At 69.5% G+C, this 55,808-nt stretch carries 51 protein-coding genes and 2 pseudogenes; 29 read left to right on the top strand and 24 right to left on the bottom strand.

Features of this window, described 5'->3' with window-relative positions:
* Positions 1-1,222: hypothetical protein (locus ACGFIV_RS32220; protein WP_392838623.1), on the top strand; the 1,222-nt coding region annotated here is incomplete at its 5' end.
* 22 nt (positions 1,223-1,244) lie between these two features.
* On the opposite strand, the pseudogene ACGFIV_RS32215 reads toward ACGFIV_RS32220, so the two are convergent.
* A pseudogene (locus ACGFIV_RS32215) lies at positions 1,245-1,406 on the bottom strand (transposase); the annotation flags it as partial.
* Between the two features lie 424 nt (positions 1,407-1,830).
* Between ACGFIV_RS32215 and ACGFIV_RS32210 the strand changes: the two are divergent.
* Positions 1,831-1,983, top strand: a complete 153-nt coding sequence (locus ACGFIV_RS32210; RefSeq protein ID WP_392838621.1) for a hypothetical protein — start codon at positions 1,831-1,833, stop codon at positions 1,981-1,983.
* On the opposite strand, the gene ACGFIV_RS32205 is transcribed toward ACGFIV_RS32210, so the two are convergent.
* From ACGFIV_RS32205 to ACGFIV_RS32195, 3 genes are all read right to left on the bottom strand, one after another.
* The gene (locus tag ACGFIV_RS32205; RefSeq protein ID WP_392838619.1) at positions 1,980-2,120 is read right to left on the bottom strand and encodes a hypothetical protein; all 141 of its coding nucleotides are present in this window, start codon (positions 2,118-2,120) and stop codon (positions 1,980-1,982) included. The genes ACGFIV_RS32210 and ACGFIV_RS32205 overlap by 4 nt on opposite strands.
* Positions 2,096-3,400: a recombinase family protein gene (locus ACGFIV_RS32200; protein ID WP_392838617.1), complete on the bottom strand. Its 1,305-nt coding sequence runs from the start codon at positions 3,398-3,400 to the stop codon at positions 2,096-2,098. Before ACGFIV_RS32200 ends, ACGFIV_RS32205 begins: the two co-directional genes overlap by 25 nt.
* Positions 3,401-3,616: 216 nt before the next feature.
* Positions 3,617-3,949: a DUF5997 family protein gene (locus ACGFIV_RS32195; protein ID WP_392838615.1), complete on the bottom strand. Its 333-nt coding sequence runs from the start codon at positions 3,947-3,949 to the stop codon at positions 3,617-3,619.
* 88 nt (positions 3,950-4,037) lie between these two features.
* Here ACGFIV_RS32195 and ACGFIV_RS32190 point away from each other — a divergent pair, with 88 nt between their 5' ends.
* Positions 4,038-4,766 (top strand): LysR family substrate-binding domain-containing protein, encoded by a 729-nt coding sequence (locus tag ACGFIV_RS32190; protein WP_392838613.1) that lies wholly within the window; start codon positions 4,038-4,040, stop codon positions 4,764-4,766.
* Positions 4,767-4,779: 13 nt separating this feature from the next.
* On the opposite strand, the pseudogene ACGFIV_RS32185 reads toward ACGFIV_RS32190, so the two are convergent.
* Positions 4,780-5,022: pseudogene (locus tag ACGFIV_RS32185) on the bottom strand (IS5/IS1182 family transposase); the annotation flags it as partial.
* A gap of 401 nt (positions 5,023-5,423) precedes the next feature.
* Positions 5,424-7,676, bottom strand: coding sequence for a PxKF domain-containing protein (locus ACGFIV_RS32180; protein WP_358548444.1), 2,253 nt, complete (start codon positions 7,674-7,676; stop codon positions 5,424-5,426).
* A gap of 399 nt (positions 7,677-8,075) precedes the next feature.
* On the opposite strand from ACGFIV_RS32180, the gene ACGFIV_RS32175 reads away from it, so the two are divergent.
* The 3 genes from ACGFIV_RS32175 (at position 8,076) to ACGFIV_RS32165 (ending at position 11,347) form a co-directional block, all read left to right on the top strand.
* The gene (locus ACGFIV_RS32175) at positions 8,076-8,654 is read left to right on the top strand and encodes a helix-turn-helix domain-containing protein (RefSeq protein ID WP_358548447.1); all 579 of its coding nucleotides are present in this window, start codon (positions 8,076-8,078) and stop codon (positions 8,652-8,654) included.
* Between the two features lie 141 nt (positions 8,655-8,795).
* On the top strand, positions 8,796-9,677 hold the full coding sequence (locus tag ACGFIV_RS32170) for an SDR family NAD(P)-dependent oxidoreductase (protein WP_358548449.1): 882 nt from the start codon (positions 8,796-8,798) through the stop codon (positions 9,675-9,677).
* 134 nt (positions 9,678-9,811) lie between these two features.
* Positions 9,812-11,347 (top strand): S8 family serine peptidase, encoded by a 1,536-nt coding sequence (locus ACGFIV_RS32165; protein WP_392838610.1) that lies wholly within the window; start codon positions 9,812-9,814, stop codon positions 11,345-11,347.
* A gap of 138 nt (positions 11,348-11,485) precedes the next feature.
* Here the strand turns inward: ACGFIV_RS32165 and ACGFIV_RS32160 are convergent, their stop codons facing one another.
* Positions 11,486-12,160 carry a lytic polysaccharide monooxygenase gene (locus ACGFIV_RS32160; RefSeq protein WP_392838608.1) on the bottom strand — a complete coding sequence of 225 codons (675 nt, stop codon included), beginning with the start codon at positions 12,158-12,160 and terminating at the stop codon, positions 11,486-11,488.
* Positions 12,161-12,581: 421 nt separating this feature from the next.
* On the opposite strand from ACGFIV_RS32160, the gene ACGFIV_RS32155 reads away from it, so the two are divergent.
* Positions 12,582-13,637: a lytic murein transglycosylase gene (locus ACGFIV_RS32155; RefSeq protein WP_392838606.1), complete on the top strand. Its 1,056-nt coding sequence runs from the start codon at positions 12,582-12,584 to the stop codon at positions 13,635-13,637.
* Positions 13,638-13,689: 52 nt separating this feature from the next.
* Here ACGFIV_RS32155 and ACGFIV_RS32150 read toward each other — a convergent pair whose 3' ends face one another.
* Positions 13,690-14,634, bottom strand: coding sequence for an SDR family NAD(P)-dependent oxidoreductase (locus ACGFIV_RS32150; RefSeq protein WP_358547739.1), 945 nt, complete (start codon positions 14,632-14,634; stop codon positions 13,690-13,692).
* A gap of 166 nt (positions 14,635-14,800) precedes the next feature.
* On the opposite strand from ACGFIV_RS32150, the gene ACGFIV_RS32145 reads away from it, so the two are divergent.
* Positions 14,801-15,385, top strand: a complete 585-nt coding sequence (locus ACGFIV_RS32145; RefSeq protein WP_392838604.1) for a TetR/AcrR family transcriptional regulator — start codon at positions 14,801-14,803, stop codon at positions 15,383-15,385.
* Positions 15,386-15,397: 12 nt separating this feature from the next.
* Here ACGFIV_RS32145 and ACGFIV_RS32140 read toward each other — a convergent pair whose 3' ends face one another.
* The 7 genes from ACGFIV_RS32140 to ACGFIV_RS32110 form a co-directional block, all read right to left on the bottom strand.
* A complete protein-coding gene (locus ACGFIV_RS32140) occupies positions 15,398-19,468 on the bottom strand; it encodes a Pls/PosA family non-ribosomal peptide synthetase (RefSeq protein WP_392838602.1) in 4,071 nt (1,356 codons plus the stop codon).
* A gap of 44 nt (positions 19,469-19,512) precedes the next feature.
* Positions 19,513-20,895, bottom strand: coding sequence for a diaminobutyrate--2-oxoglutarate transaminase family protein (locus ACGFIV_RS32135; protein ID WP_358547730.1), 1,383 nt, complete (start codon positions 20,893-20,895; stop codon positions 19,513-19,515).
* A gap of 612 nt (positions 20,896-21,507) precedes the next feature.
* Positions 21,508-22,155 (bottom strand): SRPBCC family protein, encoded by a 648-nt coding sequence (locus ACGFIV_RS32130; protein ID WP_358547728.1) that lies wholly within the window; start codon positions 22,153-22,155, stop codon positions 21,508-21,510.
* A gap of 47 nt (positions 22,156-22,202) precedes the next feature.
* Positions 22,203-22,592 (bottom strand): VOC family protein, encoded by a 390-nt coding sequence (locus tag ACGFIV_RS32125; RefSeq protein ID WP_392838599.1) that lies wholly within the window; start codon positions 22,590-22,592, stop codon positions 22,203-22,205.
* Positions 22,589-22,978, bottom strand: a complete 390-nt coding sequence (locus tag ACGFIV_RS32120) for a metalloregulator ArsR/SmtB family transcription factor (RefSeq protein ID WP_358547726.1) — start codon at positions 22,976-22,978, stop codon at positions 22,589-22,591. Before ACGFIV_RS32120 ends, ACGFIV_RS32125 begins: the two co-directional genes overlap by 4 nt.
* 47 nt (positions 22,979-23,025) lie before the next feature.
* On the bottom strand, positions 23,026-23,724 hold the full coding sequence (locus ACGFIV_RS32115; protein ID WP_358547723.1) for a class I SAM-dependent methyltransferase: 699 nt from the start codon (positions 23,722-23,724) through the stop codon (positions 23,026-23,028).
* A gap of 121 nt (positions 23,725-23,845) precedes the next feature.
* Positions 23,846-24,769 (bottom strand): SDR family oxidoreductase, encoded by a 924-nt coding sequence (locus ACGFIV_RS32110; RefSeq protein ID WP_358547721.1) that lies wholly within the window; start codon positions 24,767-24,769, stop codon positions 23,846-23,848.
* 239 nt (positions 24,770-25,008) lie between these two features.
* On the opposite strand from ACGFIV_RS32110, the gene ACGFIV_RS32105 reads away from it, so the two are divergent.
* Positions 25,009-27,432, top strand: a complete 2,424-nt coding sequence (locus ACGFIV_RS32105; RefSeq protein WP_358547719.1) for a LuxR C-terminal-related transcriptional regulator — start codon at positions 25,009-25,011, stop codon at positions 27,430-27,432.
* 309 nt (positions 27,433-27,741) lie between these two features.
* On the opposite strand, the gene ACGFIV_RS32100 is transcribed toward ACGFIV_RS32105, so the two are convergent.
* Together ACGFIV_RS32100 and ACGFIV_RS32095 are read right to left on the bottom strand one after the other, a co-directional pair.
* A complete protein-coding gene (locus tag ACGFIV_RS32100; RefSeq protein ID WP_358547716.1) occupies positions 27,742-28,221 on the bottom strand; it encodes an ATP-binding protein in 480 nt (159 codons plus the stop codon).
* Complete coding sequence (locus ACGFIV_RS32095) at positions 28,218-28,430, bottom strand: DUF5999 family protein (RefSeq protein ID WP_358547713.1); 213 nt, start codon at positions 28,428-28,430, stop codon at positions 28,218-28,220. Before ACGFIV_RS32095 ends, ACGFIV_RS32100 begins: the two co-directional genes overlap by 4 nt.
* A 392-nt stretch (positions 28,431-28,822) precedes the next feature.
* On the opposite strand from ACGFIV_RS32095, the gene ACGFIV_RS32090 reads away from it, so the two are divergent.
* The gene (locus ACGFIV_RS32090) at positions 28,823-29,689 is read left to right on the top strand and encodes a chitosanase (RefSeq protein WP_358547710.1); all 867 of its coding nucleotides are present in this window, start codon (positions 28,823-28,825) and stop codon (positions 29,687-29,689) included.
* 68 nt (positions 29,690-29,757) lie between these two features.
* Here the strand turns inward: ACGFIV_RS32090 and ACGFIV_RS32085 are convergent, their stop codons facing one another.
* Positions 29,758-30,129, bottom strand: a complete 372-nt coding sequence (locus ACGFIV_RS32085; protein ID WP_358547708.1) for a DUF742 domain-containing protein — start codon at positions 30,127-30,129, stop codon at positions 29,758-29,760.
* Positions 30,126-32,405: a nitrate- and nitrite sensing domain-containing protein gene (locus ACGFIV_RS32080; RefSeq protein ID WP_392838594.1), complete on the bottom strand. Its 2,280-nt coding sequence runs from the start codon at positions 32,403-32,405 to the stop codon at positions 30,126-30,128. Before ACGFIV_RS32080 ends, ACGFIV_RS32085 begins: the two co-directional genes overlap by 4 nt.
* 235 nt (positions 32,406-32,640) lie before the next feature.
* On the opposite strand from ACGFIV_RS32080, the gene ACGFIV_RS32075 reads away from it, so the two are divergent.
* Genes ACGFIV_RS32075 through ACGFIV_RS32065 form a run of 3 tightly spaced genes read left to right on the top strand, consistent with a single transcriptional unit; the run spans position 32,641 to position 34,659 of the window.
* Entirely contained in the window at positions 32,641-33,648 is a 1,008-nt protein-coding gene (locus ACGFIV_RS32075) for an EamA family transporter (protein ID WP_392838592.1), read from the top strand.
* A complete protein-coding gene (locus ACGFIV_RS32070) occupies positions 33,645-34,262 on the top strand; it encodes a GntR family transcriptional regulator (RefSeq protein ID WP_392838590.1) in 618 nt (205 codons plus the stop codon). Before ACGFIV_RS32075 ends, ACGFIV_RS32070 begins: the two co-directional genes overlap by 4 nt.
* A 46-nt stretch (positions 34,263-34,308) precedes the next feature.
* Positions 34,309-34,659 carry a hypothetical protein gene (locus ACGFIV_RS32065; protein ID WP_358547697.1) on the top strand — a complete coding sequence of 117 codons (351 nt, stop codon included), beginning with the start codon at positions 34,309-34,311 and terminating at the stop codon, positions 34,657-34,659.
* Here the strand turns inward: ACGFIV_RS32065 and ACGFIV_RS32060 are convergent.
* Entirely contained in the window at positions 34,596-35,432 is an 837-nt protein-coding gene (locus ACGFIV_RS32060) for a crotonase/enoyl-CoA hydratase family protein (protein WP_392838588.1), read from the bottom strand. The genes ACGFIV_RS32065 and ACGFIV_RS32060 overlap by 64 nt on opposite strands.
* Positions 35,433-35,682: 250 nt before the next feature.
* On the opposite strand from ACGFIV_RS32060, the gene ACGFIV_RS32055 reads away from it, so the two are divergent.
* The 8 genes from ACGFIV_RS32055 to ACGFIV_RS32020 are packed head-to-tail and all read left to right on the top strand — an operon-like array spanning position 35,683 to position 44,417.
* Positions 35,683-37,146, top strand: coding sequence for a sugar transferase (locus ACGFIV_RS32055; RefSeq protein WP_358547692.1), 1,464 nt, complete (start codon positions 35,683-35,685; stop codon positions 37,144-37,146).
* Positions 37,146-38,213 (top strand): glucose-1-phosphate thymidylyltransferase, encoded by a 1,068-nt coding sequence (locus tag ACGFIV_RS32050; RefSeq protein ID WP_358547689.1) that lies wholly within the window; start codon positions 37,146-37,148, stop codon positions 38,211-38,213. Before ACGFIV_RS32055 ends, ACGFIV_RS32050 begins: the two co-directional genes overlap by 1 nt.
* The gene (gene rfbB / locus ACGFIV_RS32045) at positions 38,210-39,178 is read left to right on the top strand and encodes a dTDP-glucose 4,6-dehydratase (protein WP_358547686.1); all 969 of its coding nucleotides are present in this window, start codon (positions 38,210-38,212) and stop codon (positions 39,176-39,178) included. Before ACGFIV_RS32050 ends, rfbB begins: the two co-directional genes overlap by 4 nt.
* Positions 39,175-40,047 carry a dTDP-4-dehydrorhamnose reductase gene (gene rfbD, locus ACGFIV_RS32040; RefSeq protein ID WP_392838585.1) on the top strand — a complete coding sequence of 291 codons (873 nt, stop codon included), beginning with the start codon at positions 39,175-39,177 and terminating at the stop codon, positions 40,045-40,047. Before rfbB ends, rfbD begins: the two co-directional genes overlap by 4 nt.
* Positions 40,047-41,495: an MFS transporter gene (locus tag ACGFIV_RS32035; RefSeq protein WP_358547681.1), complete on the top strand. Its 1,449-nt coding sequence runs from the start codon at positions 40,047-40,049 to the stop codon at positions 41,493-41,495. Before rfbD ends, ACGFIV_RS32035 begins: the two co-directional genes overlap by 1 nt.
* Positions 41,492-42,427, top strand: a complete 936-nt coding sequence (locus ACGFIV_RS32030; RefSeq protein WP_358547678.1) for a glycosyltransferase family 2 protein — start codon at positions 41,492-41,494, stop codon at positions 42,425-42,427. The genes ACGFIV_RS32035 and ACGFIV_RS32030 overlap by 4 nt, the downstream gene beginning before the upstream one ends.
* 50 nt (positions 42,428-42,477) lie before the next feature.
* Positions 42,478-43,659: a hypothetical protein gene (locus ACGFIV_RS32025; RefSeq protein ID WP_358547675.1), complete on the top strand. Its 1,182-nt coding sequence runs from the start codon at positions 42,478-42,480 to the stop codon at positions 43,657-43,659.
* Complete coding sequence (locus ACGFIV_RS32020; RefSeq protein WP_358547672.1) at positions 43,656-44,417, top strand: WecB/TagA/CpsF family glycosyltransferase; 762 nt, start codon at positions 43,656-43,658, stop codon at positions 44,415-44,417. Before ACGFIV_RS32025 ends, ACGFIV_RS32020 begins: the two co-directional genes overlap by 4 nt.
* Before the next feature lie 4 nt (positions 44,418-44,421).
* Here ACGFIV_RS32020 and ACGFIV_RS32015 read toward each other — a convergent pair whose 3' ends face one another.
* The gene (locus ACGFIV_RS32015) at positions 44,422-45,255 is read right to left on the bottom strand and encodes a glycosyltransferase (RefSeq protein WP_358547669.1); all 834 of its coding nucleotides are present in this window, start codon (positions 45,253-45,255) and stop codon (positions 44,422-44,424) included.
* A gap of 35 nt (positions 45,256-45,290) precedes the next feature.
* Between ACGFIV_RS32015 and ACGFIV_RS32010 the strand changes: the two genes are divergently transcribed.
* A complete protein-coding gene (locus ACGFIV_RS32010; RefSeq protein ID WP_392838581.1) occupies positions 45,291-46,070 on the top strand; it encodes an acyltransferase in 780 nt (259 codons plus the stop codon).
* Positions 46,067-47,080, top strand: coding sequence for a hypothetical protein (locus ACGFIV_RS32005; protein ID WP_392838579.1), 1,014 nt, complete (start codon positions 46,067-46,069; stop codon positions 47,078-47,080). The genes ACGFIV_RS32010 and ACGFIV_RS32005 overlap by 4 nt, the downstream gene beginning before the upstream one ends.
* 11 nt (positions 47,081-47,091) lie before the next feature.
* Here ACGFIV_RS32005 and ACGFIV_RS32000 read toward each other — a convergent pair whose 3' ends face one another.
* Both ACGFIV_RS32000 and ACGFIV_RS31995 read right to left on the bottom strand, forming a co-directional pair.
* Positions 47,092-48,078: a hypothetical protein gene (locus ACGFIV_RS32000; protein WP_392838577.1), complete on the bottom strand. Its 987-nt coding sequence runs from the start codon at positions 48,076-48,078 to the stop codon at positions 47,092-47,094.
* A gap of 16 nt (positions 48,079-48,094) precedes the next feature.
* On the bottom strand, positions 48,095-48,781 hold the full coding sequence (locus ACGFIV_RS31995; protein ID WP_358547657.1) for a hypothetical protein: 687 nt from the start codon (positions 48,779-48,781) through the stop codon (positions 48,095-48,097).
* A 175-nt stretch (positions 48,782-48,956) separates the two neighbouring features.
* On the opposite strand from ACGFIV_RS31995, the gene ACGFIV_RS31990 reads away from it, so the two are divergent.
* The 6 genes from ACGFIV_RS31990 to ACGFIV_RS31965 all read left to right on the top strand — a co-directional run bounded on the left by ACGFIV_RS31990 (position 48,957) and on the right by ACGFIV_RS31965 (position 54,881).
* The gene (locus tag ACGFIV_RS31990) at positions 48,957-50,108 is read left to right on the top strand and encodes a hypothetical protein (protein WP_392838574.1); all 1,152 of its coding nucleotides are present in this window, start codon (positions 48,957-48,959) and stop codon (positions 50,106-50,108) included.
* Positions 50,105-51,463 (top strand): O-antigen ligase family protein, encoded by a 1,359-nt coding sequence (locus ACGFIV_RS31985; protein WP_392838572.1) that lies wholly within the window; start codon positions 50,105-50,107, stop codon positions 51,461-51,463. Before ACGFIV_RS31990 ends, ACGFIV_RS31985 begins: the two co-directional genes overlap by 4 nt.
* 90 nt (positions 51,464-51,553) lie before the next feature.
* The gene (locus ACGFIV_RS31980) at positions 51,554-51,994 is read left to right on the top strand and encodes a MarR family transcriptional regulator (protein ID WP_358547649.1); all 441 of its coding nucleotides are present in this window, start codon (positions 51,554-51,556) and stop codon (positions 51,992-51,994) included.
* Positions 51,995-52,156: 162 nt separating this feature from the next.
* The gene (locus tag ACGFIV_RS31975) at positions 52,157-53,851 is read left to right on the top strand and encodes an MFS transporter (protein ID WP_358547647.1); all 1,695 of its coding nucleotides are present in this window, start codon (positions 52,157-52,159) and stop codon (positions 53,849-53,851) included.
* On the top strand, positions 53,848-54,591 hold the full coding sequence (locus ACGFIV_RS31970) for a dienelactone hydrolase family protein (protein WP_358547645.1): 744 nt from the start codon (positions 53,848-53,850) through the stop codon (positions 54,589-54,591). The genes ACGFIV_RS31975 and ACGFIV_RS31970 overlap by 4 nt, the downstream gene beginning before the upstream one ends.
* Before the next feature lie 14 nt (positions 54,592-54,605).
* Positions 54,606-54,881 carry a DUF6295 family protein gene (locus ACGFIV_RS31965; RefSeq protein WP_358547642.1) on the top strand — a complete coding sequence of 92 codons (276 nt, stop codon included), beginning with the start codon at positions 54,606-54,608 and terminating at the stop codon, positions 54,879-54,881.
* Here the strand turns inward: ACGFIV_RS31965 and ACGFIV_RS31960 are convergent.
* Entirely contained in the window at positions 54,878-55,678 is an 801-nt protein-coding gene (locus tag ACGFIV_RS31960) for a hypothetical protein (protein WP_392838569.1), read from the bottom strand. The two genes, ACGFIV_RS31965 and ACGFIV_RS31960, sit on opposite strands and share 4 nt — an antisense overlap.
* Between the last annotated feature and the right edge of the window lie 130 nt (positions 55,679-55,808).

Here is a 55,808-nt window from a genome sequence, read left to right as displayed (position 1 = left end):
ACCACGTCTACAGCCACCGACGCACCCTCAATCTGTTCAAGATGGAAGTGAGGGAATCAAGCTGACCAAATCACAAACTCGCCGGGGCCCTGGGGAGCAGGTAGTTCGGAGCGCTGCCGAGGCGCACGTCGACGACCTTGTCGGGGTTGATCTCGACTTCGGTGGACCTACGGGGGCCGTGATGTTTCCTTTTGCCCTCTACCTGGGCTTCGGCCACGTCGATCCTCGCAAAGACCCGACACGTTGTGCCCAGGGGTGCGATCACGAGACTCTGGATGAGGATGAGCGTGACGAGTACGAGCATCCTGATGAATACGAAGCGTTATGTCACGTGACTAGTTCAGTCTTTGGTGACGACTTCGAAAGCGCCGGTCCCGGAAGGTTCTCCAACTTAGTCGGTCATCCTCATTGGAGCATTAACCAGATCCGCACCTCAGGGGCTTTTTCGCTCACTCCTTACGAAAAAGACGACTTTATCAACGCTCTACGAGGCAACGATGGTGGGGCGCAAGTTATCTTCTATAGTAGCGCCAGCACAAAGATTGCATCGCGATGGAGTGAATTCAGAAATGCCGCAATGGGGTGCCTGGAAACCAATGAGGATTGGACCGAGCTGGTCGGCGGCTGGCTCGATACTATCAGCGAACTACCTGATGAATACGATGTCCGGCTACACATCTACAATCCCTGTGACCTCATGGCAACCCTCGTTTACGGGTTGCCTGAGAGCATTCAGGAGTACGAAGCAGAGGTTATAACGAAGAGTCTGAGAGAGTATGTGCCGATGTTCGTAGCGGTAGCCACACCTCGAAACAAAAACTCCCCCAGCCACCTGCTGAAGGGAAAGCTCGGATGGAATGGCATCGCTGTGCCCGCCCTACGTCGCCGCATAAAGCAGGTGTACAAGGACCCTTGGAACTGGCACATCGCTAAGGCGACTGGCGTCGCCTGGCAGGCTGACCGCGAGTTGCTCGATCTTCTCGGTATGCATTACGTGGCCGATGTGTCGGTCCTACCTCCGTATACACAAGGAGGGATCGAGGAGCATGACACGTGGACCCTGCTGCCGCAGGATCTGAACCCTGAGACCGTTGAGAAATGGGGCGGCCTGTTCGGTATAGCAAACTTCATCGAGCGACACCGCGAAGAGGTCTTTCTGCTTGTGCAGGAGTACAGGCAGCGCCTACGCATCGTGGACACCAGGAACTTGCCCTCCGAGTGAACTTTCGACCTGAACGCACTCTTCACAAGCCGGGGTGTAGCTGCGGCCTGAAGCCACCTGCTTTGAGCAGGGACCTGGTGAGGTTGCGGAAGCCAAGGGCGGAGCTGGATGGGTGTTCGAGTCGGCCGTTGATGGTCTCGGTGGGGCCGTTGAACGTGCCAGGTCGGTCGAAGTAGGCCAGCACTCTCGGGCGCGGGCGGTGCGTGCCCGGACCGGCCGAAGAGCCGCAGCCGGGCACGCAGACCGGCCGGTGCGCCCGGCGGGCCGCGGAGCGGACCGCCTTTAATACATGTACAGATAAGTTACTTTCGATCTTGGCCGGTTCACATCTTCGCCGGTTGTTCGAGTGGTGATCAGTCTTCCGCTCGCTGGCCGGCACGGCAGCGTTGAGGACGACTGGGGACGTCCTGTCTCATCAGGGACTTCTAGGACGTCTCGACGGTGTCCGGCTGGGTGGTGTCCGGGCTTCGGCTGTTGTCGCATTCTTGATCTCGTCATCGTCCGAAAGGAGCGAGAAGGGAGGCGAGCATGCAGCGGAGGGAGGATCCGGAAGCGCGGTGCCGCGGGGCGGGTGTCGTGTGGGGGCGGCTGTCCGGTGGCGGGTGTGGGTGAATGACGAGATGCGGGCGCGGGTGGCGGCGTCTCGGGCGGCGCAGGGGTTGCCGCCGGTGATTGAGGATCTGGCGGTGTTGGAGCGGGTGGCGGCGGTGTTCCGGCTCGTGGGGGAGCGGCAGTCGGAGCGCCGCCTGTTGGCGGCTTAGGCGATCCAGTCGAAGGTGAAGCGGTCGGGGTCCCATCTTTTGCGCGGGTTGGCGGGCGCGACGGTGATGCGGTGGATGGTCGCGGCGACGATGGCGCGCTGTTGGGAGGTGTTCATCGCGTCCCATCGGGTGAGCATCTGCTGCATGGTTCGATGAACGTGATGAGGGGTGAGGTTCGGGACAGGCTGGCGAGTGCGGCGCGGTTGTTGTTCAGGCGCAGGTCGATGGGGGCGCGGGCGGCCATCCACTCCTTACGGGTGATCTCTCGGGCGGCCCAGGCTTCGGCCAGTTCTTCGAGGAGCTCTTCATCGGCGCGGACGAGTTCGGCGAGGTTGTCATCGTCGCCGGAGTCGTGGCGGATGCGTTGGGCCAGGGCGGGGGAGTCGAGCGCGGTCAAGAGCATGTCGCGGATGTGGATGTCGGTGCGGTGCGCGTTGGTTGCGACGCCGCCGCAGGATCCGCTGCCGGGGACGTTCGGGCAGACGTAGCGGGGGACACCGGAGCGGGGGCGTCCGTTCATTCGGTGTCCGCATTTGCCGCAGCGCAGGATGCCGGACAGTAGGTAGGTGCGGCCGGTGGCGGCTTGGCGGCGGTAGTCCCGGGCGGGGTCGTTGAGCAGTGCCCGTAAACGGTCGGAGTCGACGGGGGTGATGATCGCGGGCCATACCGCGTCGGCGACGATCTCCCCCAACAGCGGCCTTGTCGTCTGGAAGCTGCTGCGCGGAGTGTGTTCTCTACGCCCGCTGATCCGGGCTGAGGCGAGGAGTCGACGCAGGGTGGTGGGCAGCCAGTGACGTCCGGCCGGGGTTCGGATGTCGCGTTTCTCGAAGTCGCGGCAGACACTTGTCAGCGATTCGCCGGCAAGCACGCGGCGGGCGGCCTCACAAATCACCTCCGCCTCTTCGTCGATGACGGTGATGCGATCGTCGGCGTAGCCGTACGGACGCATTCCTCCACCCGAAACATTGCCTGCCTCGGCGCTCTGCCGCCGTTGACGCTTTTGCCGTTCGGCCTTGTGCTCGGCCTCGTGGCGGGCGGCAGCCCCGAGCATCCGCGCGATCAGACGCCCGGTCGGGGTGCCCAGGTCGATCTCTCCAGTTACGGTGGCCAGCTCGATGCCGCGCCGATCGGCCAGATCGATGACGTCTTCCAGCTCGCGGGGTGAGCGTGTCAGCCTGTCCACGTGCCAGCAGACGATCGCGTCCACCGTCCCGGCCTCGATATCGCTGAGAAGTCGTCGCCACGCGGGGCGGGGGCTTCCCGAGTACGCGCTGACGTCGTTGTCGGGGTAGACGTCCGCTACCTGCCATCCTCGGCGCTCGACCAGCGCCCGGCAGTCGGCTTCCTGGCGGGCCACCCCCAGTCCAGCACCCGCACGGTCCTGGCTGATCCGGCAGTAGATCGCAGCTCTCCGCATGGGTCACATAGATACACGCTCGTGGGCACAGGCGTCAGCTGCCCCATCGGCCTGATGACCGGCGAAGCCTGACCTCGGAGCCCGCCCTTGTGGGAAGGTCGGGCTCCGCCCGAAAAGGGCCTCGCTTCGCACCCAGTTGGTCACTCAGCGAGGCGGTGGCGGCAGCTTGGAGACGCGTCTGGGGTCGGAAACGTGCGGGATCTCAGCTGTCTAGCGTTACTTGAGGCGGAGCGCTTCTTTGCGGGCCTCGGCGTGGCTGGACCGCTCGCGCTCCAGCCACGCCGGGTTCTCCGCCTTCAGCGCATCGATCTCAGCGGTGGTGAGCGGTCCGGTGATCCCACCTCTGAGCAGGCCGGCAATGGAGACCCTGAGCTTCGCGGCGATGACCTGCTTGGTGTGCGGGCCGTTGCGGCGCAGGTCGGCGAGCCAGGCGGGTGGCGTCGACTGCAACTCGTTCAGCTCGTCCCTGGAGACGACACTCGCCTGGAACTCGGCGGGAGTGGCCGAAAGGGGGACACCCAGCTTCTTGGCCGCGGTCGCGGGCTTCATTGTCTGGATGGTCTTCGGTTTGGGCGAGGTCATGGCGTCAAGAGTAGTCAGCCGGAACAGGTTCCCTTGACATCGGTACCCTGAGGAAGTGACTGATGGAGAGCCCGGCAGGGTGTTTCGACTGGCGTACGTGCCCGGGGTGACACCCGCGAAATGGGTCAACGTCTGGACCGAGAGAATGCCCGGCGTGCCGATTGCCCTGGTCGCGGTTCCCGCCGCCGAGGTGGTGGGACTCCTGCGGAACGGCGGCGCCGACGCCGGATTCGTCAGGCTGCCGGTCGACCGGGATGGGCTCAGCGTGATTCCTCTCTACGTGGAGACCACGGTGGTCATGGTGCCTAAGGACCACGCGATGGCCGCCGCCGACGAGGTGGCCATCGCCGACCTTATCGACGACGAGGTGTTCCATCCTCTGGACGACACCATCGAGTGGACGGTCCGGCCCGGACTGCCCGCGTTCACCCGCCCGGCCACAACAGCGGACGCGGTCGAGCTGGTAGCGGCCGGCACTGGGATTCTCCTGGTTCCGCTGTCGCTGGCACGCCTCCACCACCGCAGGGATCTCACTTACCGGCCGGTGCCGGACGCGCCGCAGTCTCAGGTTGCGCTGACCTGGCCCACGGACGCGACCACTGACCTGGTGGAAGATTTCATCGGCATCGTCCGCGGCCGGACGGTGAACAGCTCGCGGGGCCGTACCCCCGTCTCCCCTGCGGAGAAACCGGCACAGCGGCCTGCACAAAAACCCGCACAGCATGGCTCCGGTCGCCGGGCCGTGCCAGCCAGCCGTAAAAAGAAGGGCTACCGGCCTCGGTGACCTGCAGACAGATGAGTCGGCGGTAGCAGATGAGAGCGGCCGCGAGGGCGATGAAGGACGCGAAGTGGTCGGCCCGGCGTTCGTAGCGGCGGTCCCCGTTCGACCATGCCATCGTGTACTCGATTACCCAGCGGTGCCGTCCCAGGCGTTGGCTGGATTCCACCCTGCGGCGGGCGATGCACGAGGTGATGCCACGCTCGCGCAGGAAGCGGCACACGCATGGGGTAGTCATACTTTTGTCGCCATGCAGCTTGGCCATCAAGCACGATCCGACCGCACGCGCGCTGGTCATCGCCATGCCCGAGGTCTTCCCCTGGGTTCGCCACCTCACCTCCGCCGAACTGCGTGCCTTCACCCTCGAACTGGTGGAGGCCCTCTCCGACGCGGCGGAACTGGATGTCGATGTCACCACACAGGAAGTCATCGCAGAGCCCGCCCTTGTGGGAAGGGCGGGCTCCGCCCGAAAAGGGCCTCGCTTCGCTCGGACTGCGCTTATTGGGGCTCCCGCGTTTCGGGGGTGTGGGGGCGGAGCCCCGCACAAACCCGTAGTCCTCGCTCCAGCGCCTCAGCAGCGCGACCCAGTCAGGCACGATGACTGCGGGGCCGGGGAGCGGGGCACGATGCCGGCTCCGTTCCCCGGCCGGGGTCGTATCGCGGTTACTTCAGGGTGATGGTGGTGAAGTGGCTGCTGCCGTCATTGAGCTTCAGCTCGAACGTACGGCAGGTGCCGGACCAGCTCTTTTCGGTCTTCCATACGTAGTTGTACTGACCGTCTTCGTAGCTGAGCTTCGAGTTCCCGGGGCCGCTGGTCGGCTCGGAGGCACCGGTCGCCTTCCCGGTGTCGCAGGCCACCGGCTGGGAGACCGGGTAGCCGGCGGCGATGACGCCCAGGCCGCGGTTACCGCCGAGGCCGAACTTGATCGGTACGGCGCTGTTGGCCTTGCCGCTCATCGTCGCCGGGAAGTAGGCCTGCCAGGGATAGACGACCTGGTAGGTGACCTTCTTGTCGGCTGCGTTGCCGGCCTTGTCGGTGGCGTTCACGGTGAACTCGTGGAAGCCCACGGTGGAGGTGCCGAGCGCGCTGCCGTCGGGCACCGTGCCGACACAGGTGGCAACCCCGGCCAGGTTGTCATCGCACCGGTAGGACGCGGTCGCGGCCGTCCCGAGCTCGAAGACCGCGCCATCGGTCGGCCTGATGAGGGAGATCGTCGGCTTCGTGAGGTCGACGGTCATCTTCACCGCCAGGTCACCGGCGATCGACACACCCCGCTTGTCCGCCACCCGGCCGTCGACGGTGGTGGTGAAGTCACAGGTGGCGTGCGGGAGCACCGCCTGCAGTCGGCCGTCGGCGCCGGTGGTGCCCAGGTCACGCGGACCGTTGCCGCAGTCGGCCCGTACCGGCGCCCCAGCCAGCGGCTGATCGCCGTCGGAGACCGCGGACACCGTCACCGCGTTAAGCGCGTTGTGCGCCACCGCGCCGCCCACGACGTCAAGGGTGATCTGCAGCCGCTCGGGGCTGATGTTGTCCATCGTGTCCGTCGGCTTGTGGTACTGCGGCTCGGTGACGTACGACCCACCGGTCGGACCGCAGACGGCCGGCGGGGCCGGCGGGCGGTAGTCGAGCCAGATGAACAGCGAGGACGGGATGCCCACGTCGAAAAACGCCTGGTGGTCGCTCTGCCCGAGCCTGCAGTTGCGCAGTCCGTCGAAACCGACGCGCGCGCCCGCGTTGTAGGCCTCCTGGACCACGTAGTTCGACTGGCCGTTCGGGGTCAGCGCCCACAGCCGGGCCGGCTCGTACGGCGTGCCGACCATGTCCATCTGCCACTCGCCGACGAACCGCGTCTTCTCCGCCGCGGTCAGCGTGTTGACGTACGCCCTCGCGCCGAGGAGGCCGCCCTCCTCACCGCCGAAGCCGCCGATCCGCAGTTCCTTGTCCAGCGGGTACTGGCTGAGGACCCGGGCGATCTCCAGCGAGACGCCGTTGCCCGAGGCATCGTCGTGGGCGCCGGGGGCACCCAGCACCGAGTCGATGTGCGCGCCGACCATGACGATCGGAGCCTTGGTGCCGTCCGGGTCGCCGACCGCGTGCCGGATGCCGATGACGTTGGTGCCCATCGGGTTCACGTACTGGTTGGTCGTGATCCGCAGCGTCAGCGGGCCCTTGTCCAGAAGGTCCTTGATCCAGGTGGAGTGTGCGCTGCCGCCGCCCATCACCGGGATGTTCGGCTGGGCCGTGGTGAGCGTGAACGACGGCGGCGCGTTGTTGCCGGTCGCGTAGGCCAGGATGACCGCGACAGCGCCCAGGCTCGCCGCGTTGACCACGGCGGTGTTGCGGACCGACGCGGTGGTGCTGTAGTCCATCAGAACGATCTTGCCCGCGGTGTCGGCGGGGAAGTCCGCGGCGGACTGGCCGGTCTTGGCGTAGACGACCTGCCCCTCCACCGCGGCGTCATTGCCAGTGAACTTCGCGCTGGTCGACGCGGCCATCTGCCAGTTCGGTCCTCCCGGCAGGTCGGCGTTCGGGGACGTGACCTTCGCGACGTTCTTGGTCGAGACCGGGCCCCATGACTGAAGGGCCACATCGAAGCCGTAGGACTTCAGGACGCCGCCGATGTACTCAGCGCCCTCCCGCTCCTGTGGCGTGCCGTTCAGCCGCGGGCCGATGTTCACGGCGAGTTGCCGAATATGGTTGACGGAGTTGGCCGAGTCGAACTGGTCGATGATCTCGTGGTCGTAGTCCTTCAGCAGGGCGCTGGTCGCAGCGGCCGTCAGGTCCGCGCCTGACGATCCCTGGGCCGGGACACCGCCGCTGGCGGCGGACACGGTTCCGAGCGCCAGCGCCGCCGCCAAGCCGCCGACGACGGTAAGTCGCCTGAGCCGACGGGGATGGTCGAATGAACTCCCCATAGAGGAACTCCCTGGTACTGGCGGACGTGGAGGTCCGCGTGGTGTCCTCGTCCTTGGGTCGCAAGGGGAGGGCAAGGTTCGCGATTAGTACCAGGTGGTTAAAATAAGTGTCAATAGGTGCATTACCCTGACAAAGTTCACCGCTGCCGGAAACTCGCCCTTTCCCGTCGGGGGAAGGGCGCGGCGACCCGCCGGCACCTACGGGCGCGGGACAGTGGTCGGCTGCCGAATCACGAGACAGGCCCGCGACCTGCGAAGGCGGCTTGAGCTTCCCCGCAGGCTCGGTACGCGACGAGGAGCATCGGCCGAGCCTTGGTGATCGAGACGTGCGTTGATGAGGAGTCGTTGCTCGAATCGGCGCCTCGCGGCCCTTGACCGGCAAGCCGTTAGGCTGTGCCCGTGACACCCAGTGCTGAGCGGCAGACGGTGTTGCGCGCGGACGCCGCACGCAACCGCGCACGGGTGTTGAAGGTCGCCCGCGAGCAGTTGGCCGCAGGCGACGACTCACTGATGCTGAACACCATCGCCCGGCTCGCGGGAGTGGGCGTCGGGACCGTGTACCGGCATTTCCCCAACCGGCACGCGCTGCTGGAGGTGCTGCTGGCGGAGCGCTTCCAGCAGCTTGTCGACGAGGCGCGGGCCGCGGCGGCCGACGAGGACGCCCTTTCGGGGCTGTGCCGTCTTCTGCGTTTCGCTCTCGGACGCACGCTGGACGACGCCGGGTTCGCAGCGGTGCTCGAATCCGCCAGCGACGCCGACGCACAGACCTCGGCGATGAAGGTCGAGCTGGACCGTGCCGTCGCGGAGCTGCTCGACCGTGCCCGCCGCGCGGGCGCCATCCGGCGGGGCATCGAGGCGGACGATGTCCGCCTTCTGCTCTGCGGCATCGAGCACGCGGTCCGCTCCGGTGGCAACGACGCGGAGCGTGCCGAGATCTACCTCGACGTCCTCCTTGAGGGCCTGCGCCCTCCGCGCTGACAGCAGCCTGAAAGCCGCAGCTTCGGAGTTCGTCGCCGCACGCCCGCTTCCGCTAATCGGGTGGCCATCCACTTATGCTACGGTCTGAGCATCAAAGCGGATGGCTATCCGGTAGCGTTCGGGCCAGTGGAGGGCAGGACCATGGGCAAACGGGCGGTGGTGACGGCGGGGACCGGAGGAATCGGCCTGGAGACCGCGATGAGGCTGGCGGCGACAGGTCACGCGGTGACCGTGATCGGCCGGAACGCCGAGCGGGGTGCCCGCGCGGTCGAGAGAATCGACGCGGTGGCGACCGGGCCGGGGGCGAGGTTCGTCGCCGCCGACCTCGCGTCGCTCGACTCCGTCCGAGGGCTCGCCGCCCGGCTCGCGGCGGAAGGCCCGCTGAACGTCCTGGTCAACAATGTCGGGGCGATGTTCGCGGATCGGCAGCAGACGGTGGACGGGATCGAGGCGTCGTTCGCCGTCAACCACCTTTCCCCGTACCTGCTGACCGAATTGTCGCTGGAGCCGCTCCGGGCCGGAGGGCCGAGCCGGATCGTGAATGTCACCTCGAGTGCGGTCCGGACGGCCAAACGCTCCTTCGGCGCCGTCGAACCGCCGGGTGGCTACTACGGCTTTCACTGGTACGGCCGAGCGAAGCTCGCCAACCTCGCCTACACGCTGGATCTGGCGGAGCGGTTGCGAGGCACGGGCGTCTCGGTCTTCGCGGCTGATCCCGGCGGCGCGGCCACCGCGATGACCGACGACACCGTGTGGTCGCCGAAGATCGTCTCGCCGGGGCTGCGGCTGCTTTGGCCGCTGGTCCGGCGTACCTTCGCACGCGCCACGTCCGGCTCCGCGGCACTGGCCGCACGATCGTCGGTTCTCGCGGCGGCCGACGACTCACTGAACGGGCGGACCGGCCTGGTCATCGGACCCGAGGTTCGTCCCGTCGCGCCCTTCCGCCCCGCCACCGACTCCCGAACGGCCGAGGCCGTCCTCCGGCTCAGCCGGCAACTGGCCCCTGCCTTGGTGAAGTCTTGAAAAATTCAGGAACGGACTGTTACCGTCACCAATCAACTCTAAAGGCTTGACTCGGGGCGATTTCGGGCTTTCCAAATCGGGGCCGGCCAGACCGCGGCGATGGTGCCGCGGCATCACCGCTCAAGGAGCAACCCATGCAGCATGCCCTGCCCAAGCGACGGCTCGCGGCCACCGCCGCGGCGTTTGCCATGGTGGGTGCCACCTTCCTCGGAGGCGCGATCGGTTCGGCCAGCGCGGCCATCGCCGACGAGCCGACGTCGACACCCGTCAACGCGGACATCCCCGACGGGATGCTCATGAGCTACGTCGTCAACGCCCGGATCGCCAACCCCGGCCAAACTCGTCTCGTCGAGCGCGCGGTCGAGGCGGCCGGAGGTGTTGTCGTCCAGTCCTGGCCCGAGATTGGCGTGGTCGTCGCCCACGCCGACCGCGCGGCCTTCCGCGCGAACGTCACCGCCAAGGGCGGCAACGCGGTCGCCTCCGTCGGCGCCACCCGCACGGCCGGGGTCTCCGAGGGGACGCCGGCCGACCTGGCCGCGCCATGGGGCCCAGGCGCCAGCGGGTACAAGAAGGGTGCCAAGAAGCCGGACAACGGCGACATCCCGTCCGACCCGCAGCCTAGCGAGAGCCTCGACCCCAATGAGGGGGTCCAGTGGGACATGAAAATGATCAAGGCCCCCCAGGCGCAGGCGATCTCAGACGGCAACCGCAACGTCCTCGTCGGGGTACTCGACAGCGGCATCTCGCCGACACACCCGGACCTCAAGGCCAACATCGACGTCGCGAACTCGGTCAACTGCACTAACGTCGGCCGTCCGGATCAGACGCCGTTGGCTTGGCGCCCGACGACGAGCGACCACGGTACACACGTCGCCGGCACCATCGCCGCCGCCCGCAACAACATCGGCATCGTCGGTGTCGCGCCGAACGTGCGTCTGGCGGCCGTCAAGGTCGTCAACAACGACGGCTACATCTACCCGGAGTACGCCATCTGCGGCTTCATGTGGGCGGGCCTGAAGCACATGGACGTCACGAACAACTCCTACTACGTCGACCCGTTCGAGTTCTGGTGTGACGACCAGCCTGACCAGGCCGCCAGCAAGGAGGCCCTCCGGCGCGCCGTGGGGTGGGCCACCAAGCAGGGCGTCGTGAACGTCGCTGCTTCGGGCAACTCCAACTATGACCTGGCCAACAAGACCGTGGACACGGGCAGCCCCAACGACGCGCCGAAGCCGACAGTGCGCACGATCAACAACCACTGCAACGACATCCCGGCTGAGTTCGACGGTGTCGTGACGGTCGGATCCCTCCAGCGCGTGGGCACCACGTTGGACAGCGTTCGGTCGTCCTTCTCCAACTACGGCCTCGGCAAGATCGACGTCGTGGCTCCCGGCTCGTCGATCTACTCGACGACGTGGAACACCCGGACCGGGGCCGACGGCTACGGCACCAAGAGCGGTACGTCGATGGCGAGCCCGCACGTCGCCGGCGTCATGGCGCAGATGAAGTCGGCGCACCCGTCCTGGTCGCCGGCCGAGATGATCCGTGAGCTCAAGGCACGGGCCGAATCCAAGTCGTGCCCGCAGAACAACGCTGCCTGCGTCGGCACCGTCGACGACAACGGCTTCTTCGGCGCTGGAGTCGTCGACACCCTCGCCGTCGTCAAGTGAACTGACCCTGGTATCACCTAGGTGACACCACCGCGCTGGGCTTGCACCCCCATGAGGGTGCAGGCCCAGCGCCATATCCTCCGCTCGTGATCCGCGGAAGGGCCCGCCGGGGCGCGGCCGGCGGGCCCGGTGCCGGGATCAGGCCACGAAGTTGACGTCGCTGCACATGAAGAACGTCTGGTCCATGTGCGAGGCCTGCCAGATCATGTAGACCACGGCGCGGCCGCTGCGCCCCGAGGTGCTCAGGTTGACCGAGTAGTACTGGCTGGGAGTGTACTTCCCGGTCTTAGTCAGCAACTGGAGGTCGTTCCAGGTGAGCGCCTGACGTGTGGGGTCGAAACCCTGACGGGTGACGTAGACGAGGAGATAGTCGGCTCCGTGGCCGGCCTGGTCCCACAGCTTGACGGTGAAGTTGTTGCGGGTATTCGTCGCCTTCCACGCGCCGGGAACGTCCATCGCGTTGTAGCGGCCGTTCTCGGCGTGTCCGCCGCTGCACAGCTGGCCGTTCGGGACCGCGGCCTGGAAATTGCCGCCGAGGTTCATGCGGTAGAGGCCGTTCCAGTTCCACATGGCCGTCGTGTCGGCCTGCCACGCCTGCCAGCACATGGGATCCTGCTGCGCCATGGTGGGGTTCTGGAAGTCGCTCCCCCAGCGCTGCCAGCAGCCGTAGTGACGGGAGGCGGGGTCCACGAGCGAGCCGTGGGCGGAGGCAGCGTCGGCCCAGACCACCAGGCAGGCCGCCATGGCGGTCAGCAGGGCCGTGGTACGGACGGCCCATCGACGGGCGGCCCGGGCATGAGGATGTGATGGCACGTTGGGTCTCCGATCTTCCGCGTGATCCGAGTTGCAGGAGCGCTCCCAAATGCGTCGCCGCGACAGTAACCGACCGCGATTAGTTTGGATAGTCCACCAACAAAGTGGAGACCGTTCCCTGCGCTGCCCAAGGTGGGCGAAGTGGCGATGACCTGGCCATTCACTGGCAATGGTGCGCTACGCGACGGCTGCCCAACCCTGTATTTTTCATGGCTTGACCGCATCAAGTCAGGCAGGGGTGCCCGCAGGGGGACGACTGACCCCGGCATGCTCGGAATGGTCCACCGGGGGGCTTCGACGATCCCGGTTACGAGTGCCCGACGCCCGAGAGAGCTTGTCACTAAGGTTCCGAGTGAGCCCGCGGCCGGCGTCGCACAGGAAATCCGCCTCGCAGGTCGCCGCTGCGCGTACGTTGGGACCGATGAAGGATCAGCACGCACAGATCGCATGGCAGGACCGCCGGCCGGTCGGGCTCACGACGCCCATCGAGGGGGACGCCTCGGGCCGCGGGCAACCTGGCAGGGGCGTGGGCCGGTCGCGCGGGAGGTTGCTGGTCGCCTCGCTCGTCAGCGTGGCCGTCTCGATCTCCGGATGCGCCGGCTCGCAAGGTGCCGCTTCAACGGCCACGCCCAACCAGACCGCGACGCGTACGGCCCCAGGGCGGGCGGTGTCGCCGCCGGCGAAGGAGTCCTCACGGGAGGTGCCCGTCCTCCCGGCCCCGGACGCGGCGATCCCCAAGGACCCGTCACGGCTGGCCGAGTCCCTGATCAGCACCACCGCGCGGCTCCGGCAGGCCACCGATGACTGGGTGCGCGAGGGGAATCCCGCCAAGGGGGAGGCGCCCGAGCCGGTGGTGCTGCTTGCGCTGCACCAGCAGCGCGTCTACCGGTACCTGGCCGGCGATCCGAAGGTCGCTTCCCGAACCTACGCCCGGCTGCCCAAGGCCCTGGCCAGGCAGGCGGAAGACAACGTGACGGCCATCCGCGACCTGCGCTCCCTCGTCCGGCCCATCAGCGGGTCGGCCAAGTTCCGTGTCCAGCCGCCCAAGCCCGCGGATGTCCTGCTCGGCCACTTCCGGCATGCCGAGCGCCGGTTCGGCGTCGAGTGGGAGGTGCTGGCCGCGGTGATGTTCGTCGAGACGAAGTTCGGCCGCGTGAGGTCACCCAGCTACACAGGCGCCAAGGGACCCATGCAGTTCATGCCGGGAACATGGGCCGCCTACGGGATGGGCGGTGACATCCAGGACACCCGGGACGCCCTGCTCGCCGCGGCCAACTACCTGCACGCGTCGGGGGCACCGCGCGACTACCGGCGCGCGCTGTACGCCTACAACCACTCCCAGGCGTACGTCGACGCGGTGCTGCTGCACGCGCGCCAGATGAAGCAGGACATCAGGAACTACTACGCCTACTACAACTGGCAGGTGTTCGTCGTCACCACCCAGGGCGACCGCCGCCTCACCGGCCCTGACCGCTGACCCGGAGGAGCACCTCGTGGAGTAGGCGACGCGTCTGGCCGCGGCCGGGAGGTCACGCGGCCAGGGTGTCGGCGGACACGGCCCAGAGGCGGGCGGCGGCTTCGGGGTCGAGGGCGTAGGCGGCGACGCCGCGGCGGGTGCCCGGCTGGTTCGGGGCCGCTTCGGCGCAGTCCTCGAAGTACCGGCCTCCGACGCCTTCGAGCAGGGGCGAGGTGGCGACCAGCACGGAGGTGGAGGCGCCCTGTTCGGGCGTCTTCCACGTGTACGACCCGCCGCCGCTCTGGTTGCGCATCCGCTCCAGGTCCTCGTCGGTGACGTGCCGCTGGAGGTTGGTGCGGATGGCGCCGGGCATCAGCGCGTTGACGGTGATGCCGTCGTTCGCCCAGCGCGTGCTCGCCTCGACCGCGAACAGGATGTTGGCCGTCTTGGACTGCCCGTACGCGGCCCACGGCTCGTAGGGGCGCTCCCGGAAGTGGATGTCCTCGAAGACGACCGGCGAGCGCAGGTGCCCGCTGGAACTGACCGACACGACGCGGGCGCCGCCGGCCTCCGCCAGCGCACGGTGAAGCCCCGTGGTCAGGCCGAAGTGGCCGAGGTGGTTCGTGGCGAACTGCAGTTCCCACCCCTCGGGCGTGCGCGTCTCTGGCGAGGCCATCACGCCGGCGTTGTTGACGAGGATGTGCAGCGGGCCGTCCCACGCGGTGACGAAGGCCGCCACCGAGGCCCGGTCGGCGAGGTCCAGCGGCGCGACGAGGACCTGCTTGTCGCCGGTGGTCGCGATGATGTCGTTCGCGGTGCGCTCACCCGCGTCGAGGTCGCGGACGGCCAGTGTGACCTCCGCGCCCGCCCCGGCGAGCGCCCGTGCGGTCTCGATGCCGATGCCGGACGCCCCTCCGGTCACGATGGCGCGGCGGCCGGTGAGATCGATGCCGTCGACGACCTCGGCAGCCGTGGACCGGGCGCTGAACGGCGTGGTGATGGGCGTGGTCGAAGTCATGATGTTTCCCGTCTCGCTCGGCTACCCGGATCGGGCCGCCAAGCCGGTACGCTGGTGAAAACGGAGGATCCTCCACTACGTGCCACTCTAATCGGAGGTTCCTCCGCTTAGCAAGCCGGGCTCCGAAGTGGGACAGTTGGCGAAACGGACCGACGAGGAGGGGAACGTGCCGGCCACAGGGCCTCGACCGCTGCGCGCCGACGCGCGGCGCAACCGCGACCGATTGCTCGACGTCGCCGTTCGCGCGTTCTCCCAGGACGGGCCAGACGTGACGCTCGACGCGATCGCGAAGGCCGCGGGCGTCGGCATCGGCACGCTGTACCGCCACTTCCCGACCCGCGAGGCGCTCATCGAGGCGGCCTATCGCAACGAGCTGACGAGGCTGTGCGACGCCGCGGCGGAACTCCTGCGCACCATGCCGCCGGACGAGGCGACACGCACCTGGATGGACCACTTCGTCGACTACATGACGACCAAGCGGGGCATGGCCGACGCGTTGCGAGTGGTCATCGCCTCCGGCGGGAACCCGTACGAGCAGAGCCGCGACCGGCTGATCGCCGCGATCTCGATGCTGCTCCAGGCGGGCGCGGCGGCGGGGACCGTACGGTCGGACACCGAACCGGGCGACGTGCTGGCGAGCCTCGGCGGGGTGTCCCTCGCCGCCGGCGAGCCCGCCCAGCGCGACCAGGCCCGCCGCCTGCTCGACCTGCTGATGGACGGCCTGCGCTACCGGGCCGCCGCCACGCGCTGACAGCGGCGGGTCCTAGATCTGTTTGGCCGGGTTGCCGCGCCATCGGGCGTGGGGGGCCGGCTCCTCGCCCTTCATCAGGAAGGAGTCGGGGTCGAGGACGGCCCCGTCGCCCATCCGGACCCCGTAGTGCACGAGTGCCCTCATCCCGACGGTGCAGCCTTCCCCGATGACGATGTGGTCGGACTTGAACGTGCCGTCCTCCAGCGAATGGGCCTGGATCAGGCTCCCCTCCGCCAGCGTGCAGTCGCTGCCGACGGTGACCAGCGTCTTCTCCGGCATGTAGCCGCCGTCGTCGAACACCCTGCGCCCGAGCCGCACGCCCAGCAACCGCCAGAAGAGGTTCTTGAACGGGGTGCCGTTGAGCACGTCCAGGTGCGTCGTGACGCTGAGCTTCCAGTAGCGCTCGTGCCACCAGTAATACGGCTGGTAGATCGAGCAGAACCTCGGCTCCAGCCTCCCGAACCCGATGGCGACGCGCTCGGCCAGCACGAAGTATCCGGCCGTGAACACCAGGGTGAGCACGATGTCCGCGGCGACGGCGGCCGTGCCGAGGAGGCCGTACAGCCTGACGGCGAGCAGGGACAGAAGGGTGACGCCGAACACGTAGATCCACCGTACGAGCAGGTAGAGCGCCATGGTGACGAGATTGTGCCTGTTCTTGGCGGACAGGCGGCGGCGGAACTCCTCGCCGGTCTTCAGGTGGTCGAAGCCGCTGTCACGCTGCACCGAGCGCGGGATCTCGAAGCACGGCGAGCCCAGCAGCCCGACGTCCTGCCGCAGGTGGCCGTCGATGGGGATCATGACCTTCGTCGCGAGGAGGCAGTTGTCGCCCACCCGGCTCTGGGACGGGTAGGCGATGTTGTTCCCGACGAAGGTGCGTGCCCCGACCGACGTGCGTGACACGCGGAACGACGTGCTGGAGAAGTCCGCGTTCATGATCGACAAGCCGTCGGAGACCATGGTGCCGCCGCCGACGGAGGTCAGGTAAGGCGACTCGTGCTTGAGTTCGAGGCCGAAGTTGGACCCCGTCTGCTCGACCGTGGACAGCCCGTACCCGACGCCGCGGAGGTAGTTCACGACGTACGAGCTGTCGCCGAAGAGGTACATGAAGAACGGCACGTTGGTGATCCGCGTGATCGCACGCTGCGCCCCGTAGCGGAAGCCGTACAGGGGATGCACCTTGCCCGGTGTGACGGCGAGGTTCAGCAGGCGGGGCACGGTGGCCACCAGGGCGAGCCCGGCGGCGACGGCACCGAAGAACAGCACGCCGGAGGTGACCAGGGCCTCCCAGAACAGCTGCCGGCCCACCGGTTCCGCGGAACGCTCCGTGAGCGCGGCGAGGCTCGGCACCTGGGTGCCGAGCAGGTACGTGCCGCCGAGGGTCAGGGGGATGTACACGAGCAGCGCGCTCAGCAGTTGCAGGGCGCCGAAGCGGGCCCTGCGCCAGGTGCCGCATTCGGCGGGTTCGACCGTCCGGTAATCAGTGGTGGTCGGCTGCGCGGGGGAGCCGTGCCAGCGCCGGCCGTCCGGAACGGACTGGGACGACTGGAGGGACGAGGAGTGCCCGAGCTGGGCCCCGTCGCCGAGCGTGGCGCCGATGTCGATCACCGTCGCCTCGCCGACGAACGCGTCATTCCCCAGGGTGATCGGGCCCGTCTCGATCACGCCCGCACGGGCCCGGTAGCAGGGGAAATACGCGTCCTTGCGGATGACGGTGCCGCCGCCGATCGCCAGCAGATCGGTGCAGACGGGAACGTTCTTGGACAGGATGACGACGCCGGGGCCGATCCTGGCCCCCAGCGCCCTGAGATACAGCACATACAGCGGGGAACCGGTGAAGAGCGCCATCGGATTTCGCCTGACGAGGGTCTTCACGGCCCAGAACCGCACGTACGCCAGGCTCCAGACGGGTATCTCCCCGGGTTTCCAGCGGCCGACGAGCGCCCATTTCGCCAGGATCGGGACGGTGCACAGCGCCACGAAGATCGCGCCGCCGGACACCAGCGACCGCAGGTAGACGTCGGCGGGACCGGTGGCCCCCGAGATCCACCGGAAGGCGGCGACGAGCACCGAGGCGGTGAGGTAGGCGTATCCCAGGAACAGCAGGAACTGCAGGGCTCCGCAGAGGAGGTACCGCGCCGTGCTCGCCGCGGGGCTCGGTTCCGCCGGGACCCGCGGCTCGGTGGCGGGGGCCGCGTCCGCCAGGGCCGCGGCCAGGCTCCTGACCGTGGAGTGCAGGTAGACGTCCTTCATCGACACCGGCGCGAGGTCGGTCCGCTCTCTGACGCGGGCGCAGAAGCGCGCCATCAGCAGCGAGTTCGCCCCAAGCTCGTCGAAGAAGTGGCTGTCGGCCGACACCTGTTCGAGGCCGACGACCTCGGCCAGCGTGCCGGCCAGGACGCTTTCGGCGGGCGTGGCAGGGGCCACGTAGGCGTGCGTGGTGGCCAGGCAGCGGGGGCCCTTCGGCGGCGGGAGGTTCTTTCGGTCGGCCTTGTTGCTCAGCAGCATCGGGATGTCGGGGAGCTGCTCCACGTAGGCGGGGACCATGTATCCGGGAAGGCGTCCGCGCAACTGCCGGTAGATGTCCTCCTGGCCGAGTCGCGGTGTGCCCTCGCGGGGACTGTAGTAGGCGACCAGCTCGACGACCCCGGGCTCCGGCTCGTAGGTGTCGACCACGGCCTGCGCGACCCCCGGCACCTGGAGCAGGACCGACTCGATCTCGGCCAGCTCGATGCGGTACCCGTGGATCTGGACCTGGGTGTCGATACGGCCGTGGTACTCGATCTCGCCGAGGTCGTTGACCCGGCCGAGGTCCCCGGTCCGGTAGATACGGCCCGACGGGTTGTCCGGTATCCCGAGGAAGTCCGGGATGAACGCCCGTTCCGTCAGGTCGTCGCGGTTGACATACCCGCCGGCCAGGCCGATCCCCGCGATGCCGATCTCGCCGAGCTCTCCGGAGGGGACCACCCGCGCCTTGGCCGGATCGAGGATGACCACGGAGTAGGTCGGCAGCGGCACGCCGAGGGTCACCGGCTCGCTCGGGTGGAGCACCTTCCAGGTGGCGGTGACGGTGGCCTCCGTCGGGCCGTACACGTTGAGGAACCTGCGGCCTGGGCGGTGCCAGCGGTGTACGAGGTCCGGGGGGCACGCCTCCCCGGAGACCAGCAGGAAGCGCAGGCCGGGAAGGTCCTTGTCGAGGGTCGCCAGCAGGGTCGGCACGCAGCACAGCGCGGTGACCCGGCCGGCCTGGAGGAACTCCCACAGCTCCCGGCCGAGCAGGGTGACGCCCGGCGGTCGCGGGACCAGGGTCGCCCCGGACAGCAGGGGCACCCAGATCTCCTCCACCGAGAAGTCGAAGGCGATCGTCATGCCCTGGTAGACCCGGTCGTCCGCCCGCATCTCGTACGCCTCGACCGCGACGCGGACGAAGTTGCAGATGCCGGCGTGCTGGATCGCCACGCCCTTGGGCCTGCCCGTCGACCCCGACGTGTAGATGATGTAGCAGAGCTCGTCGACGGGCCTCCCGCGCTCGTCGTCCGTCAGGCGCCGGTCGTCCTCGGCGGCGACCAGGCTCTCCGCCTCGTCGACGTAAAGGATGTCGGCGTCGACGTGCTCGACGCGACCGCGCAGGTGCGACAGGGAGAGCACCGTCCGCACGCCCGCGTCCCGCACGATGTACGCCAGCCGGTCGGCGGGGAAGCCGGCGTCCATCGGCACGTACGCCGCGTTGATCTTGAGGACGGCGAGCATGCCGGCGTAGGAGTGCACGGCGTGGTCGAACAGCAGGGCGATCCGATCGCCGGGCCGGGCTCCCTGCTTGAGCAGGTACCGGGCCAGCCGGTTCGCCCGTGCGTCCAGTTCGTCGTAGGTGAGCACGACGTCGCCCGCGTCCACCGCCCGCTGGTCGCCACGCTCGGCGGCACGCAGCCGGTCGCACTGCTCCTCGAACAGCGCTTCGAGCCTGTCCCCGCCCCCTGGCCGGGCCGCCCGCGGGCCTTTCGCACCGATCAGGATCTGGCCGGCCGGCGGCGCGGGCCGGGGATCGAAGCGCTGAACGTCCTGGACGTCGGCCTGTCTGGTCATGCTGCCTCCATCAACCACCACAGATGCCCTGGTGCCGGACCGGCTCAGGCCGCCACCAGGCAGCGCTCGTCGATGGCGTCGACGAGGATGGAACACGCGGTGTCGACGACGTCGGCGGTCACGTTCAGCGGAGGGAGGATCCGCAGGACGCAGTCGTCACGCCCGCCGATCTCGATGATCAGTCCCCGGCGCAGCGCGGCGGCCTGAACCTCGTGCGCCAGCTCGGTGGCCGGGCTTCCGTCGAGCGGTTCGGCGAGTTCGACGCCCCACATCAGGCCGAGGCCGCGCACCTCGCGCACCCACGGGTTCTTCGGCAGCATGGCGAGCCGGTCGGCGATCTGCTCGCCGCGCTCCCGGACGTTGGCCAGCACGTCGTCGCGCCGCATGATGCGCACCGCCTCGGCCCCGGCGGCGAACGCGAGCTGGTTGCCCCGGAAGGTTCCGATGTGCGCGCCGGGCGCCCAGACGTCCAGCCGCCGGTCGTACATGATGATCGCGACCGGGATGCCGATGCCGCTCAGGGCCTTGGACGCGACGATGACATCGGGTTCGATGTCGTACTGCTCGAAGGCGAACCAGGTGCCTGTGCGCCCGCATCCGGTCTGCACCTCGTCCACGATGAGAGGGATGTCCAGCTCGCGGGTCAGGTCGCGCACCCGCTGGACGAACTCCTTGGTGGCCGGTATCACCCCGCCTTCGCCCTGCACCATCTCCATGATCACTGCGGCCGGCAGCGGGACGCCGCCGTTCTTGTCGTGCAGCGACCGTTCGAGGTGCCCGGCGCAGTTGGTGCCGCACGTCTCGGGTACCAGGCCAAGCGGGCAGCGGGTGCAGTAGGAGTAGGGGAAGAAGTGGATGCCCGGGACGCCGTTGCGCACAGGCTGCTTCTGCCGTACGAGCCCGCTGAGGGCCATCGCCGCGTGGCCGCTGCCGTGGAATCCGCCCTGGAAGGCGATGACGTCACCCCGGCCGGTGGCGGTCTTGCAGAGCTTGATCGCGGCGTCGACGGCGTCGCCTCCCGTGGGCCCGCAGAAATGGATCTTCATGTTGTCGCGCAGTCCCGGGGGCAGCATGGACAGCTGTGCCTCGGTGAACGCGTCCTTGGCCGGGGTCGGGAAGTCGAGGCCATGGGTGAGGCGGGTGAGCTGGCCGGTCACGGCTTGTACCAGCTCGGGGTGGTTGTGCCCGAGCGACAGGACCCCCGCGCCGGTGAGGAAGTCGATGAAGGTGTTGCCGTCGAGGTCGCGCAGGAAGCTGCCGGAGGCGTCCGCGATGGCCAGGGGAAGGCGGCGCGGGTAGGTTCGCGCGTTCGACTCCCGCTGGGCCTGCCGGGCGAGCAGTTCCGCGGAGCGCGGGCCTGGGAGATCACTCAGAACATAGGGATGGAGCAACATGTCGGATTTAGCGCTGCGATCGGCCAGACTCATCGGGGCTCTCCTCTCAAGGCGGCCGACGTGCTGGATCCTTTCAAGGGGTGCCTGCGTCTCGAATCTCCTAACTCACCCATCACAGACTCGCCACACGTATATCGCTGATGCCGGTCGGACTGGCAGAGAACATGGCCATCGCGATCCTCCGCGAATCATGGCCTCGGTCTACGGATACGGTTCCACGAGCGGTACCCGTACAAACGCCACAAGGCCACTCATGTCCATCGAAGCTTCGCGGACTTCCCGTTTCAGGAGGAAATCCAAAAAGTGTTTTGTCTGGACGTGATCGTTCTTCGCCGATCGGCCTCGGGGTGGTTGATCAGGCCTTCTGCGGTGAGGATGGTGTCTGATCATGGAAATTGCCGTCGATGATCCGGCTCATGGCTCGCGCCGTCGCAGGGTGATAAATCTGGATTTTTCGCTAAATAATGGACATGCTCGGCGGGTTAATGAGGGGGCCGATCGGCCCCGAGATTCCCGTCACTCGTGCGAGCGGGAAAGGTGCCGGATGATTGCCATTCGCTGGCCGATATAAGGCTTTCCATTGAAGGCCGTGAGAGGTTATGCAGTGGAGGAGGCGATGCGCAGGGGCTTCGGGACGACGGCCGGTCAGGCCGCGCCGTCATCGGACGCGGTGCCGGTACCCCTGCCAGGACCGGACGTGAGCCCGGCCTCGTCGAGCACTCCCGCCCAGGCCCGGCTGATCTGGTCGGCGAGGTCGGTGATCTCCGGCAGGTCGCCGATCTCGGTGGGCGCGGCGTCCGGGAACTCGCCGCGAAGGAACGTGCCGAGGCCGATCAGGCCCAGCTCCCAGCCGGCTCCGAGGCCCCAGAGGCCCTTCTCGGGGTCGTTGAGCACGAGGTCCGTGATCTTGCCGAACGAGGAGTGTTCGAGCTCCAGCTCGGTGCCGTCGCCGCTGGGCGACAGCCGCAGCTCGACCTGGTCCTCCGGCAGGTCGCCCACCTCGCCGGACACCCAGGTGACCGTGAGCCGCCGGGGCGGTTCGCAGCGCAGGATCCTGCCTCCGGCGTTGCCCTCGAAGCTGAACGTGCCGCCCTCCCGGAGGTCGCCCGAGGGCCTCATGAAGAAGCGGCTCAGCCGGTCGGGGTCGGTGCAGGCGTCCCAGACGTCCTCGACCTCGGCGTCGTAGCGCCGGCGCATCAGGATGGTCCGCGTCTCACCCCCGTCGCGGTGCCGGCTGCCGAGCTCGCGCTCGGTGCCCGAGATCGGGTCGTCCTTGCCGAACACGTCGGTCATGTGCCGTGGTGCCCTTTCGTGGTGGTGGAGCGCCGGGCGGGCGGCCGTCAGCCGAACTGGGCGAGGCCGATGAGGTTGCCGCAGGTGTCGTCGAACACCGCCTGGGTCACCGTGCCCATCTCCGTCGGCTCCATGGTGAAGACCACGCCGAGCGCCTTCATGCGCTCGAACTCGGCGTGGACGTCGTCGGTGGCGAACAAGGCGGCGGGGATCCCGGACTCGAAGAGCGCCTGCTGGTAGGTCGTGGCGATCGGGTTGCCGTTCGGCTCAAGGAGCAGCTCGACGCCCTCGGGCCCGGCGGGGGAGGCCACGGTGAGCCAGCGGTCCTCTCCGACCGGGACGTCCTGCTTCTTCGCGAAGCCGAGGATGTCGGTGTAGAACGCGAGGGCCTTGGCCTGGTCGTCGACGAAAACGCTGGTCACTGCGATCTTGATCATGGTATTTCCTGGTCTTCCTGGTCGAGGGGGTTGTGCGGCGACGCGCTCGCCCGGTCCCTCGCGCGACGGTCGCGCCGCCCCCGCGCGAGCTCGGTGCCGAGGGCGTCCAGCCCCTGGCTCCAGAACCGGCGGTAACGCTCCAGCCACACGTCGATCTCCCGAAGGGGCGCGGGGTCCACGGCGTACAGGCGTTTGGTGCCCTCGGCCCTGACCGTCGCGAACCCGTTCTCGCGCAGCACCCGCAGGTGCTGCGACACCCCGGGCTGGGAGATGCCGAACTCCTCCTGGACGACCTCCCCGACCTCGCCGGCCGACCGCTCACCGTCGGCGAGCAATTCGAGGATCCGGCGACGGACCGGGTCCCCGAGGACGTCGAACGCGTGCACGGGGCACAGCTTGGCAGCTACCGCTTATATAAGTCAACTCTTAAAGATCAGCGTCTGACACACGTGTAGGCGCCATAGATCGACTGGTGGTAGGCGGTGTCGACGATCTCGAAGCCCGCCGCCTCCAGCATGGGTTCGAGCAGCCAGCGGAAGGTGCTGTGTTCGGTGCGGAGATGCTCGGCGTAGTCCCCGCGCGTGTAGCCACGCTCCGGATCGTCGGCCGCGCCGTCGAGCCAGCGGTCGAGGATCTCGTCCGCCTCGGCGGGCTGGAAGTCGAAGATCAGGTCGTGCAGGCGCAGGACGCCGCCCGGTCGCAGCATCCGGGCGACGCGGTCGAGCGCGACCGCCTTCCAGAAGTCCGGGAGCTGGTGGAGCGCGTGGCGCGTGTAGACCGCGTCCGCCGGCGGGCCTGAGTGGTCGTAGGACAGGAAACCCGCCCGTACGACCTCGACGTTCGAGAGCCCGGCCTCGGCGGCGCGGTCGCGCAGGTGGTTCCCCATCGCCGGGGAGATGTCCACCGCCACGACGCGCCGGAACCGCCGCGCGGCGGCCAGGCTGAACCGGCCCGTCCCGGCGCCGAGGTCCACGACGGTCGCCGCCTCGCCCACGCCGTGCTCGCCCAGCACGGCGAGATCCCCGGCGGGGTCGGGCCGGCCCTGCTTGCGGTCGAACCCGGCGACGAAGCCGGGGTCGAGATGCTCGGGTCCCGCATGCGCATGCTCGTCAAGAGCCCATTCCTTCGACATCGCCCGATCGTCACACGCTTGCCGGGAAGGTCGCACTTGCTTTTCGGTTCGCCCCGCGCGTCGACACCGCCCCGTGCGGGAGGAGACCAGGGGTCAGTGGTGGCCGGTCTCCTCCCGGGGGTCAGCGGTAGCCGGTGACGTCGGCGGGCTTGCCTTCGTCGACCACCTCGGCGAGGTACCGCCAGGCGTCGGGACGGCTCCCGTCCACGTCGGTGAAGCCGTGGATCTGAGCGAGCTGCCCGCTGGACAGCGAACGCCCGTTCCACCGGGCGACGTCGGGGTCGCCGGCGAGGGCGGCGACCGCCCGTCCGACGTAGGCGGGCGTCTCGGAGATCGCGAAGTGGGGGTCGCGCTCGGCCCCGTCGCGCCAGTTCTCCTCGGTGACTCCGAAGTGCTCCAGCATCAGCTCCGAGCGCAGCCACCCCGGGGTGAGCGCGACGGCGGTGCAGCCGTACGGCCGCAGTTCCTCGCCCTGGCCGAACGCCAGCCGGATCACCGAGGTCTTGGCGAGATCGTAGAAGGCCGACAGCCGGTAGTGCCTCTCGTTGTACTCGGCGACGCCGTCGGTGACCTCGACCAGCAGCCCGCCCGGCCGCCTGATCAGCAGCGGCAGCAGGTAGTGGCCGGTGATGAGGTGGGTGTCGATCGCGAGCCGCAGCAGGCGCAGGCCCGCGTCGAGGTCGTGCTCCCAGAGTTTGGAGTGCCATTCGAAGAGCGACTCCGAGCCCCAGATGTTGTTCACCAGCACGTCGAGCCGGCCCTGTTCCCGGTCGATGCGCTCGGCCAGCGCCTTGACCTGGTCCTGTTCCAGGTGGTCGACCTGGATCGCGATCGCCGTCCCCCCGGCGGAGGTGATCAGCTCGGCGGTCTCCTCGATCGTCTCCGGCCGGTTCATCTCCGAGCGCCGCTCCCGCGTGGTGCGTCCGGTGACGTACACCGTGGCGCCCGCCGCGCCCAGCTCCCTCGCGATCCCCCGGCCGGCGCCGCGCGTGGCCCCGGCGACCAGCGCGACCTTTCCCGTGAGTGGTTCCCGTGTGGATGTCATGGACGAGATGCTGCCAGGGAGGTCCGACAGTCTGTGGCCGCCTTTTCGGCGGTTCGGGCGCCCGTGATCGGGCGGCGAGGCGGTCATCTTCACATCAAAGCTTTGCGGTCAGCAGGGACGATCGGTGCGCGGAGGACGTGGGTTCCAAAACGGCCGGGGCATAACCTGACTTATGTCGACTCGTGTGCCGTGCACGCTGATCCGGTACCCGGTGTCGCTGTGAGGCACTGGTGAGCGGGATGGCATCTAGCATCTCGAAGCGGCGGCGGGTGCGCAGGCTGCCCGCCGAGGTGACAAGCTTCGTCGGACGTCGGCAGGAAGTGGCGGACGTCAAGTCGCTGTTGTCCAGGTCCCGGCTGGTGACCCTCACGGGGGTCGGCGGAGTCGGGAAGACCCGGCTGGCCACCCGGGTGGCCGCCGACGTGCAGCGGGCGTTCCCCGACGGCGTGTGCCTCGTCGAGCTGGCCCCCCTGACCGATCCGGAACTGATCGCCCACGCCCTGACGGAAGTCCTCGGAATCGAGGAGAAGCCCGCACTGTCCCCCGTGGAGTCGGTCAGCGAGTACCTGGGCGACAAGAAGGCGCTCGTCATCCTGGACAACTGCGAGCACCTGCTGCACGACTGCGCGATCCTCGCGGAGGAGCTCCTCGCCTCCTCGCCCGAGCTGCGGATCATCGCCACCAGCAGGCAGCCGCTGAGGATCAGTGGCGAGCAGACGCTGGCCGTCCTGCCGCTGCCGGTCCCCGACTCGGCCACGGCCAGGCTGTCGACGGACGCGCTGGCCAAGGTCGACGCCGTACGGCTGTTCGCGGAGCGGGCCGAGGCGGTCCTGCCGGACTTCTCGGTCAGCGAGGCCAACAGGGACGCCGTGGAGCGGATCTGCCGGCGGCTGGACGGCATCCCGCTGGCCATCGAGCTCGCGGCCGTACGGCTGCGCGCGCTCTCGGTCCAGCAGTTGCTCGACTGGCTGGACGACCGGTTCCGGCTGCTCACGGCGGGATCGCGAACGGGGGCGCGCCGCCACCAGACGCTGCGGGCGCTGGTCGACTGGAGCTACGAGCTGTGTACAGAGGCCGAGCGCCTGATGTGGGCCCGCACCTCGGTCTTCTGCGGCGGGCTCGACCTTGAGGCCGCCGAGGAGGTGTGCTCCGGCGACGGCATCGCCCGTGAGGACGTCATCGACCTGGTGATCGGGCTGGTGGAGAAGTCCGTGCTGGTCCGCGAGGAGCATCCGTCGGGGGTCCGTTACCGGCTGCTGGAGACCATCCGCCAGTACGGCAAGGACCGGCTGGCCGAGTCGGGCGAGGAGGAGGCGCTGTGGCGGCGCCACCGCGTCTACTACCGCGAACTGGCGGCCAAGGCCCGCGATCAGCTCTTCACAAGATCGCAGGTGGAGTGGCTCGTACGGTTGCGGCTGGAACACGCCAACCTGCGGGTCGCCCTGCGCTCCGGCTTCGAGCAGGGGGAGGCCGAGGAGGGTCTGCGGGCGGTCACCGACCTGCTGTACCACTGGAAGACCAGCCACCACGTCAACGAGGGCCGCCGCCTTTTCGGGCAGGGGCTGTCCCTGGTCACCCGGCCCAGCGACGTGCGGGCACGGGCACTGTGCGGCGCCGGCTGGCTGGCGATCCTGGAGGGGGACATCCCCCCGGCCCTGGAGATGCTGGAGGAGAGCCAGACGCTGGGGGAGCGGCTGAGGCTCGACTCGGTCCTCGCCTATGTCGCGCTCTACTCGGGCATGGCCGCCATGTACCAGGGAGACATCGAGCCGGCGATCAAGCTGTTCGAGGAGGCGCTGGCCGCCTGCCGGGCCGCCGGGGACGAGGTGGGAGACGTGATCGCCCTGACCCGGCTCTCCCTCGCCTACTCCTACGAAGGCGACTTCGAACGGGCCGTCGCCGCCGGCGAGGAGGCGCTCCGTACGTGCGAGGCACGAGGGGATCTCTGGCACCGGGCCTACGCGATGATGGCGCTCGCGATCGAGAGATGGCGTGAGGGCGACGCGGACCGTGCCGCGTGCCTGGCGAAGGAGAGCCTGCGGTTCGACAGTTCGCTCCACGACTGGCAGGGCATGGGGATCAACCTGGAGGTCCTGGCCTGGATCGCCGCCGGAGTGGGCGACTTCGACAGGGCGGCCCGGCTGTTCGGGGTCCTGCGGGGCGTCTGGCAGACGGTCGGCGTGCCGATGGCCGGGTTCGGGCATCTGACCAGCTACCACGACGAATGCGGACGCCGCGTCCACCAGGCCCTCGGAGAGCCCGCGTACAAGGCCGCGATGCAGCGGGGCGCCAGGCTCTCCCTCGACGAGGCGCTCGCCTACGCCCTGGAGGACAGCACGCCCGCCGCCCCCTGCGCCGACGGCGGCGCTCGTCCCTCGCCGCTCACCCGCAGGGAGACGGAGATCGCCCGGCTCGTCGCCCGGGGGCTGAGCAACAAGGAGATCGCCGCGACGCTGATCATCGCCCAGCGCACGGCGGAGGGGCACATCGAGCACATCCTGAGCAAGCTCGGCTTCCACTCCCGCGCGCAGGTCGCGGTCTGGGCCGCCGAGCAGAGCCGGGGCGGGGACGGCGGGGACGACGGCCCGGGGGACCCGGGTAAAGAGAAGGACGACGGGCCGGCTCCCGGCCGGAGGCAGCGGAACGCCGGGGTCGACCGATAGCGGGCAATCGGGCCGACCCCGGCGTCACCGGGGGAGGGGGAGCGGGCCCGGAGGCCCGGCAGGGGGGAGACCTTGGCCGCCGGTCCGGGATCCGGGTACCGGGAGAACAGGCCTCGTTTCCGTATCCAGTACGGCGTTCAGTAGGGCAGGGCGCGGCCTGACGGGGTCCGCAGATCCTGGGTTTCGCAGACGGCACGTCTCAGAGGCCTGCCGACGAGGACGCGACGCGTGGCCTGGGGTCGCCGCCGGGGTCCGGCAAAGGCCGGTCCGGCCCATCCGGGCCGAGGCCGGCCGTCCTGACCGGCGGCGTCACTCATCGTCGCCGCCGTCCCCGGCCGGGCAGGCCGTCTCGAACCAGACGATCTTGCCCGCGGGCACGCGGTAGCTGCCCCAGGACTTGGAAAGCGCCTCCATGAGGAACATCCCCCGGCCGCCCTCGTCACCCTCGTGGGCGTGGCACACCTGGGGGAGGGCGGGATTGGTGTCCTGGACCTCGCAGCGCAGGGTGCCGTGGTTCATGGAGACGGTCATGACCGCTCCCCAGGAATGGCGCATCGCGTTGGTGACGACCTCGCTGACGAGCAGTTCGAAGATGTCACCCTCCTCGCCGACGCCCCATTCGGCCAGCTGGCGGCGCACCCGTCCCCGGGTCTTCGGAACGGTGGCCGGGTCGGGGAGGAGCACCCATGACGCCCGCGTCGCCCGGTGCCGGGCGGGCCCGATGCGGAGGGCCGCCGGCGCGTAAGCGCTCGTCCGGGGCGGTGAGGCGACCTGCGTGATCATCTTCATGCCGCCCTTCCGTAGGCCTCGGCACCATAAGCGAAACGATGGACCGGGGGGATGCTTCGTCCGTCAGGCAGGAGCTCGCCCGTGTCGTCGAAGACCACCACGCCGTTGCACAGCAACCCCCACCCCTGCTCGGGGTGAGACGCCACAAGACAGGCCGCTTCGTGGTCGACGGCGGTCGCGGGCGGGCACTGAGGCTGGTGTTGACACATGGCTTGCACCTGAATCCGATTGATCTTCTCGTCAGCTCGTTCTCTTTACCAACACGTCGAGCATCTCCCGACGGGCCCATACCTAGTAACGGGACAACTACCCCTATCACTACCCATTCATCACGAATGGGTACCCAGTCTTTACCTTGGGTGGGCGTCCGAGTGACCTGGTCCGATCCGGGCAGGTGGAGGCGGTGCTTCGCGGTGGGCGTTGACATGGCTCCGGGGCGATGCTTCTATTCGTTAGAAAACTTTCCTAACGATCCCCGAAGGTGCCCCCGCCTTCGGCCAGACCGCCGGAAACTCCTGGTCATGTGAGCCCCGCACTGCCTGTGTCCTGGGCGGTTTCGTCGTGCGCGGCCCCGTCCGGAGTGGCGGGAACGGAGAGACAGGTGCAGATCCCCCCGGTCAGGCAGTCCCCCCGACGAGCCGTCCTTCTCGTCCCCGCGCTAGCCGTGGCACTGGTCCCGGCTCTCGTGAGCGGAGCGGGCGCCGCCCACGCGTCGGACTCGGCGCTCTCGGCCCGCGTGTCCATGGTGGCCGCGTCGGTCGACCTCACTGATCCGCACAAGAAGGACATCGCCATGCAGCTGGTGTCGAGCGCGGAGAACTCCTCGCTCGACTGGAAGGCCCAGTACAAGTACATCGAGGACATCGACGACGGCCGCGGGTACACGGCCGGGATCATCGGCTTCTGCTCGGGGACCGGCGACATGCTTGACCTCGTCGAGCTGTACGCCAAGAACAAGCCGGGCAATGTCCTCGCCAAGTACCTTCCGGCGCTGCGCAAGGTCAACGGCAGCGACTCGCACAGCGGGCTCGACCCGAACTTCACCAAGGACTGGGCGACCGCCGCCAAGGACACGGTCTTCCAGCAGGCGCAGAACTCCGAGCGTGACAGGGTCTACTTCAACCCGGCGGTCCAGCAGGCCAAGGCGGACGGGCTGCGCGCCCTCGGCCAGTTCATCTACTACGACGCCATCGTCATGCACGGCCCCGGCGACGACAGCGTCAGCTTCGGCGGCATCCGCAAGACGGCCATGAAGAAGGCCAAGACCCCCGCCCAGGGTGGCAACGAGACGACGTACCTCAACGCCTTCCTCGACGCGCGCAAGGCGGCGATGAAGACCGAAGAGGCGCACAGCGACACCAGCAGGGTGGACACCGAGCAGCGGGTCTTCCTCAAGGCCGGCAACCTCGACCTGAACCCGCCCCTGACCTGGAAGGTGTACGGCGACAGCTACACGATCAAGAGCTGATACGCCCGCTACGCCGCAGGGCCCCCTCTGGATGGTCTCAGAGGGGGCCCCGTCACGCCGGGCGCCGGTTACAAGGCCTGGAGGCCCTGGATCACCTCCCGCAGGAGGCGTTCCTCCGGCAGCTGGGAGATGGTCGCCGGAGGCCGTACGGTCACGAGCCTCTGGTCGCGCAGGTCGCCCAGCAGGACACGGACGACGCCGAGCGACAGGCCGCTCTCGGACGCCAGGTCGACCACCGACATCGGCTTCCCGCACATGCGCAGGACGCGCAGGTGCTCGGGGCCGAGTCCCGCGGCGGGCCTGGCGCCGGCGACGGCCCTGACGATCGCGACCATGTCGAACGCGGGACCCGAGGGCCGGGTGCGGCCGCGTGTGACGGTGTAGGGGCGGATGAGAGGCCCTGCCTCCTGGTCGAGCCAGCGTTCACCACCGTCGGTCATGGCGTGTCCCCCTCCCCTTCATGCGCGCGCTCCCAGCCTGCCCGGAACGAGGAGAACATGTCGGAAGAGGGCTGGAGCGGAGCGTCCAGGGGATCTTCCATCGGGTCGCTCATCGGGCCCGCCATATGCCTGGGCGTGCGCTCGGCGGCACCGCCACCAGGCGGGGCCGCGTCGCGGAGCTGGGGAGCGAGGTTCGCCTGGCGCACCCGGTGCGGCAGCCCGGCCCCACGGACTCCGTCACGCCCGTTGCCGTTCGCGTTCCCGGGTCCGGTCCCGGCGTTCCCCGTCCCGCCGCCGTTCCCGTTCAGGTACCCGTGACCGTTGCCGTTCGTGTGGCCGTTTCCGTTGGTCACGGCGCCGGTGAGGAGCCCGAGCCCGTTGCCGTTGGCGTGCCCGTTCGCGAAACCCGCCTCCACGGCGCTGATCCGCTCCACGGAGTACTCGTCAGGCCCCGGCTCGGCCGGGCTCACCAGGCCCTCGGGAACGAGCACGATCGCCGTCGTGCCGCCGTACGGGGACGGGCGCAGCGAGACGCGGATGTCGCGACGGGCGGCCAGGCGGCCGACGACGAACAGGCCCAGCCGGTCGCTGTCGGCGAGGTCGAACTCCGGCGGATCGGCCAGTCTCTGGTTGATCTGCTCCATCTCCTCGGGGCTCATGCCGAGCCCCCGGTCCTCGATCTCGATCACGAAGCCCCTGGCCACCAGCTCGCCACGGATCTCGACGTGGGTGTGCGGGGGCGAGAACATCGTCGCGTTCTCCACCAGCTCGGCGAGCAGGTGGATGACGTCGGTGGCCGAGGAGCCGCACAGCGCCATGTTCTCCGGTACGGCGACGTGGACGCGCAGGTAGTCCTCGACCTCCTCCACCGCCGCGCGGACGACATCGTACAGCGGCACCGGCGTGCGCCACCCGCGCCCGGGGACGGCCCCGGAGAGGATGATCAGACCCTCGGCGTGCCGCCGCATGCGCGTGGTGAGGTGGTCGAGGCCGAAGAGCTCGTCGAGCAACTCGGGGTCGGTCACCCTCTGCTCCATGCCGTCGAGCATCGACAGCTGCCGGTGGAGCAGTGACTGGTTGCGGCGCGCCAGGTTGAGGAACACCTTGCTGACGCCCTTGCGGATCTCGGCCTGCCCGACGGCGGCCTCGATAGCGGTGGTCCGCACGGAGGTGAACGCCTGGCTGACGATCGCGATCTCCTGGGTGGTCCCGGTGGGGATCGGAGGGGTCTCGGAGGCCACGTCGACGTCCTCGCCCTGCCGGAGCCTTCGCACGATCGAGGGCAGCTTCTGGTTCGCGAGATCCAGCGCGGCGTACTGCAGCGTGACCAGCTCGGCGGTGATGAGCCGGCCGAAGCGGACCGAGATGTACAGCGACACGGCGACCGCGACGAGCCCGAGCCCGGCGGCGAGGGCGATCTGCCACAGGATGGTCGCGACGAGGGGCAGGGCCCGGTCGGCGATCTTCTTGGACGCGACGCCCGCCTGCCTGTCGAAGGTCAGGTTGAGGTTCTGGAGGGTCGACCCCCAGGTCACCGCCGCGCCGGGCAGGGACCTGCCGGGCCGTACGTCCTGCGTGACCTGGTCCTCGATCGAGGCGTACTTGGCGAAGAGGGGGGAGTTCTGCAGCGTGAGGTACGGCTGGCGCAGCTCCTCGTCGAGTCGCTGGAAGCCCATGTCGTACAGGAGGCGGCGCTTGATCACCATGGCGGTGAAGGCGGTGCGCTCCTCGCCGCTGATCGAGCCGGACGCGACCGCGCCCGCGAGCAGCGCCGACTGCTCGCTCATGAGCTCGCGGCTGCGTCCGATGAGGACGATGGCCCGCGTGGGCTCCCCCTGGGCGTCGGAGGCGAGCGCCAGTTTGTCGTAGACGCGGCCGATGGAGTCGGTGATCAGCCGGTAGGCGTCCAGGGTCAGCAGCCGGGTGAAGCTCCCTGAGTCGACCCGTGCCCGGATCTCCGGGAGCCGCCGGGCGACCGTGACCAGCTCGGTGACGCGCTGCAGGAGCGGGGCGCTGGTGACCTTCCGGACGTCCTCGGCGAGCGCCAGCCTTTCGAGCGTGGCACGTGCCTGGTCGGTCCTGGCCCGCTGGGCGTCCAGCTCGCCGCGGTCGGAGGCGCGCGATCCCAGAGCCAGCAGGGAGAGGTAACGCTCCTGCTCGACCTCCGTCATCAGCGCACGCGCGGGAACGATCGTGTTGTCGAAGACGGTGCTGACCTTGAGGAGGTCGAGACCGTTCTGGATGGTGATCGTCGCGGCGAAAGCCCAGATCCCCACGAGGGATACCAGCGGTACCAGAACCAGGCTCAGGATCTTGAACTTGATGGGCCTCTTACGCCCGCCCATGTGACCTCGCAGGGGAGCCGCATCGTTACACGCGGGTTATTGGTGGCGAAACAGTACCAATGAGGATCACGGGGAACCAGGGCTCTCTAACAACAAAACGGCCCCATTCCAAGGGGAAACGGCAGATTCCTTGCCAAATTTTGTCTAGTTGTCAGACAATATGGCCATGACAGGTGAATCAGGGACCTCTCGCACGTCCGGGAGTCCGGCCGCCCGTACGTCCGCCGGGGGTTCCGCCGCGCGTACGGCCGGGGGTCCCGCCGCCGTGGTCGCCGCCGCCGTCCTGTGGGGAACCGCCGGCACGGCGGGGACGCTCGCGCTGAGAGGGGCGGCCGATCCGGTGGCGCTCGCGGCGGCCCGGCTGGTCATCGGGGGCCTCGTCCTCGCCGTGGCGGCGGGCCCGGCCGCGTGGGGCCTGCTCGCCAGGGGGCGTCCGCTGTCGCTGGTCGCGGGGGCGGGGGCCGTGGCCGCGTACCAGCTCTGCTACTTCGCCGCAGTCGGGCGCACCGGGGTCGCGGTCGGGACCGTGGTGGCCATCGGGAGCGGACCGGTCTTCACCGGCCTGCTGTCGTGGCTGTACGACCGCGGGCGGCCGGGCCGCCGCTGGACCCTCGCGACCGCCGCCGCGGTCGCGGGCTGCGCGGCGCTGGTGTCGGGAGGAGAGGCGGTGGGCGTCGATCCCGTCGGCGTGCTGCTCGCGCTGGCGGGCGGGCTGCTCTACGGCTTCTACGCGGTGACCGCCGCGCGGGCGATCGGCCGCGGCGCGCCGTCCGGCGCGGTGATGGGCGTGATGTTCGGCGGCGCGGCGGCGGTCATGCTGCCGATCCTGCTGTGGAGGGGCACGGCGTGGCTGGGCGAGCCGCGAGGGCTGCTCACCGCCCTCTATCTGGGCCTCGCCACGACGGCGCTCTCCTATTTCCTCTATGGCAGGGGACTGCGCACGACTCCGGTGGCGAAGGCGGCCACCCTGGCCCTGGCGGAGCCCGCCGTGGCGGCCCTGCTCGGCCTGGTCGTCCTGCACGAGCGGCTCACCGCGGTGTCCTGGGCGGGGCTCGCCCTGCTCGGCGCCGGTCTGGTTCTGGTCGCCCTCCCCGAGCGGACCGGGCCGCCGTCCGCCCGCGGGACCCCGTCCGATGCGCCCTCCGGCGATGAGAAGGCACAATCGTCGGCGTGAAACTGCACCCCGTCTCGACGGTCGACGCGCTCGCGGGAGCCCTGCGACGGCGCGTGCTCTCGGGGGAGATCGCCCCCGGCACGGCCCTGCCCGAACAGGAGCTGACGTCCCTGTACGGAGTGGCGCGCCCGACCGTCCGCGAAGCCCTGGCCGTGCTGGTCCACGAGGGGCTCCTGCGGCGCGAGCGCAACCGCAGCGCGTACGTGCCCGAGGTGACCACCCGCGACCTGGACGACCTCATGTACGTCCGGCGCCCGCTTGAGGACCTCATGGCCAAAAGGCTGGCGGGCCGCCGGGTGGCCTCGGCCGACGGGGCGCTGACGCGCATGGCGGCGCTTCCGGCGGACGCGCCGTGGGCGGATGTCGTCGCCGAGCACATGGCGCTTCACGAGGAACTGATCCTCGCCGTGGGGAGCCCCAGGCTCGAACGCCTCTACGCGGTGCTGGCGGCGGAGACGCGGCTCGGCCTCGTACGGCTGCGCGCCGTGTACCCCGACAGGGAGACGCTGGTCGCCGAGCACCGCGACCTTCTCGACGCCATCGCGCGAGGCCCGTCCGACGCGGCGCGGCGGGCCGTGGCGGCCCATTTGGATCACACCTGGGGTGCTGATTAGCGACTTCCCTTGCAGGAAGTGCTCGTAAGTCGTCACAATCGCGCCCATGCACGGCAACTCAGTGCCGGATTCGTATGTCTACGTAACCGAAGAGGGCGTAACCCGCCATTACGCCGACGGCAGTGTCGAGGCCCTCGCGTGGGAGGACGTCGTCGAGGTTCGCGTCGGCGGTGTCACGCAATCCGACATCCTGATCGTCCTGCTCGACCGCGACGGACAGGGTTGTGTGGTGCCGCGCTCCGCGACCGACGCGACCTTCCTGGCGAGGCTGCGCTACCTGCCCGAATTCGACCTCGACCGGCTGAGCGAGGCGTTCACGGCCGCCACCCTCAGCTATGTGGTCGTGTGGCGGAGCCCCGACCCGCCGTCGCCGCTGCCGGACCTCGAATACGACTGAGCCGCCGTCGGTCCTTCCTGGCTTCCGTGGCGGCCGGCTCCCGCGCGGAAGCGGCCGACCCCCTCGGTCATCTGGCCGCGCAGCGAGATCATGCCGTGCCGCAGTTCGTTGCGCAGGGCCTCCTCCTCGGTGAGCCCCTCCTGCTCCAGAGCCGACAGGCGGTCCTGCCGCAGGCAATCCTGGGGAAGCGCGCAAAGCGAGCGGGCGAGCTCCTCGGCACGTTCCCGCGCCTCCCCTGGCGGCACGACCCTGTCCACCAGGCCCATCTGCCGCGCCTCCTCGGCGCCCACGGCCCGGCCGGTGAGGATCAGGTCCATGGCCCGTCCCGCTCCGATGAGGCGCGGCAGCCGTACGGTGCCGCCGTCGACGAGGGGCACGCCCCAGCGGCGGCAGAACACCCCGAAGGTCGCGTCCCGCGCGGCCACCCGGAGGTCACACCAGATCGCCAGCTCCAGCCCGCCCGCCACCGCGTAGCCCTCGACGGCGGCGATCACGGGTTTGGACAGGCGCATGCGGGTGGGGCCCATCGGCCCGTCCCCTTCCTCCTGCACGCGGTTGCCGCGCTCGGTGTCGATCGCGTGCAGGTCCGCGCCGGAACAAAAGGTGCCGCCGTCGCCCCACAACACGGCCACGGCGGCGTCGGAGGCCTCGAAATCCCGGAACGCGTCCGCGAGGGCGTTCGCCGTCGGCCCGTCCACCGCGTTGCGCACCTCGGGACGGGACAGGACGACGGTCGTGACCAGGCCGGATCGCTCTACATGGATGCCAGACATGTGCTGAATGTAGCTGGACGATCGCTGCCTACATGGGTTTGGACCGTTCCGTCAAGGACTGGCGTTCCCTGGTACTAGGCCTATTGTGGCCATTGCCCGGCTATTTCGCTCGTTAATAACGATCTTTAGTATTTGAACGGGTACCCGCGCTCGTGATGTTTCCGGGTTGTGTGTCAACCAAAGAGACGCAACGGCCGTCTGTTATCTGCACGGTCTGGCAGGAGCAGGTCAGTGGTAGGGGTAGGTAGGCATGAGGGTGGGGTTGGAGGAGCGCGGTGCCGCGCTTCTCGAAACGGGCCCGCTGACGGCGTCCAGCATTTGGACGCGCTCCTATATGCGGGCTCTTCTCGCGGGCGACATGGCATGCGCCATGATCGCGTGCGAGGCGGTAATGGGGTTCAGGCTCTGGGTGGGCGCCTTCATCCCCTGGTCGGAGTTGCTGTTCGGGTTCGGCCTCGGACTCGCCTGGCCCGGCGCCATGGCACTGGCCGGGGTCTACCGTGAGAGGAGCCACGGAGAGGGAAGCGAGGAGTTCCGCGCGGTCTTCGACGGCGGGGTGGGGCTGACGGCCGCCGTGGCGATCGGCGCCTATGCCACCCAGACCATGATCGCGCGCAGCTACGTCATGGCGATGCTGCCGCTCGCGACGATCCTCACCCTGGTGTTCCGCCACCGCATGCGCAAGCGCCTGCACCGGCGCCGCGCCGAGGGCGAGTATCTGCGCCGCGTGCTGGCCGTCGGTCACAGGACCGCCGTGCTCGACCTGGTGATGCAGTTCCGGCGCCAGCCGTACCACGGCATGCGGGTCGTGGCGGCGTGCCTGCCGCCCGGGCAGTTCCCGGGCAACGGGCTCGACGTCGACGGCATCCCGGTCTACGGCGACTTCGGCGACGTCGCGGCCGTGGCCGACAAGGTCTCGGCGGACGCGGTGGCCGTGCTGGCCTGCCCCGAGCTGGACGGCGCCGCGCTGCGCCGCCTCGCATGGAGCATCGAGAGCAAGGGCACCGAGCTGTTCGTCGCCCCCGCGCTCATGGACGTCGCCGGCCCCCGTACGAGCATCCGCCCGGTCGCGGGGATGCCGCTGCTCCACGTCGAGCACCCCGAGTTCGACGGGACGCGCCAGGTCGTCAAGAGCTTGTTCGACCGGCTCGTGGCGACGGCCGTGCTGACCGTGCTCGCGATCCCCATGCTGGTGATCGCGGTGCTGGTCAGGACCACCAGCCCGGGTCCCGCGCTGTTCAAGCAGACCCGGGTGGGCCGCGACGGGCGCGAGTTCAGGGTCTTCAAGTTCCGCACGATGGTGCGGAACGCCGAGAAGCTGAAACTCGACCTCGTCGAGGACAACGAGTTCGACGGCGTGCTCTTCAAGATGAGGAACGATCCACGGATCACCCGTGTGGGCGGTTTTTTGCGGCGTTACTCCCTTGACGAGCTGCCGCAGCTGCTCAACGTCCTACGCGGTGAGATGTCGCTGGTCGGGCCGCGCCCGCCGCTTCCCGACGAGGTCGCGCAGTACGGCACCGACGTGCGCCGGCGGCTCGTGGTCAAGCCGGGCATGACAGGTCTGTGGCAGGTGAGCGGCCGGTCCGACCTGTCGTGGGAGGAGTCGGTACGGCTCGACCTGCGCTACGTCGAGAACTGGTCCCTCATCCTCGACCTGCAGATCCTGTGGAAGACCTGGTCCGCCGTCACCCGTGGCGGAGGGGCTTACTAGTGAAGGCGCTCGTGCTCGCCGGCGGGTCCGGCACACGGCTCCGGCCCATCACCCACACCTCCGCCAAGCAACTGGTGCCGGTGGCCAACAAGCCCGTGCTGTTCTACGGCCTGGAGGCCATCGCGGCGGCGGGCATCAGCGAGGTCGGCATGGTGGTCGGCGACACCCACGCGGAGATCGAGGGCGCCGTCGGCGACGGGTCGGCGTTCGGCCTGGAGGTGACCTACCTGCGGCAGGAGGCGCCGCTCGGGCTGGCCCACGCGGTGCTGATCGCCCGCGACTACCTTGGCGAGGATGACTTCGTCATGTACCTCGGCGACAACTTCATCGTCGGCGGCATCGAGCCGCTGGTGAGGCGGTTCCACGAGGAGCGTCCCTCGGCCCAGATCATGCTCACCCGCGTCGCCGACCCCCGGCAGTTTGGGGTGGCGGAGCTGGACGCCGCCGGGCGGGTGGTCGGGCTGGAAGAGAAACCCCATTCGCCCAAGAGCGACCTCGCGCTGGTCGGGGTCTACCTCTTCACTCCCGCGGTTCACGAGGGGGTCTCCGCGCTCAAGCCCTCCTGGCGCGGCGAGCTGGAGATCACCGACGCGATCCAGTGGCTTCTCGACGCCGGGCACCGGGTGGACTCCACCCTCATCTCCGGCTACTGGAAGGACACCGGCAACGTCACCGACATGCTGGAGGTGAACAGGATTCTCCTGGAGGAACTGGACCAGAGGCTCGACGGCACGGTGGACGACGCCAGCGAGATCATCGGCAGGGTCGTCGTCGAGGCGGGGGCCGAGGTCGCCCGCTCGCGCATCGTCGGGCCGGTCGTCATCGGCGCAGGCGCCGTGGTGAGGGACTCCTACATCGGGCCCTTCACCTCCGTGGCGGAGGACTGTCACGTAGTGGACAGCGAGATCGAGTACTCGATTCTGCTGCGGCGTGCGTCCATTCACGGGGTTCGCCGGATCGAGGCGTCCCTGATCGGGCATGACGTCGAGGTCACGCCCGCTCCCAACACACCCAGAGCCCACCGGCTGGTGCTCGGCGATCACAGCAAGGTGCAGATCAGCTCATGAGGATTCTCGTAACCGGCGGCGCCGGTTTCATCGGGTCGCACTATGTCCGCACGCTGCTCTCGGGAGGCTATCCGGCGTTCGCAGGAGCGAGCGTCACGGTGCTGGACCTGCTCACGTACGCCGGAAATCTCGCCAACCTGGAGCCCGTCGAGGGGCGCTACGACCTCGTGCACGGTGACATCTGCGACGCCGCGCTGCTCTCCAAGGTCGTTCCAGGCCACGACGTGGTCGTCAACTTCGCCGCCGAGTCGCACGTCGACCGGTCGATCGACGGTCCCGCCGCCTTCGTGCGCACCAATGTGCTCGGCGCGCAGACGGTGCTGCAGGCCTGTCTGGAGGCGGGCGTGCCGAAGGTGGTCCACGTGTCCACCGACGAGGTCTACGGGACCATCGACGAGGGCTCGTGGGCCGAGGACGCCCCCCTCCAGCCCCGCTCGCCGTACGCCGCCGCCAAGGCGGGCAGCGATCTGATCGCCCGGGCCTACGCCGTCACCCACGGCCTGCCGGTGTCGATCACCCGCTGCGGCAACAACTACGGGCCGTACCAGTTCCCCGAGAAGGTCGTCCCGCTCTTCGTGACTAACATTCTCGAAGGCCTGAAAGTCCCGCTTTATGGTGATGGCGGCAACGTGCGCGACTGGGTCCACGTCGACGACCACTGCCGGGGCATCCAGCTCGTGGCGGAGCGGGGCGAGCCGGGCGAGGTCTACCACATCGCCGGCACGGCCGAGCTGACCAACCTGGAGCTCACCCAGCGCATCCTCGACGAGCTCGACGCCGACTGGAGCGCGGTCGAGCCCGTGCCCGACCGCAAGGGGCACGACCGGCGCTACTCCCTGGACGATTCCAAGCTGCGGAGCATGGGGTACGCCCCGGGCACGGGCTTCGACGAGGGCATCGCCGCCACCGTCCGGTGGTACGTCGACAACCCCACCTGGTGGAAGCACCTCAAGGGTGATCAGTGAACCGGCTGCTGGTCACCGGCGCCGCCGGCATGCTCGGAAGCGCACTGGTGGCCGAGCTGGCGAACGACCCCGCCTCGCCGGACGTCCTGCCGTACGGCCGTGACCGCCTCGACCTGCGCTATCCCGACGGTGTGCGCGAGGTCGTCAGGCAGGAGAAGCCGGACGTCGTGGTCAACTGCGCCGCCTGGACGGCCGTGGACGACGCCGAGGAGCACGAGGTCGACGCCCTCGCGGTCAACGGCGGCGGCGTGCGCGCCCTTGCCACCGCCTGCGCCGAGGTGGGCGCCCGCCTGTTCCACATCTCCACCGACTACGTCTTCGACGGGACGGCGAGCGCGCCGTACGCCGAGGACGCCCCGACGCGGCCGGTCAACGCCTACGGGCGCGGCAAGCTCGCCGGCGAGCGGGCCGTACTCGGGCTGCTCCCCGAAGCCGGGTACGTCGTGCGGTCCGCCTGGCTCTACGGCGCGTCAGGGAAGAACTTCGTCCAGACGATGATCGCCTTGGAGGGCGGTCGCGAGACCGTCGGCGTGGTGGACGACCAGCTCGGCCAGCCGACGTGGACCACCGACCTCGCCGCTCAGCTCTTACGGCTGGCGCGTGCCGACGCGCCTCCCGGCGTCTATCACGGCACCAGTTCCGGCCAGGTGACGTGGTACGGCCTGGCCCGCGAGATCTTCAGGCTCCTCGGCGCCGATCCCGGCCGGGTGAGGCCCGTCGGCAGCGCGGACTTCGCCCGCCCGGCGGCCAGACCCGCCTACAGCGTGCTCGGCCACGACCGATGGGCCCTCGCGGGCATGCCCCCGATCCGCCACTGGCGCGACGCGCTCCACGAGGCATGGCCCTCCATGGTCGGAGGCCCGGCCTGATGTACCTGTCGGAGACGCGCCGGGCCGACTCCCAGAAGCGGCCGTCGCCGGGCGCATCGGGCGAGGACGGCGGATCCCCGCCGAGCGGAGGCGAGGGGCCCCACGGCCGGGGCTCGGGCGGGGTGGGACGCGTCCTCACGGGCAACGTCGTCGCGCTCGGGGCGGTCAGCCTGTTCACCGACGTCTCCTCGGAGATGGTGACGGCGATCCTGCCGCTCTACCTGATCTACCAGCTCGGGCTCAGCCCGATGCAGTTCGGCTTCCTGGACGGCGTCTACACCGGGGCGACGGCCGTGCTCCGGCTCGTGGGCGGGCACGTCGCCGACCGCTTCCGCCGCCGCAAGCTGGTGGCGGGCGTCGGGTACGGCCTGTCGGCCGTCTGCAAGCTCGGTTACGTGCTCGTGGGCCGTTCCGTGCCGCTGATCGGCCTGGTGATCGGCCTCGACCGGGCGGGCAAGGGGCTGCGCACCGCTCCCCGGGACGCGATGATCTCGCTGAGCGCCCCGCCGGAGGCGCAGGGCCGCGCCTTCGGGCTGCACCGCGCCATGGACACCGCCGGCGCGCTCATGGGCCCGCTCGCCGCCTTCGGCGTGGTGGCGGCCGTCGGCAGCGCCAACGACTACGACCCGGTGTTCGTGGTGAGCTGCTGCGTGGCCATGGTGGGCGTGCTCATCATGGTCCTTTTCGTCCACGAGCCTGGCGGCCCGGCGGGCGGACGTACACCGCCCGCGGCGGGTGAGGATTCAGGGTCCGACGGGGGCGCTTCACGGGGCGACGGGGGCGGGGCTTCACGGGCCGACGGGAGTGGGCCTTCACGGGCCGCCGGGGGTGGGCCTTCACGGGCCGGTGGGCGTGAGCGGCCGAAGGTGTCGCTGCGGGGGGCGCTGGAACTGCTCAGGGAGAGGCCGTTCCGCCGCGTGCTCTTCGCGATGCTGCCGCTGTCGCTCGCGACCATCAGCGACTCCTTCCTGTACTTCATGTTGCAGAGCAGGCTCGACATCGAGGCGAGCTGGCTTCCCCTGTTCCCCGTCGGCGTCTCGGCCGCCTACCTCGTCGCCGCCGTGCCGTTCGGGCGGCTGGCCGACCGGGTGGGGCGTTCCACGGTCGTGATCGGCGGATACGTCGCCCTGCTCGCCTGTTACGCGCTGCTCCTGCTCCCGCCCGGTCCTGCGGTCCTCGTCGCGGCGCTGGTGCTGCGCGGCCTGTCGTACGCTTCCACCGACGGAGTGGTCAGCGCGCTCGCGGGGCCCCTGCTGCCGGAGGAGCGGCGGGCCACGGGGCTCGCGGTCGTGCAGACCGGCCAGGCGCTCGGCGCGATGGCCGCCTCGTGGGTCTTCGGCGTGCTGTGGACGGCGCGCGGGCCGCAGGCCGCCGTGGTCGCGATGGCGGCGGGCCTCGGCGTCGCGCTCGCCGTCGCCGTTCCTCTGCTGAGAAGGGCACGCGCGTGAAGCTGTCTGTGATCATCGTCACCTACCGCAGCGCCGGGTACATCGCCCGCTGTCTCGCGGCGGTGGAGAGCGCGGCCAAGGCCACGGACGCCGAGGTGATCGTCGTCGACAACAACTCCCCGGACGACACGGTGGAGGTGGCGAGGGCCGCCGCGCCGTGGGCCAGGGTCGTCGCCCGTGGTGTGAACGGCGGGTTCGCCGAGGGATGCGTGGCCGGAGCGGAGGTGGCGGCGGGCCGGTACCTCGTCTTCGTGAACCCCGACGCGGAGGTCTGGCCCGAGGCGTTCACGCGGTTGCTGGAGTGCGCGGAGCGCCATCCCCGGGCGGGGATCGTCGGCGGGCGCTGCGTCACCGAGACGGGCGAGAACGACCCCCGTTCCTGGTGGGGGAGGCCCACGCCGTGGTCGGTGTTCTGCTTCGCCTCGGGCCTGTCCACGGTCTTCCCGGGCCGCGCGCTGTTCGACCCCGAGTCCCCGACGACCTGGACCGGTGAGCGACGGGTGCCCATCGTCACCGGGGCGATGATGCTCGTCGCCCGCGACGTCTGGGACGAGGTGGGCGGGTTCGACACCGCGATCTTCATGTACGGGGAGGACGCCGACCTGTGCCTGCGGGCCGGGGCCGCCGGTTACCGGCCGATGGTGACAGACCGGGCCGTGTTCGTGCATCCCGGAGGCATGTCCTCCTCCAGCCTGAACAAGCTGGTGCTGCTGTTCACCGGAAAGATCACGGTGATCCGGCGCCACTTCCCGCGCGGCCTGCGCGGACTGGGCGCCGCCATGCTGCTGTTCGGCGTCTGGCTCAGGGCGGCGCTCAGTCGTCGCGTGGCACCTCCGGACACCGATCGGCAGGGCCGTCCCACGGCCGAGCGCGGCGACTGGGCCGAGCTGTGGGCCGCCCGCGGCAGGTGGCGCGGTGGCTGGGATGCCTGAAAACCATGACAATGCCGTCTTCTACTGATCACAAGTTTGGGGGGTGAGCGATGACTCGCCATGAGGGTCGTCTCGGTGCGCTCGCCGAAATCGACGCACCCGCGGCCGCGCTCGTCGACCGCATGGTCGACCTGTCGGTCCGCGGGCTTCCTCCCGGTTACGCCAACGGTGAGTTCGTCTTCACCAGGCGCGGCAGGCGCGGCGACGACGGGCGCTGGACGGCCGTCCCCGAGGGGCGGAGCGTGCGCTACAGCGCCATCGTGGCCCTCGGCGTGGCCACCCTGCCGGAGGGCACGCAGCGAGCCGCCCTGGCGGGGGACACCGTCGTCGATCTGGTCGGAAACCTGATCAAGGGGCTTCCCGACATCGCCAACCTCGGCGACGTGGCCCTCATCACGTGGGCGGCGGCCGAGACCGGCCACCCGGAGCTCGACAGGGGCCTCCACCGGCTGGCGGAGCTCGAAGGCGCGCTGAACACGGGCGACCCGGTTTACACGGTCGAGGCGTCGTGGGCGCTGGCCGCCCTGACCGCCGCGCACCGGGTGCAGGCGGGGGCTCCAGAGCTGGAAAGGCGGCTGGAGCACGCCGGGCAGAGGCTGCTCACCGGCCTGGGGGACGACCGGCTCTACCGGCACGTCCTCGGCCCCGCCTCCTGGTACCGCGCCCACGTCGGCTGCTTCGCCGACCAGGTCTATCCCCTCCAGGCCCTCGCGCGCCTGCACGCCCACACCGGCGACGACGCGGCGCTCAGGGCGGCCGAGCAGATCGCGGCGGGCATCTGCGCGGCGCAGGGGCCGGAGGGCCAGTGGTGGTGGCACTACGACGCCCGTACGGGCGGGGTGGTCGAGGGCTACCCGGTCTACAGCGTCCACCAGCTCTCGATGGCCCCGATGGCCCTGCTCGACCTCGCCGACGCCGGCGGCACCTCCTATATGAAGGACATCGCCCTCGGCCTCCACTGGATGACCTCCAGGCCCGAGATCGACGACGAGCTGATCGTCGAGGAGCTCGACCTGACGTGGCGCAAGGCCGCCAGGGACGACCCGAAGAAGATCGTCCGAGGCGTGCGCGCCGTGGCCACCGCGATCAACCAGGGCTCGCGCATCGGGGTGCTCGACCGCATCTACCCGCCGCTCGCCGTCGACCGCGAGTGCCGCCCGTACGAGCTGGGGTGGCTGCTCTACGCGTGGCTGTTCTCGCTGCCCCGCGACACGCGCGGGAAGCACGGGTGAACGGCGCCGCCCCGCCCCGCAGGGCGCTGCTGGGGCTGTCGCTCGACGCTCTCACCATGGAGCAGACCGTCGCCCGGTGCGTGGCGGCGGTCGACCGACGGGAGAACCTCACCATCGGCGTGGTGAACGCGGCCAAGGCCGTCCGCATGAGCGAGGACGAGCTGCTGCGCGACTCGGTGACCTCGTGCGACCTCGTCGTGGCCGACGGGCAGGCCATCGTGTGGGCCTCCCGGTTCCTCGGCCGTCCGCTGCCCGAGCGGGTCGCAGGCATCGACCTGTTCACCTCCCTGATGGAGGAGGGCGCGAGGCGGTCGTACCGCGCGTACTTCCTCGGGGCCAGGCCCGAGGTGCTCGAACGGGTGGTCGCCGAGGTGCGCGCTCGCTATCCGGGGCTGGAGGTTGCGGGGGCGCGCGACGGCTACTTCACCGACGAGCAGGCCCCCGAGGTGGCGGCGCGCATCGGGGAGGCCAAGCCCGACCTGCTGTTCCTCGGCATGACCTCGCCGAAGAAGGAGATCTTCCTCGCGCGGTTCGCCGAGGACGTCCAGGCAGGGGTGATCCACGGCGTCGGCGGCTCGTTCGACGTCTTCGCTGGAAAGGTGCGCCGGGCCCCCGTCCTGTGGCAGAGGCTCGGCCTGGAGTGGTTCTACCGGTTCCTCCAGGAGCCCCTCCGGCTGGGGCCGCGTTACCTGTCGACCAACACCCGGTTCGCCTGGATGGTGGTGAAGGAGTACGTCCAGGGCCGCAGGCGGGCCTGACAGCTCAGGTCCTGCTGCTCTCGTCCCGCAGCCAGGTCGTGTAGTCCTTCGCCCGCACGGCGCGGCGCGCCCGGGCGCGGGCGGCCACCGTGACGGCGAGGAACACCCCGAGGTGCGGCAGGAGCCAGGGCGCGCGTGCGCCGATGGCGATCAGGTCGCGAAGGCCCGTGCGGGCCTCCTGCCCCGCCATAGGGCCCTGCTCGATCTCCGCGACGACCGTCACGGCGCGCACCCGGCGCCGCATCAGGTCGCCGAGGGTCCTCGGCGGGTGGATGACCGCGTGCGCCGTGCGCACCACCTGCCGCTCGGCGGGCGTGAAGGCGAGCGAGGCCGCGAGGTCGTCGCCCATCACCGGGGGAAGATCCATGATGCGGCGGTTGCCCTCCTCGGACACCGCGATCACGCCCCTGCCGAACAGCCCCTCGCGCACGGCGGGAAGCCTGCTCCACACCGCGTAGTAGGCGCGTACCGTCCACGGGCGGTCGCGCAGCACCAGGGCCCTCTCGGGCGCGGCGGCGAGGCTGCCGCCCAGGAGGGCGTCGCGGAGGGCGCGGACGTCGGCGGTGCCCATCTCGACGTCGCCGTCCACGTAGACGCGGGGATGCGCGCGGGCGGCCTCGTCGCCGAGCCGCAGGGCCTCGCGCTTGGAGGGCACCGGCGTCTCGATCACGGTGACGCCGAAGCCGCGCGCGACCGACGCGGTGTCGTCGTCACAGCCGTTGGCCACGACCACGATGTCGAACTCGCCGGGGGCGGCCTCCTCCAGGAGGCGCGCGAGGAGCCGGCCGACTACGCGGCCCTCGTTGTGCGCCGGGATGATGACGCTCGCGCTTGGCATACTTCCGAAGTATTCACCCTCAATGGGAGCTCCCGATGACCGAACCGCGAATAGCGCCCACCGCCGACGTGGACCCGAGCGCCAAGATCGGCGCGGGCAGCCAGATCTGGCACCTCGCCCAGGTCCGCGAGCAGGCCGTGCTGGGCCAGGGGTGCATCCTCGGGCGGGGCGCCTATGTCGGGCCGGGCGTCCAGATCGGCGACCGGGTCAAGCTACAGAACTACTCCCTGGTGTACGAGCCTGCGGTGCTGGAGGACGGCGTGTTCGTCGGGCCCGCCGCCGTGCTGACCAACGACGTCTACCCTCGCTCGACCGACGTCGACGGCGGGTTGAAGCGTGACGGCGACTGGACCGCCGAGGGCGTGGTCGTACGGGCGGGCGCCTCCATCGGGGCGCGGGCCGTGGTCGTCGCGGGGCGCACGATCGGGCGGCACGCGCTGGTCGCGGCCGGGGCCGTGGTGACCCGGGACGTTCCCGACTTCGCCCTGGTGGCGGGGGTCCCCGCGCGCCGGATCGGCTGGGTCGGCCGCGCGGGCGTGACGTTACGGCAGGACGCGCCCGGCCTGTGGCGCTGCCCCGAGACCGGCGAGACGTACACCGAACACGACGGCCACCTGAGCGGCCCGGCCGTCCCGGTGACCCCTGAGGCCGGCGGGCCGAGCGAGGAGACCGCCTCGGCGGACGGCGAGTCGAGCGGGGCGACCGTCTCGGTGGACGGCGAGTCCGGCGGGGCGACCGCTTCGGTGGACGGCGAGGCCGGCGGGTCGGGCGGGGGGACCGCTGAGGGTGGCGGCCGGTCGGGTGGGCCCGCGTGAAAGTCTCGGCGCTGTCCGGGCGCGCGCGGGTCGTGATCCTCGTGGTCGCGGTCCTGCTGTTCGGCGCGGTCGGGGTGGTCTACGTCCTGCGGGCGAGGCCGGAGGCGCAGGCGCCCGAGCGGGCCGCGGCGAGCGCCGGCCCGGCGCTCCGGCAGACCTCCCTGGAGCCGGGCGAGCTTCTCATGGTGCGCGCGGGCGCCTCGCCGGACAGCGGTACGGTCCTCGCGGTGCCCGCGAGCGGAGAGGGGCAGCCGCGCTCCACGGGCCTGCGCTGCAAGCGCTTCTACGCGGCGGCGGGCACCGGACTTTGCCTGCGCGTCACCAACGGCGTGGTCACCAAGTCGGAGGCCATCGTGGTCGACGACCACCTGCGCGAGGTGCGGCGGATCTCGCTCTCGGGCATTCCGAGCAGGGCGCGGGTCTCGGCGAGCGGGCGCATGGCGGCCTGGACCTTCTTCGTGGCGGGTGACTCCTATCTCAGCGTCGGCTTCTCCACGCGCGCGGGCATCCTCGACACCCGTACGGGCACGCTCGTCAAGAGCCTGGAGGACCTGACGCTTGAGAAGGACGGACGCGTCTTCAGGGCACCCGACCTGAACTACTGGGGTGTCACCTTCGCGGCCGACGACAACCGCTTCTACGCAACGGTGTCGAGCGAGGGCAGGACCTACCTGGTGCAGGGCGACTTCGCCGAGCGCCGGATGCGCGTGCTCCGCGAGAACGCCGAGTGCCCGTCGCTCTCACCGGACGGCACTCACGTGGCGTACAAGAAGAGGATGGGCGGCAGCGGCGATCCGTGGCGGCTGTACACGCTGGACCTGCGGTCGGGCCGGGAGACCGCGCTCGCCGAGCCCGCGAACGTGGACGACCAGGTGGCCTGGCTCGACGCGCGCACGGTGATGTACAGCAGGCTGCGGGGCGACAGCTCGGACGTGTGGACGGTGCCCTCCGACGGCTCGGGACGTCCGCGGCTCCTGCTGCGGGACGCCTACTCGCCCGCCGCGACGTGAGCCTGGTCCGGTCAGGGGGCGACGGGCTCGCCGGTGGTCTCCCACACGTTGCCCTCGAAGCGGTTGCCCTTGCCCTTGGTGTCGAAGTAGGTCAGGGGCCCCCAGAAGCCGCCCTTCGGGAACAGGCGCCGGGTGAAGACGTTGCCGATGATCCGGATATCGGTGGGAGTGCCGAACTTGCCGGCCCCGCCGTAGATCGCGTAGCCACCGCCGCCGAGCAGGTTGCGCTCGATGAGCACGTCGTGTGCCCTGCTGAAGTCCTGATAGATCGAGATGGCGGAGGTCTGGGCGATCTGGTTGAGGATGGTGTTGTGGCGGATCGTCAGGGTCAGGCCCTTCTGGGGAGACCCGTTGATCTGGGGCCCGGTCACGTGGTCGCCGGGATACTCCTTGAAGTCGTGCATGTAGGAGTCCTCGATGAGACCGTGGTCGGTGCCCACGGAGTTCGAGACGGTGTGGATGTTCGCGCGCCGCACCGTGATGTCGCCACCCTGGTTCAGGACGCCCCACTGCGCCTTGACGACGCCGTCGCCGGAGATCTCGCAGTCCTCGACGACCGCGCCGGAAGCGCCCTCCGCCTGGATGATCGACCAGTCGCCCTCGCCGATCACCCGCACGTTGCGGACCGTCACGTTGTCGGCCTTGATGTTGAGCTTGCCGTGCACTTCGAGGTTCTCGACGATGGCCCCCGGTTTCATGACGGTGACCTCGCCGACCTTCTTGAGCGGGCTCCCGGGCCGCACCCCCGTGGTCGCGGCGGAGGGGAAGCCGTTGTTCTCCGGGGAGGGCCGGACCTCGGGCTGGGGAGTGTGCCCGGGGATGGGCTCGCGCCCGTCGTCCGCCGTGCCGCTCGCGCCGCAGCCGGCCGCGGCAGCGCCGCCGATCACGAGGGAGACGACGAGCGGGGCACAACGGCGCGGCAGCGATGAGGACACCGAAAGCTCCAGGTCATAGGTCTTCGGAACGCTCCACAGCGGGCTCGCGGGAAGCGCTGTCACCTTTCGTGGATCTCAACTACAGATTGGTGCCGGCCCCGACGCGGGACGGCCGTGCTCGTCTCACAGGGCCTGGAGAGGCCGTCGGGCGTGGTGCGGGTGACGTGCCGGGCGAGCCGCCACTGCGGTCACGGGTGAGGGACATGGCCACGACCGACATCAGGACGGTGATGAGGCCGATGCCCACGGTGGCACGGCTCTTCTGGAGGCCCTGCCGCTCCGGTCCGATGATGCCGCCGATGGGCTCATACTTGATCATCACCCGCCCCGTGGCTCCCGCCGAGGTCTGCAGGCGCTGGAGTTTCTGGGTGAGAAGTTGGAGCGCCAGGTTGAGCGTGTCGATCGACTCTTTGGGGTTGTCGGACAGGGCCTGCATGGAGGCGTACGGCTGGCCGTACACCGGGAGCTCCTCGTTGCCCCAGTGCGCCACCGCGTAGTGGAAGGAGGCGGTGCCTCCCATGGAGCGGAGCCGCTCCTGGGTGCTGGGGTTGTCGAAGAAACGGGCCGTGGCCAGGGCCATATAGATGTGGTTGTCGGTGAAGTGGTCGTAGACCTCACCTTGAAAGTGGTTGGTCTTGGTTATGAAGGCGACCGTGACCGAACTCTGGTAAAGAGGTGACCTATAACGGACCCACAGCACCGCACAGGCGGCGACCAGGAAGATCAGCGCCAGGCAGCAGCTCCGCACAACCACTCGCCTTCGCACCGACACATCGTGGCACAGGCGTATGGAGTTTTGGGACGGGCCTGGTAAAGAAAGCACTCAGAGGAAACACTTGAGGGCGATGACAACGCGCCGATGTGTTCGCGCGTCCTACCTCGGCGACTCGGCGGGGTGGGAATCACAGATGTGGCCGGCCGGGCGGGGGTGAAGGGACACTATGGACCTGCTTGATTCGCTGCGTGCGCTGCTCCGGCGGTGGCCAGTGACGCTGGCATTGCTGGCCGTCACGATCGCGGCGACGGTCGGGGCGCTCATAGCGATTCCCTGGCAGTACGAGTCGAAGGCCACCGTGGTCTTCCTGTCGTCGAGGAAGGGCTCTCAGCCGGTGGGAGGCAACCCCTGGCTGGCGTTCGACGCCTCGCTGACCATCACGGCCGAGGTCATCTCCCGTGGCATGAGCGACGAGCGCACCCTGCAGAAGCTCAAGGACGAGGGTAAGACCGCCGACTTCACCGTGGGCCTCGCGCAGGACTCGCGGGGTCCGCTCCTCGACATCACGGCCACGGGGGCCGACCCCAAGGTCGCCCAGGCCACGATGGAGACGCTCGCGACGCTCAGCCAGGAGCGGCTGACCGAGATGCAGCAGAAGTCGTCCATCCTCCCGGACGCGACGATCCGGGCCGAGCTGGTCACCTCCAGCGACAAGGCCGAGCTGACCCCTGAGAAGAAGATCCGCCTGCTGGTGATCATCTTCGCGGGCGGCATGCTGCTGACCATCGGGGTTCCGCTGTTCCTGGAGTCGGTGGCGCAGAAGCGCCGCCGGTCGTCCCAGCCCGACGTGGTGACCGCCAGGGCCGGGCAGCCTCCGGTGGGCCCGCCTCAGCAGCGCGTGCAACGTTCCGCCGGCGGCGCCCCTCAACGGCCCGCGAACGGCGTCGCGCCGCGCAGCAGGCCCCCGGCGCGGCCTCCGAGGCCCATCGAGCCGCCCGAGCCGCGCTTGCACGACCGCCGCGCGAACTCCGCGTCCTCCTCTGCCAAGCCCGGGTCGCCCTCCGAGCCCCGCGACCCCTGGGCGCACCAGCACAGCATCGACGAGGGCTACACCGTCCCGCTCCCGGCCATCAAGGTCGACGACGACCTCTATGTCTGGTCCGACGACAAGGACCGTCCGAGGGGCGCCCCTCCCTCGGGCTCGGGGTCCCCGTCGAGGGACACCGCGGGCAACGGCGCCAGACAGGGGTGGCCCTCCGGTCAGGCGCCTGAGTCCAATGGGCTGCGTTCCCGGCAGACCCCCGGCTCGCACTCCGCCGGGGGTGACTCCGACGACGAGCCGTACGTCGTGTTCGACCCCACCAGGCCAGGTCGGTGACCAGCACGTCGGAGGCCGCGCGGGTCCGCCCCCCCACCCGCCGGCCGCCTGAACGCCGGTCCATCCTGCCGAAGGCGCGCGTCGACCCGGTGACGATCATGACGTTCTTCTTGATCGTCCTGTTCGTGATGCCCGCCCGGTACGTGGTCGGCCCCCTCGGCGGAGCGGGCTCGCCCTCCTCGATGGTGGCCGTGCTGCTGCTGGTCTGGTACCTGCTGTCCACGCTCTCGCCGCGGTGGACCCCGATCCGGGGGCGGCAACCGGTACGTCCGGTCATCGTCTTCTTCGCCCTGGCCGTCCTCGCCAGCTACGTCGCGGCGGCCACCCGGCCGCTCTCGGCGGACGAGGTGAACGCCGCCGACCTCGGCCTCGTGCTCGTCGGAGGCTGGGCGGGCATCTCCCTGGTCACCGCCGACGGCATCAACAGCATGGAGCGCCTGGAGACGCTGCGGCAGCGCATCGTGCTGGGGGCGTCTTTCCCGGCGTTCGTCGCGATGATCCAGTTCTTCACCGGCATCGAGGTGACCCGCTACCTCGCCCTGCCGGGCCTCGTCGAGAAGGGGTCGGCCGTGCTGTTCGAGCGCGAGGGCTTCTTCCGCCCGGCCGGCACCGCCACGCACCCCATCGAGCTCGGCGTGGTCCTCGCCGCCGTGCTGCCGCTCGCGCTGCATGGAGCGATCTACTGCCGCATCCCCGAGCAGCGCCGCAAGCGGTGGCTGATGGTCGCGCTCATCGCCAGCGCGCTGCCGATGAGCGTGTCGCGCTCGGCCATCCTCGGCCTGTTCGTCGTGATGGTGGTGCTGCTGCCGACCTGGCCTTCCGAGTGGCGGCTGCGGGCGATCCTGATCTTCGGCGTCGCCTCGATCGTGATGCGCCTGGTCATCCCCGGGCTCATCGGCACCGTGCTGAACCTCGTCTCCGTGATCGGCTCCGACGAGAACTCCACCACGCGCACCGGCGACTACGACGCGGTCGTCCAGGCGGTGACGCAACGCCCGCTGTTCGGCCAGGGCTTCGCGACCTACCTCCCGCGCATCTACCGCGTGATCGACAATCAGTACCTGATGTCGGCCCTGGAGACCGGCCTCGTCGGCGTGCTGGCCCTGATCGTGTTCCTGCTGTCCGGTTGGGTGCTCGCCCGGCAGGCGAGGAAGGCCGCGACCGACGAGGAGACCCGCCACCTCGCCCAGTGCTTCGCCGCCTCGATGGCCGTGGCCATCTTCGGCTTCGGCACCTTCGACGCCTTCAGCTTCCCCATGATCACCAACGTGATGTTCCTGATCCTGGGCTGCTGCGGCGCCCTGTGGCGCCTCCAGACCCAGCCGGCCCGCGAGCCGTACGAGCCGGGAATCTAGCGAGATCGCATCCTGTGGAACAAGCCTGGCCCCTGCCAGCCGGAAATATCGGCAGTTTAACTGTTAAGTTGAACTGTGTACTCTGGTGGCGTGGTTGACCAAGCGCAGGCGGAGACGGTGGCCGAGGAGTTGCGGACGGCGCTCGGCCGGGTGGTGCGCCGCCTCCGGCGAGAGTCGGGCATGCCGTACCAGCACGCCACCGCGCTGGGGTGGCTACGACGCGGCGGCCCCATGACGGCGAGTGGTCTCGCGGCCGCCGAGCACATCACGCCGCAGTCGATGGCGGTCACCCTGGCGGCGCTGCACGAGCAAGGACTGGTGGAGCGCGCCCCCGACCCGGACGACCGGCGGCAGATCCTCTGGTCGGTCACTCCGCGCGGGCAGAAGGTCATCGCCGAGCAGCGCGCCCGGCGGGCCCGATGGCTCGTCACCGCCATCGAGGAGCTCAGCGACGAGGACACCTCGCGGTTGCGCGAGGCGGCCGGTCTGCTCAACGACATCATGGACAGGAGTGAGGCAAATGGCGCCTGAACGATCCGCCTCCGGGTGTGCGGCTCCGGCGGAGCGCCGCCGGAGTGAGACGATCCACTCCCAGAGCGAGACGATCCGCCGCCGGCGTGGGACGATCCGCCGCCGGCGTGGGACGGTCCGCCTCGGGAGTAGGACGGTCCGCGCCCACTTCCGCGACCTGTGGTGAGCGGCGACCGCTACAAGTGGATCGCCCTGTCGAACACCACCCTGGGCGTGCTGATGGCCACGCTGGACGCGTCCATCGTGATCATCTCGCTTCCGGCGATCTTCAGGGGGATCGGCCTCGACCCGCTTGATCCGGGGAACATCGGCTATCTGCTGTGGATGATCCTCGGCTACCTGCTGGCGCAGGCGGTGCTGGTCGTGGCGCTCGGGCGGCTGGGTGACATGTTCGGCCGGGTCCGGCTGTACAACCTCGGCTTCGCGATCTTCAGCGTCGCCTCGCTCGCGCTGTCGGTGGACCCCTTCACCAAGAGCGGCGGAGCGCTCTGGCTGATCGGCTGGCGCTTCGTCCAGGCCTTCGGCGGCGCGATGCTCACCGCCAACTCCGCGGCCATCCTGACCGACGCGTTCCCGGCCTCGCAGCGGGGCATGGCGCTCGGCGTCAACCAGGTCACCGCGCTGGCCGGGCAGTTCCTCGGCCTGGTCGCGGGAGGGCTGCTGGCCGTGATCGACTGGCGGGCGGTGTTCTGGGTGAGCGTGCCCTTCGGCGTCCTCGGCACCATCTGGTCGTACCGCAGCCTGCGCGAGGTCGGCAGCCCGAAGAGGGCCAGGATCGACTGGGCGGGCAACCTGACCTTCGTGGCGGGCACCAGCGCGATCCTCGCCGCGATCACCTACGGCATCCAGCCGTACGGAGGGAGCCCGACCGGCTGGGGCAACCCGCTGGTCCTCACCGGGCTGGGCGCGGGGATCCTGGTGCTCGTCGTCTTCTGCGTGGTCGAGACCAAGGTGGCCGAACCCATGCTGGACCTTCGGCTGATGCGGATCCGATCGTTCATGGCCGGCAACCTCGCCACGCTGCTGACATCGATCTCTCGGGGCGGGCTGCAGTTCATGCTGATCATCTGGCTGCAGGGCATCTGGCTGCCGCTGCGCGGGTACGACTTCGAGGACACCCCGCTGTGGGCGGGCATCTACATCCTCCCGCTCACCGTCGGCTTCCTGATCGCCGGACCGCTTTCGGGCCACCTGTCCGACCGGTACGGCTCGCGGGTCTTCGCCACCGGCGGGCTGATGATCACAGCGCTGTCCTTCGTCGGGCTCATGCTGCTGCCCGTGCGCTTCACCTACCCGCCGTTCGCCCTGTTGCTGCTGGCCTGCGGCATCGGCATGGGGATGTTCTCGGCGCCGAACACCTCCTCCATCATGAGCAGCGTGCCGCCCGGCCGGCGCGGGGTCGCCTCGGGCATGCGGGCCACCTTCCAGAACTCCGGCAGCGCCCTGTCCATCGGCGTCTTCTTCTCCCTGATGGTCGCGGGGCTGTCGGGCACGCTGCCCGGGGCCCTCACCTCGGGCCTGGAGAGCCACGGTGTGCCCGCCTCGGCCGCCGCCCACGTGGCGAGCCTGCCGCCGGTGAGTACGCTGTTCGCGGCCTTCCTGGGTGACAACCCGATCGGCCACCTGCTCTCCTCGACCGGTGTGATGGGCACGCTGCCGGCGCAGGACGTGGCGGTCCTCACCGGGAAGCGGTTCTTCCCTGAGCTGATCTCCGGTCCGTTCCACCATGGGCTGGTGACCGTGTTCATCAGCGCCGCGGTGATGGCCACCATCGCCGCCATGGCCTCCGCCCTGCGCGGCGGCCGGTACGACTACACAGACCAGGCTCCCGTGGAGCACAAGGAGGCACGCATATGAACGACGCGATATGGGCAGGCACGGTCTCCGTCGCCGGGCACGAGGGGGCCGAGCTGGAGGCCTATCTGGCCCGGCCGCTCGGTGAGGGTCCGCGCGGCGGTGTGGTGGTCATCCACCACCTGCCCGGGTACGACCTGGCGACCAAGGAGATCGTGCGGCGGTTCGCGGTGAACGGGTACGCGGCGATCTGCCCGAACCTGTACTCGCGGGAGGGAGCCGGGGTCAGCCCCGACGACCAGGCCGCCGCCACGCGGGCGAAGGGCGGTGTCAAGGACGAGCAGCTCGTCGGCGACGTCGCCGGGGCCGCCGCGTACCTCAACTCGCTCGACCACGCCAACGGCAAGATCGGCGTGATCGGGTACTGCTCGGGCGGCCGGCAGGCGTTCCTGGCGGCCTGCTCGCTCCAGCTCGACGCGGCGGTCGACTGCTACGGCGCCTTCGTGGTGAACGACCCGCCCGCGGAGTTCCCGCTCAAGGTCTCTCCGCTGATCTCCAAGGCTCCCGGCCTGTCCTGCCCGCTGCTCGGGCTGTTCGGCGAGCAGGACTCGTATCCGGGGCCGGAGGAGGTCGCGGTGCTGGCCGCCGAGCTGGAGAAGCTCGGCAAGGACCACGAGTTCCACCTCTTCGCGGACGCGGGGCACGGGTTCTTCTCCGTCGACCGGCCCGCCTACCGCCCGGCCGCCGCGACGGAGGGCTGGAAGAAGATCTTCAACTTCTACGGCCGTCACCTCAGCGCCTGACAGGAGAGATCAGTATGTGCACCTACCTCACCGAGAAGATCGAGCTCGACGGCGCCGGCAAGGGAAGCACCGGCTGGTTCACGGTCAGGGAGGGCCTGGTCTACGTCGACCACCCCTTCCACGCCTGCCACGAGCACACGGTGAACATCGACTTCACCAACCCGTCCGAGGGCCCCTCGGCCCGGGTGGCGGTCGAGCTCACCGAGGAGTCGGCCCTCGCCCTGGTGGAGGCCATCCAGAAGGCCCTCGCCGCGGCTCCACCCGGCCTCGCCTCCGCCCGCCCCCGCTAAAGCTCGCGAAGGACCTCGCCGGAAGCCGCGACCACCTGGCCCTGGTAGACGGGGCCAGGTGGCGCGAGGTGTCCGCACCCGGTCGAGCAGTAACCGGTCCGCAGGAAGCCTCTTTCCGAGGGCTGGCCGAGGTCCAATTCGATGTCGATGTGGCTCGGGAGCGCGTCGAAGTTCATGTTCGGCACGATGAACTCCCTGCCCGTGTACTTCTGCCGTACCGACTGCTTGAAGGCGGGTGCGCAGACGAACGGATTCGCATAGGTGTTGTAGCCGAGCGCGACGCCGGTGTTGAGGAACCCCAGGTCCTGACATTGGTACAGCACAGCCCGCATCGCGGCTGCGTTCCTCGGGCCGTGGTATCCCGAGGCGAAGTTCTGGAAGCACGACCTCGACTCACCGGTTTCGTAAGGAGAAGGCCCGGCGGCCGCCAGCGCGCGAAGGAAGGAGGCGTCGCAGCCGATTCGCGCCGACGGCTCCTTCCCCTTGAGCAGCGCGGACCGCCTGCAGCCGGTCACGGTCTGGAATGCTCCGACGACGTCCTCGTGCGGGCCGAGACGGGAGTACGCGAGAACAAGGTCGACCTGGGCCGAGAGCGGGTAGGCGGCGGAGGCGCCGAATTCCTCGTCGAGCAGGCGGAACCACGTCTCAAAGCTCGGCACCCGGGCCTGGACGCCGGCCGGGAGGGTGTACACGGCGAGGTCCGTCGGGATGGACCAGTCGTTGAGGCCGGGATACCCGGCATAGGAGAGGATTCCGATGCCGACCTTCGGAGGCTCGTCGCCGTAGGCGTTGCGCAACGCCAGGTAACGCTCAAGGTTGGTGCTGGAGCCCGCCGGAACCTGTCAAACGTGTTGAGACATCAGGCTACTTGTGTGGTTTGTGGTGAAGCGCCGTCGTCTTGAGACGTGAGTGGTTTGTTGATCCACA

It is taken from the genome of Sphaerisporangium sp. NPDC049003 (genome assembly GCF_043197795.1).
In the GTDB taxonomy this organism is placed as follows: Bacteria; Actinomycetota; Actinomycetes; order Streptosporangiales; family Streptosporangiaceae; genus Sphaerisporangium.
This window is presented reverse-complemented; position numbering and strand designations above follow the sequence as displayed.

Excerpts from the sequence above, each read along its gene's own strand:
- ACGFIV_RS32205 (WP_392838619.1), bottom strand. The coding sequence starts at position 2,120 with ATGCTCACCCGATGGGACGCGATGAACACCTCCCAACAGCGCGCCATC.
- ACGFIV_RS32200 (WP_392838617.1), bottom strand. The coding sequence starts at position 3,400 with ATGCGGAGAGCTGCGATCTACTGCCGGATCAGCCAGGACCGTGCGGGT.
- ACGFIV_RS32195 (WP_392838615.1), bottom strand. The coding sequence starts at position 3,949 with ATGAAGCCCGCGACCGCGGCCAAGAAGCTGGGTGTCCCCCTTTCGGCC.
- ACGFIV_RS32180 (WP_358548444.1), bottom strand. The coding sequence starts at position 7,676 with ATGGGGAGTTCATTCGACCATCCCCGTCGGCTCAGGCGACTTACCGTC.
- ACGFIV_RS32170 (WP_358548449.1), top strand. The coding sequence starts at position 8,796 with ATGGGCAAACGGGCGGTGGTGACGGCGGGGACCGGAGGAATCGGCCTG.
- ACGFIV_RS32165 (WP_392838610.1), top strand. The coding sequence starts at position 9,812 with ATGCAGCATGCCCTGCCCAAGCGACGGCTCGCGGCCACCGCCGCGGCG.
- ACGFIV_RS32155 (WP_392838606.1), top strand. The coding sequence starts at position 12,582 with ATGAAGGATCAGCACGCACAGATCGCATGGCAGGACCGCCGGCCGGTC.
- ACGFIV_RS32150 (WP_358547739.1), bottom strand. The coding sequence starts at position 14,634 with ATGACTTCGACCACGCCCATCACCACGCCGTTCAGCGCCCGGTCCACG.
- ACGFIV_RS32140 (WP_392838602.1), bottom strand. The coding sequence starts at position 19,468 with ATGACCAGACAGGCCGACGTCCAGGACGTTCAGCGCTTCGATCCCCGG.
- ACGFIV_RS32135 (WP_358547730.1), bottom strand. The coding sequence starts at position 20,895 with ATGAGTCTGGCCGATCGCAGCGCTAAATCCGACATGTTGCTCCATCCC.
- ACGFIV_RS32130 (WP_358547728.1), bottom strand. The coding sequence starts at position 22,155 with ATGACCGACGTGTTCGGCAAGGACGACCCGATCTCGGGCACCGAGCGC.
- ACGFIV_RS32125 (WP_392838599.1), bottom strand. The coding sequence starts at position 22,592 with ATGATCAAGATCGCAGTGACCAGCGTTTTCGTCGACGACCAGGCCAAG.
- ACGFIV_RS32115 (WP_358547723.1), bottom strand. The coding sequence starts at position 23,724 with ATGTCGAAGGAATGGGCTCTTGACGAGCATGCGCATGCGGGACCCGAG.
- ACGFIV_RS32110 (WP_358547721.1), bottom strand. The coding sequence starts at position 24,769 with ATGACATCCACACGGGAACCACTCACGGGAAAGGTCGCGCTGGTCGCC.
- ACGFIV_RS32105 (WP_358547719.1), top strand. The coding sequence starts at position 25,009 with ATGGCATCTAGCATCTCGAAGCGGCGGCGGGTGCGCAGGCTGCCCGCC.
- ACGFIV_RS32100 (WP_358547716.1), bottom strand. The coding sequence starts at position 28,221 with ATGAAGATGATCACGCAGGTCGCCTCACCGCCCCGGACGAGCGCTTAC.
- ACGFIV_RS32095 (WP_358547713.1), bottom strand. The coding sequence starts at position 28,430 with ATGTGTCAACACCAGCCTCAGTGCCCGCCCGCGACCGCCGTCGACCAC.
- ACGFIV_RS32085 (WP_358547708.1), bottom strand. The coding sequence starts at position 30,129 with ATGACCGACGGTGGTGAACGCTGGCTCGACCAGGAGGCAGGGCCTCTC.
- ACGFIV_RS32075 (WP_392838592.1), top strand. The coding sequence starts at position 32,641 with ATGACAGGTGAATCAGGGACCTCTCGCACGTCCGGGAGTCCGGCCGCC.
- ACGFIV_RS32065 (WP_358547697.1), top strand. The coding sequence starts at position 34,309 with ATGCACGGCAACTCAGTGCCGGATTCGTATGTCTACGTAACCGAAGAG.
- ACGFIV_RS32060 (WP_392838588.1), bottom strand. The coding sequence starts at position 35,432 with ATGTCTGGCATCCATGTAGAGCGATCCGGCCTGGTCACGACCGTCGTC.
- ACGFIV_RS32055 (WP_358547692.1), top strand. The coding sequence starts at position 35,683 with ATGAGGGTGGGGTTGGAGGAGCGCGGTGCCGCGCTTCTCGAAACGGGC.
- rfbB (WP_358547686.1), top strand. The coding sequence starts at position 38,210 with ATGAGGATTCTCGTAACCGGCGGCGCCGGTTTCATCGGGTCGCACTAT.
- ACGFIV_RS32035 (WP_358547681.1), top strand. The coding sequence starts at position 40,047 with ATGTACCTGTCGGAGACGCGCCGGGCCGACTCCCAGAAGCGGCCGTCG.
- ACGFIV_RS32025 (WP_358547675.1), top strand. The coding sequence starts at position 42,478 with ATGACTCGCCATGAGGGTCGTCTCGGTGCGCTCGCCGAAATCGACGCA.
- ACGFIV_RS32015 (WP_358547669.1), bottom strand. The coding sequence starts at position 45,255 with ATGCCAAGCGCGAGCGTCATCATCCCGGCGCACAACGAGGGCCGCGTA.
- ACGFIV_RS32010 (WP_392838581.1), top strand. The coding sequence starts at position 45,291 with ATGACCGAACCGCGAATAGCGCCCACCGCCGACGTGGACCCGAGCGCC.
- ACGFIV_RS31990 (WP_392838574.1), top strand. The coding sequence starts at position 48,957 with ATGGACCTGCTTGATTCGCTGCGTGCGCTGCTCCGGCGGTGGCCAGTG.
- ACGFIV_RS31970 (WP_358547645.1), top strand. The coding sequence starts at position 53,848 with ATGAACGACGCGATATGGGCAGGCACGGTCTCCGTCGCCGGGCACGAG.
- ACGFIV_RS31965 (WP_358547642.1), top strand. The coding sequence starts at position 54,606 with ATGTGCACCTACCTCACCGAGAAGATCGAGCTCGACGGCGCCGGCAAG.